We start from the raw sequence: 55,037 nt of genomic DNA, 5'->3' as shown, positions 1-55,037 counted from the left end.
TAGCAATGCCACGTCGATCACTCCGATCTCCTGCCGAAAAGACAGGGGGAATTGTGCTACTAACGTGGGTCAGATTCCGTTGCAAATTCGTGGGAAAGGTGGGTCAGATTTCAGTGCAACTTAACAGCCGCGAAGTTGCTCCATGAAATAAGGAATAAATTTGCTCACCATCTTGACGTAGCAAATTTCGAACAGCTCGCTATCAATTTTCCGAAAAGCGTAGTTCGACTTGTGGCGTTCGGGAGGCAGCGTAAGTTGCGCCACGCGGACGACGGCAATGTGGCAGGCCTGTTTGATGAAGTTAGCCTTCTGGCTACAGGCGGACTAAATCGATATATCGAAAACGTGCGTTTCTATGTGGACCTTACGCGCTCCGCAGAATTCAGTCGGGCATTGGAGCAACGTCACGAGAGAGAACATCGCGAACATTTAGCGGTCGTCGTTGAGGCGTTGCGTCAACATCAGTCTGCACCAATTCAAGATTCAGCGGGTTAAGAGGCTTTCGTCCTGTTGAGTTCAAATAGCACAGCGTCTCGATTGTTCGTGAGATAAGTTACTCTGATGACGCTCGCGTCCATACATAAGTACCTTATACCCTACGATGTCCATACTCCCATCAAACCCGTAGCCGGATTCCTTGGGCAGGTCGGCCGGCGCCAGATTGACGGTGATGCGCTGGGCGGGAAATTCAAAGCCGCCGTTCTGGATGGCGGCGCGGACCCGGTCCTTGGCTTCCTTGACCTCGGTGTCGGCCAGGCCGACGATGGTGAAGGCCGGCAGGCCGTTGGCCAGATGCACTTCCACGCTGACTTCCTGCGCTTCCATGCCGGCCAGGGCGCGGCTCTTGAGTACGGCGAGGATGGACATGGCGGCGCGGACAGGCGAAAAGATCCAGCCGCCAGCGTAGCCGATGCCCGCCGCGTTGTTTTGCGTTAGCCCAAACCGGCGAACGCCAGTCGAAACTTACTGATTGATCTTGCTTTCCAGCTCAGCCAGCCGGGTTTCCAGCGCTTCCAGTTTGGCGCGGGTCTTGGCCAGCACCTGGGTCTGGATATCGAATTCCTCGCGGGTCACCAGGTCCAGCTTGGCAAAACCTTGCGTCATCATGGACTTGACGTTCTTCTCAATGTCCTTTGCTGGTGAGTTTTCGATGGCTTGGCTGATCTTGTTTTGCAAGTCATTAAAAAAAGTGTTCATATCCATAATATTCCTTGCTCTGGTTAGTCCTTCAATGCACCATCGTGGTGCGATCCGGCGTTAATCTGGTGCGAATTCTCACTTTGGGCTGAGTCGGCGCGTTATCACCAATGATACGGCACCTAACTCACCGACAACATTAGCTGGCACACATTCTGCTAAAGATCCCAATGAATGCTTTTCATTGCTTCGCTTGACAAGGATTTTAAACCGCAACTGCTCGAAGTTCACTTATTAGGAAAAAACAACTATGACAATCGCCAAGAACTTTACCCTGATCGCTGCGTTGACCTTAGCATTCGCCTCGATGGCGCACGCTGAAGAGGCGGCACCCGCCCCTGAAGCCAAACCAGATAATGAAGTCAGCTATAACCTGGCTGTCGTCAGCGACTACCGTTACCGCGGTATCTCGCAAACCCGCCTCAAGCCAGCCCTGCAGGGCGGCGCGGATTATGTGAACAACCCGACTGGCCTCTACGCCGGCACCTGGCTGTCGACCATCAAATGGGTCAAGGACGGCGGCGGTAGCGGTGAGGTGGAATGGGATCTGTACGCCGGCAAACGCGGCGCGATCACCGACACCATCAGCTACGACGTGGGCGGCCTGTACTACTTCTACCCGTCCAACGATCTGCATCCTAGCGCCAACACCTTCGAACTGTATGGCCAGATCAGCGCCGGTCCGGTCTCGCTGAAATACTCGCAGTCGACCACCAATCTGTTCGGCGTGGCCGATTCCAAAAATTCCGGCTACGTCGATGCCCAGCTGAACCAGGAAATCGCCGACGGCTACATCCTGAACCTGCACATCGGCCGGCAGAACGTGAAGAACAATGGCGCCCTCAGCTACACCGACTACAAGGCTGGCGTGACCAAAGATTTCGGCGTAGTGAGTGTGGCATTGGCGGCGGTCTATGCCGACACGGAAGCCTACGTCGGAAAAGGGAAGAACCTGGGTAAAACCGGTGCCGTCCTGACCATTTCCAAAACCTTCTAAGCGAGGCCAGTATGAAAATGATTACCGCCATTATCAAGCCGTTCAAGCTTGACGAGGTGCGTGAAGCCCTGTCGGCGATTAACGTGCAGGGCATTACCGTGACCGAAGTGAAAGGCTTCGGTCGCCAGAAAGGCCACACCGAGCTGTACCGCGGTGCGGAATACGTGGTGGACTTCCTGCCGAAGACCAAGATCGAAGCGGCGGTGGATGACGCCATCGTCGAACAGGCCATCGAAGCGATCGAAGGCGCTGCCCGCACCGGCAAGATCGGCGACGGCAAGATCTTCGTGTACAACCTGGAACAAGTGATCCGCATTCGTACCGGCGAGACCGGTAACGAAGCTCTTTAAGGGGAAGATGAATGAAGAAAACTATAACAAGCCTGCTCGCCGGGGTCTCCATCCTGTTCGCGCTGGCTGCACCTGTGTACGCTCAAGACGCCAAGCCGACGGCTGAGGCTCCTGCCGCTACCGCACCGGCCGCCTCGGCGCCAGCCGCGGCAGCACCGGAAGCGTCGGCACCCGCCGCCGCCGCCCCAGCCGCCGCCGCCGCGCCGGCAGCGGAAGCCGCGCCGGCCGCCGCCCCAACCCCGCAAAAAGGCGACACCGCCTGGATGATGACCTCGACCCTGCTGGTGATCTTGATGACCATCCCAGGCCTGGCGCTGTTCTACGGCGGTCTGGTCCGTTCGAAAAACATGCTGTCGATCCTGATGCAAGTGTTCATGATCTTCGCGCTGATCATTGTGCTGTGGGCGATTTACGGTTACTCGCTGGCGTTCACCGAAGGCAATGCGTTCTTCGGCAACCTGCATGACCGCACCTTCCTGAACGGCATCTGGGATCCGGTCAAAGGCGCCTTCGCCTACGCCGCCACCTTCAGCAAAGGCGTGGTGATTCCTGAGTTCGCGTTCGTGGCCTTCCAGGGCACCTTCGCCGCCATCACCTGCGGCCTGATCATCGGCGCCTTCGCCGAGCGCGCCAAGTTCACCGCCGTGCTGGCCTTCGTGGTGATCTGGTTCACCTTCGCTTACCTGCCGATCGCCCACATGGTCTGGTTCTGGACCGGCCCTGACGCGATCAAGGACGCCGCCACCCTGGCCACCGAAACCGCCAAAGCTGGCTTCCTGTTCCAAAAAGGTGCGCTGGATACCGCCGGCGGCACCGTGGTGCACATCAATGCCGCAGTTGCCGGCCTGATCGGTTCCTACATGATCGGCAAACGCGTCGGCTACGGCCGCGAATCGATGGCGCCGCACTCGGTCACCATGACCATGATTGGTGCATCGCTGCTGTGGGTGGGCTGGTTCGGTTTCAACGCCGGTTCGGCACTGGAAGCCGGCGACATCGCCGCGCTGGCCTTCATCAACACCCTGCTGGCAACCGCTGCCGCGACCGTATCGTGGGTGTTCGCTGAGTGGATCTTCAAAGGCAAACCATCGATGCTGGGTGGCGCGTCGGGTGCGGTGGCTGGTCTGGTCGCCATTACCCCAGCCTGCGGCTTCGTCGGCCCAATGGGCGCGTTGATCATGGGCCTGCTGGCTGGCGTGATCTGTCTGTGGGGTGTGAACGGCCTGAAAAAACTGCTGGGCGCGGACGACTCGCTGGATGTGTTCGGCGTGCACGGCGTCGGCGGTATCCTGGGCGCGATCCTGACCGGTGTGTTCGCCGCACCATCGCTGGGCGGCCAAGGCATCTTCGACTACGTTGCCAACAAGGCATCGGCTGACTACTCGATCGGCTCGCAAGTGATCGTGCAGGCGACCGGCGTCGGCGTGACGATTCTGTGGTCGGGCATCGTCGCCATCATCGCCTTCAAGCTGGTGGACATCGTGATTGGCCTGCGCGTGCCTGAAGAGGAAGAACGCGAAGGTCTGGACATCACCACCCACGGTGAGTCGGCTTACCACGCTTAATTGCTAATGTTTCAATAAAAAGCGCCCTGCGGGGCGCTTTTTTTATTGCCTGCCTTTAAAATAGGATTTTTGCCCATATTTGGGATAGTCCGCAGGTAATAAGGATGTATACATGGTTCCCCACCTCGCCACGGCCCTGAGCGGACCGCTGCTCGACCTGGAAGAAAAAATCCTGGCCGCCACCCCCGCCATCGAACGCTGGTTCCGCCTCGAATGGCAAGAACATACGCCACCGTTTTATTGCTCGGTGGATATGCGCAATGCCGGCTACAAGCTGGCGCCGGTGGATACCAATCTGTTCCCGGGCGGCTTCAATATGCTGGCCACCGAGATGTTGCCGCTGTCGGTGCAAGCCGCCATGGCGGCGATCGACAAGTATTGTCCGGACGCGCGCAACCTGCTGCTGATACCGGAAATTACCCAGCGTCACCCGACCTACTGGCAAAACGTGGCCCGTCTGATGCAGATTTTCCGCCAGACCGGCCTGCACGTGCGGCTCGGTTCGCTGTCGCCGGAGATCACCCAGCCGACCCCGCTGCCTCTGCCGGACGGCAATATGCTGGTGGTGGAACCGCTGGTGCGCTCGCCCAACGGCCGTCGCCTGGGCTTGAAGGACTTCGATCCGTGCACGATTTTGCTGAATAACGACCTGTCGGCCGGCATCCCGGAAATCCTGCAGAACATCCACGAGCAAAGCCTGCTGCCGCCGCTGCACGCCGGCTGGGCGCTGCGCCGCAAGAGCAACCACCTGAACGCCTACGATGAGGTGTGCAAGAAGTTCGGCAAGCTGATCGGCGTTGATCCGTGGATGCTGAACCCGCTGCACGCCAAGTGCGACGCCGTCAATTTCCGCACCGGCGAGGGCTATGACTGTCTGGCCGCCAATATCGACACGCTGCTGGCCAAGATCAAGAAGAAGTACAAGGAATACGGCATGAAGGAGCAAAAGCCGTTCGTGATCGTCAAGCCGGACGCCGGCACCTACGGCACCAGCATCCTGACCATTAAGGATTCCAGCGAAATCAAGGAGCTGACCCAGGCCCAGCGCGACAAGATGACCGTCATCAAGGATGGCAAGGAAGTCACCGACTTCATCATCCAGGAAGGCGTGCCGACTTTTGAGAACATCGACGGCGCGGTGGCCGAGCCGGTGGTGTACATGATCGACCGCTACGTGGTGGGCGGCTTCTACCGCATCCACGCCGAGAAGGGCATCGACCAGAACCTGAACGCGCCCGGCTCGCAATACCTGCCGCTGGCGTTCGCGCAGCAGCACGCGGTGCCGGATCTCAAGGCCAAGCCGGGCACGGCGGCGCCGAACCGCTTCTATGTGTATGGCGTGGTGGCGCGGCTGGCGCTGCTGGCGGCGTCGCTGGAGATGGAGCGCACCGACCCCAATCCAGAGGTCTACTGAGCGCTTTTCCGATCTCGGCTAAAATCAGCCATTACCTCTATTGGACGTACCCATGAAAATCGCCTTCCTCGCCGATCCGCTGTCGACCTTCAAGACCTACAAGGACTCCACCTACGCCATGATGGTGGAAGCCGACAAGCGTGGCCACGAGGTCTACGCTTTCCAGCAAAAGGACATGGCGGTGCAGCAGGGCGTGGTCACGGCCCAGGTGCAGCGCATCAGCTTCACCGGCGACAGCACCGACTGGTATCGCGCCGCCGAGCCGGTCGAAACCAATCTGGGCCAGTTCGACGCCATCCTGCAGCGCAAGGACCCGCCGTTCGACATGGAATACGTGTACGGCACCTATCTGCTGGAGCTGGCTGAAAAGCAGGGCGCCAACGTGTTCAACAAGCCGTCCGCGATCCGCGACCACAATGAAAAAGTGGCGATCACCCAGTTCAGCCAGTACACCTCGCCGACGCTGGTGACCTCGGACGAGGCGCGCATCCGCGCCTTCCAGAAGCAGCATGGCGACATCATCCTCAAGCCGCTGGACGGCATGGGCGGCGCCGGCATCTTCCGCGTCACCGCCGATGGCATGAACCTGGGCTCGATCATCGAAACCCTGACCAACAACGGCCGCAACACCATCATGGCCCAGCGCTACATCCCGGACATCGTCAAGGGCGACAAGCGCATCCTGGTGATCGGCGGCAAGCCGGTGCCGTTTTCGCTGGCGCGCATTCCGCAGAACGGCGAGGTGCGCGGCAACCTGGCGGCCGGCGGCGTCGGCGTGGCCCAGCCATTAACCGAGCGTGACTTCGAAATTGCCCATGCGCTGGGACCGATTCTGGCCGCGCGCGGCCTGTTGCTGGTAGGATTAGATGTTATTGGTGATTTCCTCACGGAAGTAAACGTCACCAGCCCGACCTGCTTCCAGGAGATCACGCAGCAAACCGGCTTCCCGGTGGCGGCGACTTTCATTGATGCGGTTGAGGCAGCTGTTAACAACAAGAAAAGTTAAATCCTCACTGGCGAATTAACAATATGGTAGGCATACTGCTTATGACACACGCACCGCTGGGACAGGCCTTTCTTGCCGCCTGTGCTCACGTGTTTCGTGGTCCGACCGAGCACCTGGAGGCGATCGACGTGATCGCCGATCAGGATCTGGGCGAAGTCCAGGATCTGGCGGCGGCGGCGATCAAACGTCTCGACGATGGCGACGGCGTCTTGGTCATCACCGACGTCAAGGGCGGCACGCCCGCCAACTGCTGCAACCGGCTGGCCGACGCGGGCCGGGTGGAGGTGATCGCGGGCATCAGCTTGCCGATGCTGCTGCGCGCCATCACCTACCGCCGCGACACGCTGGACGTGGTGGTCGAGATGGCTCTGGCCGGCGCGCAAAGTGGAGCGGTGCGGGTCGACAACCGGATACGCGTCGGGGAACCCTGACGATTTTTATGCGCACTCTGATTGAGATAAAACAAAAATGATTCAGCAAGAACTCGAAATTATTAACAAGCTTGGTTTGCATGCGCGTGCTTCGGCAAAATTCACCCAACTGGCAGCAAAATACAAAAGCGACGTCTGGCTGACCCGCAATGCGCGCCGCATCAACGCCAAGTCCATCATGGGCGTGATGATGCTGGCCGCCGGCAAGGGCGCCAAGGTCCTGCTGGAAGCCGATGGCGACGATGAAGGCGATTGCGTCGCCGCCCTGAGCGCGCTGGTCAACGACAAGTTCGGCGAAGGCGAGTAATGCCGGGCGAACGCAGCCGTCCCCGTTTCCCCGCCGGGGCCCCCATGGCCTCGTTCACCCTGCATGGCATTCCGGTGTCGCGCGGTATCGCGATCGGCCGCGCCCATCTGCTGGCGCCGGCCGCGCTGGACGTGCAGCATTACCTGGTGGCGGAAGAGCAGGTCGAAGCCGAGGTCACGCGTTTGCAGCAGGCGCTGGCCGCCGTGCACAAGGAACTGCAAACGCTGTGGAATGAACTGCCCAAGGATGCGCCCACCGAACTGGGCGCGTTCATCGACGTCCACGCGCTGATCCTGTCCGATCCGATGATTTCGGAAGCGCCGCTGGACATCATCCGCACCCGCCACTACAACGCCGAATGGGCGCTGCTGACCCAGATCGACGAGTTGTCGGCGCAGTTCGACGAAATCGAAGACCCGTATCTGCGCGAGCGCAAGGCCGACATTCAACAGGTGGCCGAGCGCGTGCTGAAGGTGTTGATGGGCACCGAGCGCATGCTGCCGGAAGCCGCCAACGCCAGCGACGACGAATACCAGCCGCAGATGATCATCGTCGCGCACGATATCTCGCCGGCCGACATGCTGCAGTTCCGCGACCGCTCCTTCATCGGCTTTGTCACCGACGTCGGCGGCCAGAACTCGCACACCGCGATCGTCGCCCGTTCGCTGGATATTCCGGCGGCGGTCGGCATGTCCGGCGCCTCCACGCTGATCGAGCAGGATGACTGGCTGATTATCGACGGCGAGGCCGGCGTGGTGATCGCCAACCCGAGCACGCTGGTGCTGGAGCAGTACCGCGAACGCCAGGGGGCCGCCGCGCGCGCCCGCAAGAAGCTGCAGAAGCTGAAGAAAACCCCGGCCATCACCAAGGATGGCACTGAGATCACGCTGCTGGCCAATATCGAGCTGCCGGACGACTGCCCGGCCGCGATGGAGGCCGGCGCCAATGGCGTGGGTCTGTTCCGTTCCGAGTTCCTGTTCATGGGCCGGAACAGCAAGATCCCGTCCGAGGACGAGCAGTTCGAGCAGTACAAAAAAGCGGTGGTGGCGATGAAGGGCCGCCCGGTCACTATCCGCACGCTGGATATCGGCGCCGACAAGCCGCTGGACCAGAGCGAGCAAACCGCGCTGAATCCGGCGCTGGGCTTGCGCGCGATCCGCTACTGCCTGGCGGAACCGCAGATTTTCCTCAGCCAGCTGCGCGCCATCCTGCGCGCGTCGGCGTTCGGCAAGGTGCGCATCCTGATTCCGATGCTGGCGCACGCGTTCGAGATCGACCAGTCGCTGGCGATGGTGGCGCAGGCCAAGGCCGAGCTGCGCGAGCAGCACATCAAATTCGACGAGGAGGTCGACGTCGGCGCCATGATCGAAATTCCGGCGGCGGCGCTGGCGCTGCCGATGTTCGTCAAGCGCATGGACTTCCTGTCGATCGGCACCAATGACCTGATTCAGTACACGCTGGCGATCGACCGGGTTGATTATGAGGTCGCACACCTTTACAATCCGCTGCATCCGGCTGTGCTGAAATTGATCTCCATGACGATTGAAGCCGGGCATAAAGCCGGGATCGACGTCGCTGTGTGCGGCGAGATGGCGGGTGATGTCAAACTGACACGCCTGCTGCTGGGGATGGGACTGCGCGAGTTCTCGATGCATCCCGCGCAGCTTTTGTCGGTCAAACAAGAAATCCTGAACAGCGACCTTGCGCGCATCATGCCGCAAACCCGCAAGATCATGCGCTCGATGGAACCCAATGTGATTGCAGACGCGGTCGAACAATTACAATTGATGTAAGTCGGCGGAGCCCATCATCGAGGCTCCGCCTTGATAGATGGCCCGTGGGGCCACCCCCAAAAAAACTAAAACGCCAATGTCATCCCTCGGATACGTTAAGCCGCAAACCATGCATTTTGCCGAGCCGCTGGTTCTGCAAAGCGGCGCGTCGCTGCGCGACTATATGCTGATGTACGAAACCTACGGCACCCTGAACGCGGACAAGTCCAACGCCGTGCTGGTGTGCCACGCCCTCAACGCCTCGCACCATGTGGCCGGCGAATATGAAGGCAAACCGAAAAGCACCGGCTGGTGGGACAATATGGTCGGTCCCGGCAAGCCGCTGGACACCGACAAGTTCTTCGTCATCGGTGTGAACAACCTCGGCTCCTGCTTCGGCTCGACCGGGCCGATGCACACCAACCCGGCCACCGGCAAACCCTATGGCGCCGCCTTCCCGGTGGTGACGGTGGAAGACTGGGTAGCGGCGCAGGCGCGCCTGGCCGATGAACTGGGCATCAAACAATTCGCCGCCGTGATGGGTGGTTCGCTGGGCGGCATGCAGGCGCTGGCCTGGTCCATCATGTACCCGGACCGCCTGCGTCACTGCGTGGTGATCGCGTCGACGCCCAAGCTGTCGGCGCAGAATATCGCGTTTAACGACGTGGCGCGTCAGGCCATCCTGTCCGATCCGGACTACCACGGCGGAGATTTCTACGAACACGGCGTGGTGCCGAAGAACGGCCTGCGGGTGGCGCGCATGGTCGGCCACATCACCTATCTGTCGGATGATGACATGGCCGAGAAGTTCGGCCGCAAGCTGCGCGACGTCGCTGAAACCGGCGACTACAAATTCGACTTCGGCGTCGACTTCGAAATCGAGTCCTATCTGCGCTACCAGGGCGACAAGTTCTCCGAGTACTTCGACGCCAACACCTATCTGCTGATCACCAAGGCGCTGGATTACTTCGACCCGGCGCGCAAGTTCGACGGCGATCTGGCGAAAACCCTGAGCGGCACCAAGGCCAGGTTCTTCCTCGCGTCCTTCACCACCGACTGGCGCTTCTCGCCGGAGCGCAGCCGCGAGATCGTGCAGGCACTGGTCAGCAACCGCCGCGACGTCACCTATGCGGAAATCGATGCGCCGCACGGCCATGACGCCTTCCTGCTGGAAGACTCGCGCTACATGAATATGGTGCGTGCCTATTACGGCCAGGTGTGGAACGAGATCGGGGGCAAGCAATGAACTTCAATGAATTGAGCGTGGCGCGGCCGGACCTGGCCTTCATCGCGCACTGGGTGGACAACAAGGCGCACGTGCTGGACGTCGGCTGCGGCGATGGCGTGATGATGGATTATCTGCAGAGCGACAAGCAGTGCAGCGGCTATGGCATCGAGCTGGCCGACGACAAGGTACTGGCCTCGACCCAGCGCGGCGTCAAAGTGATCCAGCAGGATATGGAGAACGGCCTGGGGCTGTTTGGTGATAACAGCTTCGACACGGTGCTGTGTTTGTCCTCGCTGCAGATGATGAAGCACGTCGAAGCGCTGTTGCGCGACATCGTCCGCGTCGGCAAGGAAGCGATTGTATCCTTCCCCAACTTCGCCTACTGGCCGCACCGGGTGGCGCTGCTGAAGGGCCGCATGCCGGTGTCGGAATCGCTGCCGTACGAGTGGTACGACACGCCCAACGTGCGCTGCGCCACCATCACCGACTTCCGCGATCTGGCGGAAGAGTGCGGGCTGGAAGTGATCGAATGCGTGGCCTTGGCCGACGGCCAGCACGTGACCTTCCTGCCCAACCTGCGCGGCGACCTGGCGGTGTTCCGCCTGCGCCGCAAGGACAAGCGCTGATGGCCGGCCGGGAGCAGGGCGGCGGCGCTGATGCCGTGGCGCGTCCGTGGTACAGCTATCTGAATGGCCGCACCGTCTCCATCCTGTTCCTGGGCTTCAGCTCCGGCCTGCCGCTGTACACGCTGATCTATCTGATGCAGGCGTGGCTGGCCAAGGCCGGGCTGGATGTGAAGGCGCTGGGCCTGTTCGGCCTGGCCATGTTCCCTTACACCTTCAAGTTTTTGTGGGCGCCGTTCATGGACCGCTACACCGTGCTGCCGCTGGGCCGCCGGCGCGGCTGGATGGCGATCACGCAGCTGGCGCTGTTCGTCCTGATCGGCGGCCTTGGCATGCTAAATCCGAAACTGGAGCTGACGCTGATTACCGGCATGGTGTTCCTGATCGCCTTCATGTCGGCCAGCCAGGACGTGGTGATCGACGCCTATCGGCGCGAAATCCTGGCCGAGGAGGAGCAGGGCTTGGGCGCGGCCATCATCGTCAACGCCTACAAAGCCGCCAGCCTGATTCCGAGCGCGCTCGGTCTGGTGTTGGCCGACAGTCAGCCGTGGCAACTGGTGTTCTGGACCGTGGCCGCCTTCATGCTGCCGGGCTTCGTTTGCACGCTGCTGGCGAAAGAGCCGGTGGTGTATGGCGAGCCGCCCAAGAATCTGGAAGAGGCGGTGGTGCTGCCGTTCCGCGAATTCGTGCTGCGCGACGGCTGGAAGCAGGCGCTGTTCATCATCGCCTTCGTGCTGTTGTACAAAATCGGTGACACCATGTCGACCGCGCTGTCGACCAAGTTCTTCCTCGATATCGGCTTCACCACCAAGCAGATCGGCCTGGCCGCCAACGCCACCGGCTGGTGGGCCAGCCTGGCCGGCGGCGCGGTGGGCGGTATCTGGATGGTCAAGCTGGGCATCAATCGCGCGCTGTGGGTGTTCGGCGTGCTGCAGGCGCTGGCGATTCTCGGCTTCGCGTGGCTGGCGCACACCGGCCCCGATCAGGTGCTGCTGAGCGCCGTGTTTGGCTTTGAGGCGTTTGCCAGCCTGGGACTGGGCTCGGCGGCGCTGGTGGCCTTCATGTCGCGCGCCACCGATCCGCGCTACACCGCCACTCAGTACGCGCTGTTTTCCAGCCTGGCGGCGGTGCCGCGCACCTTCATCAATTCCTCGGTAGGGTATATTGTTGCCGAAACCGGGTGGTTCTGGTTCTTTATCGTGTGCTTTATCCTCGCCTTTCCTGCGATGATAATGCTGCCGAAGATCGCTCCGTGGAATAGTGGACATGATGGACATGAGAAAGCCTAAGTTGAAGTACGCCTTGCTGGCGCTGGTGCTCTGTACCAGCGCGCTGTCGTTGCATGCACAGAACGACGGCATTCCGGTCACCAGCATGTCGCGCCTGCGTAACGTCGCTGGCGACACCGCCCAGTTCAACCAGCAGTCCAAGCTGCAGTACGACCAGATGCTGAACGAGGCGCACAAAAAAGACGCCGTCGCCACCGAGCGCAACCCGCAACTGATCCGATTGCGCGCCATCGCCAAGCGCTTGATTCCCTACGCCGCGCGCTGGAATCCGGATGCCGCCAAATGGGACTGGCAAGTCAATTTGCTGAAGTCCGACACCGTCAACGCCTTCTGCATGCCGGGCGGGCGCATCGCCTTTTACAACGGCATCCTGGTCAAGCTGAATCTGACCGATGATGAAGTGGCGATGGTGATGGGCCACGAAATCGCCCACGCGCTGCGCGAGCACGCGCGCGAGCAGGCCGGCAAGAACGCCGTTACCAATGTCGGCGCGCGCATTCTTGGCGCACTGGGTTCGGCCTATTTCGGCGTCGATCCGCGCGTGGGCGATGCGGCGGCCGGCGTGGTGGCCAAGGGCGCTGCGCTCAGCTACTCGCGCGGCGACGAGAGCGAGGCCGATCTGGTCGGCATGGACCTGGCGGCGCGCGCCGGTTTCGATCCGCGCGCCGGCATCGCGCTGTGGCAGAAAATGGGACAGGTCAATCAGCGCCAGCCGATCGGCTTCCTGTCGACCCACCCGACCAGCAAGGACCGCATCCAGAACATGCAGGACCATATGCACCTGGTGCTGCCGGTGTATGCCCGCGCCAAGGGACTGGACCCGAACAAGCTGCCGGCCTATCACTCCATCGCGCTGCCGCGTTCCTGATATGTCACGTCATCCGCTGCCCATGCGCGACGGCGTCGCGCCCAGCTATCTGTATCTGCCGGAAGGCGATTGGGTACAGATGATCACCTTCCTGGTCGAGCGTTTTCCGGACGTGTCGGAAGCGGCGTGGCGCGAGCGCATGGCACGCGGTGACGTGGTCGATGGCGACGGCAATCCGCTGGCACCGCACAGCCGCTTCAAGCGCGGCATGCGCATCTTCTACTACCGCGAGCTGGAGGCGCCGGAGACGCCGATTCCGTTTCAGGAAGAGATTCTGCACATGGATGAGCATCTGGTGGTGGTCGACAAGCCGCACTTCCTGCCGGTGATCCCGACCGGCCGCTTCCTGCACGAGACGCTGCTGGTGCGCTTGCGTAAAACGCTGGGCGAGGAAGACCTGACGCCGATCCACCGGCTGGACCGCGAGACCGCCGGCGTGGTGATCTTCTCGCGCAACGCGGCCAGCCGCGGCGCCTATCAGTCGATGTTCCAGAAGCGCGTGGTGGACAAGGAATACGAAGCGCTGGCACCGCGCCTGCACGATGTACAGTTCCCGTTCACGCACCGTAGCCGCATGGTGGAGGGCGACAAATTCTTCACTATGAAAGAGGTGGCGGGCGAGCCGAATTCCGAAACGCTGATCGACGTCATCGAGCATCGCGGCGAGTTCACCTTGTATCGCCTGTATCCGCACACCGGCCGCCAGCATCAGTTGCGCGTGCATCTGTCGTCGCTTGGCATCCCGATCGTCAACGATGCGTTTTACCCGGTGGCGCTGCCGTGCAAGCAGGACGACGTGTCGCAGCCCCTGCAACTGCTGGCGCGCGCCGTCAGCTTCATCGACCCGCTCAGCGGCGAATGGCGCGAGTTCCGCTCGCGCCGTTCACTTTGAACTTAGCCCGATATTGGCGTGCTCTGCCCGGTGACCTCGATGTTGGTAGCAATGATCAGTTCCACGCTGCCATTACCCAGGCCATCATGGTAGATGTATTTGTCACTGTCGGAGCTGGTCAGGCGCCAGATTGTTTGATCAAGAACGACGAAGGAATAACTACTGGCGCTGGTGATGGTGAGCGTGTTGCCACCGGCAAAATCGACAACGCTGGCGCTATCGTTTATGAAGACGCTAGACGGGGTGTCGCTACCGAAAGCCAATTGTTCTACGCCGGTGATGGTACCAATGTCGGCGAGGGTGCCATGGAAGTCACTGTCCAGGCGTAGCGTGTCACTGCCTTTGCCCGCGTCCACGCTGGTAGTGCCATATGAATAAGAATAAGTTAGCGCGATGAGGTCGTTACCGCTGCCGGTGATGACGGACGAATAATCAAAGGTCACTACTGTATTGCCGCCATTGCCAGTGACAACTTTCGACCACGCGCTCGCTAAAACATAGGAGCCGTCACCGACGTAGATGTTGGCGAAGATGTCAGCTGTTACGTAGTCGCCTGCGTCGCCGGCGCTGCCCCCATATACGGTTGCGTGGCGCCCCATTACAATCTGGTCGAAGCCATTGCCGCCAAATACCGTAGCGTTGTCGCCAGCTGAGAAGTTGACGCCACCACTTCCCAGGTAATACTGCGATGTGGTGTCGCCTGAACTAGTTGAGATATTGCCTGCCAAGTCGACCAGGCGTACTTCATAGCTTGTGGTCTGCGCGTAGCTCAGGCCGCTCATGGTCCATTTCGCCACGCTGTCGGTAATTGCGGAGGTGGGGGCTTGCGCCCAAGTGCTGCCGTGGTCGAATGAAACTTCGACGACTTCGCTGGCCAGCGAGCCGCTGTTATACACCACGCCCGAGATGCTGTTTGCGCGGGGGCTGAAGTAGCCCGCGATGCCGGCCGTGTAGGCCGTCGGGGCGGAGGTGTCTATCGTCAGTTCCTGCAGCAGCGTGGTGATGTCGCTGCTGATGTCTCCCACGGTTTGCTTGACCTGGATGGTGCCGGCGGCATACACGCCGTCTTGCAGCGTGAAGCCGTCGCCGCTGCCCTGTATCCAGTCGCCGCTGCCGCCGATGCGGTAGTACCAGGTGTGGCCGTCCGTGTCGCCGACGCTGATGAAGTTGTTGCTGGTGATGTGATCGCTGTGCAGCGCCGAGTTGCTGGCGGCCGAAGCCGGCGCGGTGTCGACGAAGGACATTGTCGGTCTTGCCGGGATATCGACGGTGACATTGCCGTTGATGAGCAGGATGGCATTGCCGGCCCCCAGTGCGTCGCGATACACCGAGTAATCGCTGCCGATGAACGTCAAGGCCCATACTGAACCGTCCAGGTGCACGGTACTGCCGGCGTCCCTTGCGGTAATTCTCAGGTAGCCAGTGTCCGAGAATGCCTTCACGCTATCGCTGCTGCCGATGGTGAGTTCATTGGCGCCACCACTGTTAAAGTAAAACTGGTCGATGCCGCTGTAGTTGCCAAGCTCCGATAGGGATACGGTATCGGTGTTGGCCAGTATCAGCGTATCTGAGCCGCTGCCGGCATGCACGCTGGAACCTTTGGAGGTATTCAGTATGATGATGTCATCACCGCTGCCGGTGGTGATATTGGCATTATCGATGGCGACCACGCTGTTGCTGCCATTGCCCGTGGTGACGCTGGAGCCGCTGCCGGTGGTGACCGTCGAACCGTCGCCGACGGTGATGTCGGCATCGTCGCCGGTGACCACGGTATCGCCGGTATCTCCGGTATCGCCGCTGTGCACCGCGCTGTGATTGCCGACGGTGATGACGTCGTGACCGGTGCCGCCGAACACCACGATGTCGTTGGCGCTGGCGTAGCTGAAGGTGACGCCGTCGTTGGCCAGGAAGTATTGCGGGTTGCTGTTGCCCAGCGTGGCGTAGGACGACACGTTGCCGGCCAGGTCGACCAGGCGCACGCCGTAGTTGTCGCCCAACTGGCTGGCGATGCCGCTGAGCGACCACGTCGAGTAATCGCTGTTGACGTAGGTGGTAGTGGCCTTGACCCAGGTGGCGCCATGGTCGAAGGTGATTTCAACCACTTCGTTATCCAGCGAAGTGCTGTCGTACAGCGCGCCGCTGATGCTGCCGGCACCGGCGCTAAAGGCGTTGCGAATGCCGGTGGCGTAGGCGGTCGGCGCGCTGGTGTCGATGGTCAGCTGTTGATTGATGCTGCCTATTTCGCTGGTAAAGCCGTATTGCCCGATTTGCTGGACTTGTATCTGGTCCATTGCGTATGCGCCGTCAAGCAGCGTAAAGCTGTCGCCGCTGCCCTGTATCCAGTCGCCGTTGGCGCTGGTGCGGTAGTACCAGACGTCGCTGGTGAGGCCGCCCACCGAAATCACGTTGTTGTTGCTAATGCCGTCGTTATGCAGCGTCGAGTTGCTGTCGGTGTCGGAGGCGGGGGCGGTGTCGACGAAGGACAGCGTCGGCGCATCCGGCATCGGGAATGGGTTGTAGATGTCCTGGGTGGTGAAGTGCAGCATCGGCGTGTCGCCGGTAATGCCGACATTCCCGGCGACGTCGCTGATGATCGCGCCGTGCACCGTGTAGCTGGTGCCGGTCGTCAACACGGTGTCGAGGTGCGCCGTCAGGGTTCTGCCGCTGACGTCGCTGCTGGACAGCGTCAGCACCTGCTGATTGTCGGGATTGTGGGCGTCGGTGATGGTGAGCTGTGTGCCGTCCGCAATCACAATATCTTCGTTGAAGGTAAAGATCAGCGAGTACAGAAAATACTCGATCCCGATCGCGCCCTCCATCGGCGAGCTGGTCGAGATCACGGGCGCGGTGGTATCGGCCGTCACCAGCGTGGTGCTGCTGGCGTCACCGACGTCGCCGGCGGTGTCGACGATGCGCGCGGCCAGTGTGTGGTTGCCGTCGCTCAGCGTGGTGCTGAGCGCGATGTCGATGGTGCTGCGTTCATTGCCGTTGTAATAGCCGACGCTCAGATAGTCGCCGCTGCCGTAGTACAGGTCGCCGGTCTGGATCACATAGCTGCCCACCACCACCGAGCTGTTGCTGGTGTCGACGATCTGGATGGTATCGCCGGCGTGCAGGCCATGCAGGCCGGCCACGTTCAACGTCACCGCGCTGGCGTTGTTGGTGATGCCGTCGCTGCCGGAGCTACCACTGTCGCTGCCGGACGCCAGCGACAGCGCGCGCCCGGACAAACTGGGGGCCGGCTTGGCGTAGCTGTACACATAGTCCTGGCTGACGGTGGTGCTGCTGCCGCCAGCGGTGTTGCTGACGCGCGCCAGCAGCGCGCCTTGCTGGCCGCCGCTATCGCTGCTGACCAGGTTGTCGAGATTGATTTCGCCGCTGTAGCTCCAGGTGTTACCGCTGATGGTGGCCTTGTACCAGCTGGCGCCGTTGTCCAGCGACACCTGGATGAAATCGCCGCTGCTCAAGGTGCCGGTGTAGGTGCCACTGACGGTCTGCTCCTGCGCGCTGGTGATGTAATCGGTGTCGCTGACGCCGGTGTCAGTGAAATGGATGGTGCTATCCACAGCGGCGCCGGGCGTGGCCACCGTGCTGGCGTTGCCGCTGGCGGTAAAAATGTACAGCGTGGTCGAGCCGATGCGGGCGTTGGCATCACCGCTACCATTGGCTAGCACGGTGCCGGCGTCCATAGTGATGCTGTAGGTGACGCCGCTGGCCAGGGCGCTGTCGAGGTGGATCACGATGTCCTGGCCGCTGTAGGTCAGCGCGCTGCTGTCGTCATCGATGGTGCGGGTATCGTTGGCCCCAATGATGCGGGTGGTCAGCCCGCCGACGCCGACATAGGACTGACTGTGGCCATCCGAAATGACGATGTTGCCGTCACCAGCGCTGACGACGCTGTCGAAGTGCAGCGTGATGGTGGTGGCGCTGGTCGCGGTGACAGAAACTAGTGTTGGCGAAGTCATGGTAATTCATGTTTATCGTGGCCGAAGCTTCAATGATAACAATGAAGCATGACAAATGGACATGAATAATTAGCGATTTTACAAATGACGCTGCGGCGCAACATGCGGCCGTACCGGGCCCACGTTCCTGGCATAGGCTTGGCCGCAGTTGCCCACCAGCAGTTCCCGTTTGCTCTGAAGCTCAGGCCGATGACTGCAGATAGACGCTGATTTGTGAACCGATCAGCAGGACCACGTTGCCGTGGCCTTGATCATCGGAGTACATCCTATAGCCACCACTGTCGCCTGCGTAACCCCACACGCTGCTGTCAAGAGTGACATTGTTGGCACTGCCGGAGTCAATGGTTAGCTGGCTGCCACCCGAGAAATTAGCCACAGTCGATGCGCTGGAGATGTACATGCTGTTGCCGGAACCGAGTATCAGCGTCTCGACATTGGTGACACTCAGTGCACTTAGATAGAAATAGTGTCCGCCGCCGTCCACGTCCAGATTCACGGTGTCGGCACCGGCGCCGCCATCGACGGTCACGCCGGCGATGAAGGAAATGACGTCGTTACCGCTACCGGTCTTGACGGTGGAGCCGTAGCCGGCGGTCACGCTATTGTCGCCATTACCGGTCGTGACTGATGAGTACAGCCCGACGGTGACGTTGGAAGAGTCGCCCACGTTGACCGTGGACTCCTGACCTGCGACCACGGTATCGCCATCGCCGCCGTAGACGGTGGCGTAGTTGCCGGCAGTGATGTCGTTGTGACCGCTGCCGCCGTAGATGGTGGCGACGTTGCCAGTAATGATGTCGTTTTGGCCGTTGCCGCCGTAGACGGTGGCGAAGTTGCCAACCGTGATGACGTTATGGCCACCGCCGCCGTAGACCACAAGGTTGTCTTCGCTATAGTAGTTGAAGGTGGCGCCACCATTGGCCAGGTAGTAGTCGGTACCGTGGGACGAGATGTTCCCCGCCAGATCGACCAGGCGCACGCCGTAGTTGTCCTTCAGCTGGCTGGAGATGCCGCTTAATTGCCACAGACCGTCGTCGCTGCTTGCCGCAACCCAGGTGGTGCCGTGGTCGAAGGTCACTTCGACCACACTGGCGCCGGAGCCGTCATCCTGCACCGCCCCGGAAATGCTGTTGCTGGCGGCGCTGAAGGCGTTCGCTGTGCCGGTGGCGTAGATGGTCGGAGCGTTGGTATCCACCGTCAGTTCTTGTTGCAGCGTGGTGATGCTGCTGCTGAGGTCGCCGACGGTTTGCTTGACCTGGATGGTGCCGGCGTCATACACGCCGTCTTCCAGCGTGAAGCCGTCGCCGCTGCCGAGCTGCCAGTCGCCGCCGCCGATGCGGTAGTACCAGGTGTTACCGTCCGTGTTACCGACGTTGATGAAGTTGTCGCTGGTGATGCCATCGCTGTGCAGCGCCGAATTGCTGGCGGCGGATACTGGCGCGGTATCGACGAAGGACAGCGTCGGCCCGGTCGGGATGTCCACCGTCAGGCCGACGCCGATCACCAGCGTGTTGCTGCCGCTACCCAGGCCGTCGCGATAAGTGTAGTAGTCGCTGGCAGTTGCTGTCAGCACCCATACCGAACCGTCCAGATGCACGGTGCTGTTGTTGCCGGCGGCATTGATTACCAGATAACCATTGTCCGAGAATCCCTTCACGCTGTCGCTGCTGCCGATCGTGATGTCGTTGTTGCCGCCGCTGGCGAAGTACAACACCTCTATGCCGCTGTAGGCGCTGAGTTCGGACAACGAGACCGTACTGGTGTCATTGACGATCAGCAGATCGGTGCCGGTGCCGGCGTGGACGCTGGAGCCGCTGAGGGTGCTCAGCGTAATGTTGTCGTTGCCAGTGCCGGTGGTAACACTGGCATCGGTGCCGGCGTGGACGGTATTGTCGCCGTTGCCGGTGGTGACGGTGGAGCCGGCGCCGGTGGTGACGGTGGAGGCATTGCCAACGGTGATTTCAGCATCATCGCCGGTGACCACGGTATCGCCGGTATCTCCGGTATCGCCGCTGTGCACCACGCTATGATTGCCGACGGTGATGACGTCGTGGCCGGTGCCGCCGAACACCACGATGTCATTCGCGCTGGCGTAGTTGAAGGTGACGCCGCCGTTGGCCAGGAAGTATTGCGGATTGCTGTTGCCCAGCGTGGCGTAGGACGAGACGTTGCCGGCCAGGTCGACCAGACGCACGCCGTAGTTGTCACCCAACTGACTGGCGATGCCGCTGAGGCTCCACCACGACACATTGCTGTTGACGTAAGTGGTGGTGGCCTTGACCCAGGTGGCGCCGTGGTCGAAGGTGATTTCAACCACCTCGTTGTCGAGCGAGGTGCTGCCGAGCAGCGAGCCGTTGATGCTGTCGGCACCGGCGCTGAAGGCGTTGCGAATGCCGGTGGCGTAGGCGGTCGGCGCGTTGGTGTCGATGGTCAGCGTTTGATTGATGGTGCTCACGTCGCTTTCGACGTTGCCGAAGACTTGCTTGACCTGGATGTCATCCATGCCATACACGCCGTCGGGCAGCGTGAAGCCGTCGCCGCTGCCCAGTATCCAGTCGCCGCTGGAACTCAGCCGATAGTACCAGTCAGCTCCCGGCGTGTAACTCACCGAAATGAAGTTGTTGCTGGTGATGCCGTCGGTATGCAGTGCTGAAGCGCTGTCGGTATCCGAGGCGGGCGCGGTGTCGACCAAGGAGAGCGTGGGCGGACCCGGTGTCGGGGTGATGATCATTGCGTCACCGGTGGTGAAGTGCAGCATCGGCGTGTCGCCGGTGATGCCGACATTGCCGGCGACATCGCTGATGATCGCGCCCTGCACCGTGTAGCTGTTCTCAGGGTTGAGCGGGGTGTCTAGGTGGACCGTCAGCGTTCTGCCGCTGATGTCGCTGCTGGACAGCGTCACTACCTGCGTGTTGTCGGGATACGTGGTGGAGGCGATGGTGAGCTGCGTGCCGTCCGCAATCACAATGTCTTCGTTAAAAGTAAAGGTCAACGTGTCCAGAAAGAAATTGACCCCGACCGTGCCTTCCACCGGCGAGGTGGTCGAGATCACCGGCGCGGTGGTATCGGCCGTCACCAGCGTGGTGCTGCTGGCGTCACCGACCTCGCCGGCGGCGTCGACGATGCGCGCGGCCAGCGTGTGGTTGCCGTCGCTCAGCGTGGTGCTGAGCGCGATGTCGATGGTGCTGCGCTCATCGGCATTGGTGTAGTCGACGCTCAGGTAGTCACTGGTGCCGTAATACAGGTCGCCGGTTTCGATCACGTAGCTGCCCACCACCACCGAGTTGTTGCTGGTGTCGACGATTTCGATGGTATCGCCGGCGTGCAGGCCGTGCAGGCCGGCCACGTTCAGTGTCACCGCGCTGGCGCTGTTGGTGATGCCGTCGCTGCTGGAAGCACCGCTGTCGCTGCCGGACGCCAGCGACAGCGCGCGCCCGGACAAACTGGGGGCGTTGCTGGTCGGTGTGCCATCGCTGTACACATAGTCCTGGCTGACGGTGCTGCTGCTGCCGCCGGCGGTGTTGCTGACGCGCGCCAGCAGTGTGCCATCAAGGTCGCCGCTAGCGTTGCTGACCAGGTTGCCGGTATTGATTTCGCCGCTGTAGCTCCAGGTGTTGCCGTCGACCGTGGCCTTGTACCAGCTGGCGCCATTGTCCAGCGACACCTGGATGAAATCGCCGCTGCTCAAGGTGCCTGTGTAGGTGCCGGTGACGGTCTGTTCCTGCGCGCTGGTGATGTAATCGGTGTCGCTGACGCCGGTGTCGGTGAAATGGATGGTGCTATCCACCGCAGCGCCAGGCGTGGCCACCTCGCTGGCGGTGCCGCTGGCGGTAAAGGTGTACAGCGTGGTCGAGCCGATGCGGGCGTTGGCGTCGCTGCTGCCATTGGCCAGTACGGTGCCGGCGTCCATGGTGATGCTGTAGGTGACGCCGTCGGCCAGGGCGCTGTCGAGGTGGATCACGATGTCCTGGCCGCTGTAGGTCAGCGCGCTGCTGTCATCGTCGATGGTGCGGGTATCGTTGGCCCCGATGATGCGGGTGGTCAGCCCGCCGAGGCCGACATAGGACTGGCTGTGGCCGTCCGAAATGACGATGTTGCCGTCACCGGCGCTGACGGCGCTGTCGAAGTGCAGGGTGATGGTGGTGGCGCTGGTCGCTGTGACCGACACAAGTGTTGGCGAAGTCATCGTAATTCATGGTTATCGTGGCCGAAGCTTCAATCATAACAACGAAGCATGACAGACGGGCATGAATAATTAGCGATTGCACAAACGACGCTGCGACGCAACATTGGACCGCACCGGGCTGGTGCGGCCATAGGGAAAAGCAGCTTACAACGGGCCGTATTCGATGGTCAGCGGGGCGTGGTCGGAGAACTTTTCATCCTTGTAGACCGCAACCGCGCTGGCCTTGGAAGCGATACCAGGAGTAGCTACGTGATAATCGATGCGCCAGCCCACGTTCTTGGCATAGGCCTGGCCGCGGTTGCTCCACCAGGTGTATTGTTCCTCGCGCGGATCGATGCTGCGGTGCACGTCGACAAAGCCGACCTCGTCAAACACGCGGGTCAGCCATTCACGTTCTTCCGGCAGGAAGCCGGAATTTTTCTTGTTGCCCTTCCAGTTCTTTAGGTCGATTTCCTTGTGGGCAATGTTCCAGTCGCCGCAGATGACCACTTCGCGGCCTTCGGCGTGCAGCTGCTGCAGGTGCACCATGAACAGGTCCATGAAGCGGAACTTGGCTTCCTGGCGTTCCGGGCCGGACGAGCCGGACGGGCAATACACCGAAATCACGGTCAGATTGCCGAAGTCGCAGCGCACGTAGCGGCCCTCGGCGTCGAATTCCGGCGCGCCGAAGCCGATCACCACGCGGTCCGGCTCGATCTTGCTGTAGACGCCGGTGCCGGAATAGCCTTTTTTCTCGGCATAGTGGAAGTGGCCGTGGTAGCCGCCGGGGTTAAGGAATTCTGGCGTCATGTCCGGCGCCTGGGCCTTGAGTTCTTGTACGCAGACGAAATCGGCGTCCTGTTTGGCCAGCCAGGTGAAGAAGCCTTTGGTGGCGGCGGAGCGGATGCCGTTCAGGTTGGCGGAGATGATTTTTGGCATGGCGGAATCGTGGTGGAAATTTCTGAAGGCATTAGTGTAGCTGTAAAATAACGCCTACTTTAAAGAAATGAGGCCATATGAACAACTTACGTCAGGAATTTATTGCGTTTTCGGTCCAGAGCGGCGTGCTGCGTTTTGGCGAATTCACCACCAAGGCCGGACGCCAGTCCCCTTACTTCTTCAACGCCGGCCTGTTCCATGACGGCGCCACGCTGGCGCAGGTAGCGCAGTTCTACGCGCAGACGCTGCTGGATTCCGGCGTGCAGTTCGACATGCTGTTCGGCCCGGCCTACAAGGGCATCACGCTGGCCTCGGCCACCGCAGTGGCGCTGGCCGGCAAGGGCCGCAACACCTCGTTCGCCTTCAACCGCAAGGAAGCCAAGGACCACGGCGAGGGCGGCACCATTGTCGGCGCCAAGCTGCAGGGCAAGGTTGTCATCGTTGACGACGTGATTTCGGCCGGTACTTCGGTGCGCGAATCGGTGGAAATGATACGCGCCGCCGGCGCCGAACCGTGCGCGGTGCTGATCGCGCTGGACCGCATGGAACGCGGCGGCAAGGATGGCCAGATCTCCGAGCTGTCGGCGGTACAGGAAGTGACCCAGAAGTACGGCATTCCAGTGATCTCGATCGGCAACCTGGACGACCTGTTCGGTTATCTGAACGGCGCCGCCGCTGACCCGCAACTGGCACAATACAAGGACGCCGTGTCCGCCTATCGCACGCGTTATGGCATTGCCTAATTGGCTATCTTGCTAGACTTTGATATTTCTATGGTGTAACCTTCTTGAGGTAGGAGACCATAAAAAGGTAGATCCATGAACATCGCAACACTCAAGGTACACGGCGACGAAGAGGGTTTGGCAGACATCCGCGACGGTCTGCCGACCGAGCCGCATGGGGACTGGCAAAAGGGTGACGTCAAGCCGGATGGGCGGGTGCGTATCGATTCGGGTTTTTACGTAGCGATCGGCACCGAACAAAATCCCACCGAGCTGCTCAAACAGGTCCGTTTTTATTTGAATGAATGCAAGGCGCGCGGCATCCACTTCGAACGTTCCGACGTTGATGCCGAGCTGCGCATTTCCTTCCCCACCGAGCAGGACGCCGACACGCCACCGATCGACTTCTCGCTGGCCGACATGACCATGCTGGTCGAAATGGGCATCAACCTCAGCATCACGGCGTGACCGGTTCGATGCGTTTTGCCGAGGACAGGCTCGCCACGTTCACTGCGGGACAGGGAACGCAGCGGCGTGTCCACGTGTGGGAGCCGGCCGCGCCACGGGCGGTGATTCTGGCCATCCACGGCGGCATGGCGCATGGCGGCGACTACGTCACGCCGGCGCGCTGGTTCCGCCAGCACGGCATCGCCACCGTGGCCTGCGACTTGTGCGGCCATCAGGATGCGCGCCGGGTCGACATTCCCGGTTTCCATGTGTTCCTTGAGGATGGCGCGCTATTCCTGCAATGGGTCAAGCAACAGTATCCGGGCTTGCCGATTTATGTGATGGGCCATTCGATGGGCGCGCTGATCGCCACCCACCTCGGGCTGGGCGCGTTTGCCGGCGATGCCGCCATTCGGGGCTTTATTCTGTCTTCGCCGTTTTACGTGAATGCGATCAAGGTGTCGCCGCTGCTGCTGGCGCTGTCCGGCGTGCTGGGCGCGCTGGCGCCGCGCATGAAGGTGCCGCTGGCGTCGCTGACGCATCAGCTGACGCACGACAGCGCCATCACCGCGCGCCATTACGAGGATGAGCGCGATGGCATCCGTGCCACCGAAATCACGGTCCGCTTCGGCAATGCGCTGACGGCGGCGCAACAGGGACTGGCGGCGCGCCTGCCCGGCTGGCGTCATCCGCTGTTCGCGGTGGTGGCCGGCGACGACAAGCTGGCCGACGCCGACGCGGCCGAAGCCATGCTGAAAGCGGTGCCAACGGCGCTGCTGACCTATCAGCGCCATCCGCACAATTTCCACGAAAATTTCAACGAACTGAATCGCGAGCAAATCTACGCCGATATCCTGGCCTGGATGGCGCGATAAAAGCGATCAGCCATAGCTGATCAGGAAGTCTTGCGCCGACACGCCGATCTTGTGCGCCTCGGCCTCCACGGAGTGCATGAACTCGTCCGCGATATGCTCCAGCGTGACGCCTTCGTTCCGCGCCGCCACCCAGAACGCCAGGCCTGTAGCGTCGCTGGCGCGGCCGAAGATGCCCTGATACAGCAATTCCAGATCGTGCGTGGCATCGCCGTTGAACAGCATCGCGTGTTTCGACTGCGACTCGCTGGACGAGATGATGGCAAGCGCGATATGGCCCAGCGACACGCCGGATTCTGCCGCGCTGGCCCAGAAATTGATGCCCTCGTAATCGGCCTGACGCCCCAGCGTGTCCTGATACAGGCCGGCGATGCGCGCCAGGTTGTCGCTGCTGTCGACGCTGACGGTGGTATCGGCAAAGCGCAGCGTTTCAACGTTGATCAGCAGCGCGCTTTGCAGCGGCTGGGCGTTGGCGGTCACCGTCACGTAACTCTGGTGGTAGGCGATGGTATAGCTGTCGGCGTTGCCATTGAAGCTGGCGCTATCCGCGCCGATACCGCCGTGCAGCACGGTGATGGTGCTGGCGGCGGTATCAGCAGTATCGGCGGCGGCCACGGCCAGGCGTGCCGCGCCGGACTGCGCCCCAGGGAATGAGTTGAACACCAGCGTGTCGCTGCCGCCGCCCGCAAACACCGAGCCGCCGCTGCTCGCGCCCACAATGAACTGCTGCGCCGCCTGGTCGCCGGTGAGGATCTGGCCGCTGGTGCCGCCGCTGACGGTGGTGGCGCCGATGATGGCGGCGAAATCCACCGCGTTCAGTTGCAGCGTGGCGCCGGCCGCCAGGCCGCTGCTGTCGATCACCAGCGCGGTATGCTGGCCGGTGCTGCTGGTGCCGGTCAGCGTCAGCGTGCCGCTGTTGATGCTGACCGGCGTGATGGTCTCCACCAGCAGCGGCACGCTGGCCGCCAGTTGGCTGAGGAAGGTCAGGCCATTGCCGGTCAGGTGGCCCTGGTCGCCGCTGCTGTGATCGGGCGTGGCTGCCACGATGGCCTTGATCAGCTGCTGAAGGGGATCACCGGCCGGGGCGCTGACGCCGCCGCTGGCGCTCAGGCCGAAGCCGGTCGTCAGCTGCGCCAGCAGCAGATTGGCGCCGCTGCCGGTCACCAGCGGAATGTCGGCCACGCTGCTGTTGCCGCTGCTTTCGGCGCGGTCGCTGGTGATGATGGGGACCACGGTCTTGCTGCCGTTGCCGCCGCCGGGCAGGGTAACCGACTGCTGCGTCACGACGACGCCGTCCACCGTGGTCGGCGTTGGCGCGCTCGGTTGCTGCGCCTGGATGGTCAGGGTCAGCGCGGCGCCGGCTGGCGACAGGTTGCCGGCGGCGTCGCTTTGCTTGACGGTCAGGGTGTGCACGCCGGTAGCCAGGGCGTTGCTGGTGATTTGCCAGTTGCCGCTGCCGTCGGCGGTGGCGGTGCCCAGCACGGTGCTGCCGTTGCTGTCGTACAGCGTCACCCTGGCGTTGGCGTCGGCGCTGCCGGTCAACACCGGGTTGTTGATCGTGGTGATGTTGTCGCCGGCGGTGCCGGTGTCGCTGGCGCTGGCGAGCTGCGGCAAGCCAGGCGCGGCCGGTGCGCTGGTGTCGATCTGCAGCGTCAGGCCGGCACTGGCGGCCGAGACGTTGCCGGCGCGGTCGGTCTGCACCGCGGTTAAAGTGTGGCTGCCATCGCTCAGCGTGCTGGAGACGATGCTCCACACGCCGTTGCTGTTGGCGTTGGCGCTGCCCAGCACGGTGACGCCGTCGGTATCGTACAGCGTGATGGCGGCGTTGGCTTCGGCGCTGCCGGTGATGGTCGGGGCGGCGACATTGGTGATGCCGTCGCCGGTGGTGCCGCTGTCGCTGGCGCTGGCCAGCGCGGGCGTGGCCGGCGCGGCGGCGGCGGTGTCGATCACCACCACCAGGCCGCCGCTGGCGCTGGACAGGTTGCCGGCGGCGTCGGTCTGGCGCAGTATCAGCGTGTGGCTGCCGTCGCTCAAGATGTTGCTGGTGATGCTCCAGTGACCGGCGCTATCGGCGCTGGTGCTGCCCAGCAGCGTGACGCCGTCGCTGTCGTACAGCCGCACCGTGGCGTAGGCCTCGGCGCTGCCGGTGATTTCCGGCGTGTTGACGCTGGTGATGGCGTCGCTGTTGGAGCCGCCGCTGTCGCTGGCCGCGCTCAGGCTGACAGCGGTGGGCGCCGCCGGCGCGCTGTGGTCCAGTGTGTAGCTGGCGCCGCTGCTGTAGCCGGCGGCGATGGCGACGCTGCCGGCGTTCTGGATGCCGGTGGCGCTGCTGTTCAGGTCCAGCCGCAGCGCGCCGTCGCCGCTCAGGCTGTTGACGGTGACGGTGTAGACGCTGCCGCTGCCGGACACCGAGGCGATGCTGCCGCTGGCGGTGCCGCTGCTGGTCAGCGAGAAGTCGCTGGCGTCGACGCCGGTCACGCTTTCGCTGAAGGTGATGGTGTAACTGGCGCTGTTGGCGCTGGCGGCCAGGTCGGCCGGCGCGGCGGCGGCGCGGACGATGCTGCTGACCGCCGGCGCATTTTGCACGCTGATGCTTTGCGCCAGATAACTGACATTGCCGGCGGCATCGGTGGCCGACAGATAGATGTGATAGGTGCCGGCGCTCAGCTGCGCCGCGCCGACCTGCAGGCTGCTGCCGCTCACCGAGAAGCTGGCGTTGTCGGCGTCGTTGCTGCCGTTGCCGGTGGCCAGCGCATAGGTGATAGCGCTGCTGTCGCTGGCCGACAGCGTGGCCAGCGTGGCGCCGGCGGTGGCGCTGACCACGGCGGCGTTGGTGTCGCTCAAGGCCAGCGCGCTGGGCGCGGCGGTATCGACCGTGATGCTCAGCGCCGGTGACGCCGCGCTGACATTGCCGGCGGCATCGGTGGCTTTGACGGTCAACTGATGCGCGCCCTGCGACAGCGTGCTTGCGGTGATGGACCAGTTGCCGCCGCTGGCGGTGGTGCTGCCCAGCACGGTGGTGCCGTCGCTGTCGTACAGGGTGACGGTGCTGCCGCTTTCGGCCGTGCCGCTGAGCTGTGGCGTGGTGACGTTGGTCAGGTTGTCGCTGCCGGAGACGCCGCTGTCGCTGCCCGCGCTCAGCACCGCCGCCGACGGCGTGGCGGGGGCCGTGTGGTCCAGCGTGTAGCTGGCGCCGGCGGTGTAGCCGCCGCCGATGGCGACGCTGGCGCCACTCTGGATGCCGGTGCCGCTGCTGTTCAGGTCGAGTCGCAAACTGCCGTCGCCGCTCAGGTTGTTGACGGTGACGGTGTAGCTGCTGCCGCTGCCGCTGATCGAGGCTATGCTGCCGCTGGCGGTGCCGGTGCCGGTCAGCGTGAAGTCGCTGGTGTCGACGCCGGTCACGCTTTCGCTGAAGGTGACCAGATAGCTGGCGGTGCTGGCGCTGCCGGCCAGCGCCGCCGTGGCGCCGCCGGCGCGCGTGATTGTGCTCACGCTCGGCACTGCGTTGACGGTGAAGTTCTGCGCCAGATAGCTGACATTGCCGGCGGCGTCGGTGGCCGACAGATACAGGTGGTAGGTGCCGGCGCTTAGCGTGCTGGCGCCGACATGCAGGCTGTTGCCGCTGATGGTGAAGCTGGCGTTGTCGGCGTCGTTGCTGCCATTGCCGCTGGCCAGCGCGTAAGTGAGCGCGCTGCTGTCGGTGGCCGACAGCGTGGCCACGGTGGCGCCGGCGCTGGCGGCGCTGGTGGAGGCGCTGGCGCTGCTCAGGGCCAGCGCGCTGGGCGCGGTGGTGTCGATGGTGACCGCCAGCGTGCTGGAGGCGGCGCTGACATTGCCGGCCAGGTCGCTGGCCTTGACGCTCAGGTTGTGCGTGCCCTGCGTCAGCGTGCTGGCGGTGATGCTCCAGTTGCCGCCGGTGGCGACCGCGCTGCCCAGCACGGTGCTGCCATCGCTGTCGTACAGGGTGACGGTGCTGCCGCTTTCGGCCGTGCCGCTGAACTCCGGCGTGGTGACGTTGGTGATGTTGTCGGTCGACGATGGGCCGCTGTCGCTGGCCGGCTTCAGGTCCGGCGTCACCGGCGTGGCCGGCGCCACCTGGTCGAGCGTGTAGCTGTGGCTGTAGGCGGTGCTGCTGCCATAGGTGTTGGTCACGCGCACCTGCAAGGTATTGCTGCCGGCCAGCGTGGTGCTGGTCGACCAACTGCTGGAACCGGTGCTGAAACTGCTGGCGTTGCTCCAGCTGTTGCCGTTGTCATAGGACACTTGCACCGATTCGCCGGCCACCAGCGCCGCGCTCAAGCTGCCGCTGATGGTCTGGGCCGCGGTAGCGGTCACGAAGTCGCCGGCGATATTGGTGTCGGCCGACAGCGCAGCACTGCTGACGGTGGTGGTGGGCAGCGCCGGAATGCCGATGTTGGCCACCGTCAGATTGTCGAAGAACGGCGCGTCGGAGCCGGTGCTGAGCGTGACCTTGAAACCGAAGATGCCGACGAAGTCGCTGTTGCCGGCCAGCGAAATGGTGGTGAAGGCGCCGCCGGCGTTCGGGCTGGCGCTGATGTTGAACGCCACTGCGGCGCCGCTGGTGTTGCCGTTGATGTCCAGCGCTTGCACCGTGAAGCTGGCGTTGGCGATGTTGCGGATCGCGAACGAGGTCAGGTCGAAGTAAAAGCCATTGCCGTTGGAGCGGAAGCTGACATAGTCGATATCGTTGGCTTGAATGCGGATCGAGGTGACGTCGCCATCGCCATTGCCGCTGCCGTTGATGCCGCGCAGCGCGAAGGCTGCGGTGTTGAGGCTGGACTGCGCGGTCACATCCCAGCCGCTGCCGGCCATGTCGCTCTGGCTCAGCACCGCCGGGGTGCTGTAGTTCACGGCCAGCTGCTGGTAGTTGGTGTTGGCGCCGATGTTGGAAAAGGTGGTGACGTTGGAGGCGATGGTCAGCGTGTGTGGATAATCCGGCCAGCGCAGCGTGGGCACGCCGATGCCAGCGGCGCCGTGCGCCAATGTCCAGCTGCCGCCCAACGCCGCCGCGCCGATCAGTCCTGTGGCGGCCGCGACCGGGACGCCCAACGCGCGCGACAGCGCCGCCACGAAGGCTCTGCCGGCCGCGCCCTTGGCCACCTCGCAGCTGTACAGCAAAACGCCGCCACCCGGACCCACGGCGCCGCCGATAACGCGCAGCGCGTGCCGCACCGCCGGTTGCGCCAGCGCCGCCAGATCCAGCGTGCGCGTGCCCAGCAGCAGCCGGCCCGGCGCGCCGTGGCACAGCAGATGCAGCGCAGCGTAATCGCTGGCGCCGGCGCCGACGGCCCAGTCGCGCAGCTGTGCCAGGCCGTCGCCATCACCACCGAACTGGTCCACCGTGATGCCGTGCGGCGCGCCGGCCGCCAGCAGATGGCGGTCGCTGAGACCGGCGTCGATCAGCAGCGCTTCGCGGGCGGCGGCCGGTTTGGCCGGCAACTGGGGTAACCGGACCAGGCCGGCGTGATGGTTGGACTGGGGGGAGTGGGCGTGTACGGACATGATGAGTTCTTCGAACGGTGAACGGGTAGGGAATCAGGGGCGCTCGGGATAGAGACCTTGCGCTGCGATGCAATAGGTCATGCCGAGCGACGGCGCTTGGGTCGGCAGCGGCGCAGGCGTGGTGACGCCGCCGCCTGGCAGCACCGTCACCGCGCCGCCGTTGACAGCCTTGACCTGTACCGTGGTGGCGGCCAGCGCCGGGCTGCCGGACACCTCCACCCTGGCCGGCAGCAGGGCGCTACCGGTGCCAGGGTCTTGCGTGGTGTAGGGGCCGGTGAACGTGACGTCGTCCACGCCACTGGCGCCCTTGATGGCGCTCAGATAGCCGTTCTGGCCGCCGCCGAGAGCGACTGTGGTGCCGCCCAGCGCGCCGGTGGCCGAGGCCGCCACCGGCAGGTTGGCCTTGACGCTCAGATTGCCGGGCTGGGCCGGAATGATCAGCGGGGTGTCGGCCAGCGTGGGGACGAAGGTGGCGCCGTGGCTGTGCAGCGGCAATTGGGCCGGGCTCAGCGCGGCCGCCGGCTGGCCCAGTTTCTGGGCGAAGGTGACGGTCGGCAGCGCCGGGTTGGCGCCGGTGCCGGTGCCGACCGGGGCGCGGCCGCGCAGGTCGGGCACGGCGAAAGTGGTACGGCCATCGCCGCCGTAGCTGGTGACGATCAGCGAAAACAGCCCCTGGTATTGGCTGATCGGCAGCAGGCTGCCGTCAGCGGGCACGTACATGCGCGGGCACCAGTTCATGGCGACAATGCAGACGTCGCCAACCGTGGGTTCCGAGGAGCAGGCGCTGGCGCCCAGTGGCAGGGTGCCCATTGCCGCCAGGGCGCAGGCAAGGGTGTAACGGCGGCTGAAAGCTGGATTTTTCATGCACATCTCCGTAGTTGAGGTGTGCCGCCAGCGTCTTGATTGTTAAATGCAAGGCGCCGCCGGCGGTGTCGGGAAACACGTTGCCCAATGGAATCAGGCTAAATTCATGCTAACCCAGGCGCCGGCGGGAAAATCTCACCGTTTGTCTCTATACGGAAAATGTCGCGAAAAATCGCGTGTACATTTGAAAAAATGTCGTGAAATCAGAATAAAACGTTGTTTTTACTCCGTGTTGTTGAATTTTTATAGTGGCACGATTTTCAATGGTGCGCTGGTCAGAAGTGCGCCGGCATGCCGCTTGAGGCGCATGCCGGCGCTGTGAAAATTAACAGTTGGCTTATTCCAGCGTCCACACGTACATCACGCTCTGCCAGGTCGCGACCGGCTTGCCTTTCTTCAGCGCGGGGCTGAAGTGGCATTTCGCAATGCCGGTGCGTGCCGCTTCATCCAGGTCCGGATGGCCGCTGCTGTGGTCAATACGGGAGTCTTTGACGTTGCCATCGACATCGAGCTGGAAGGCCAGTTGCACGGTGCCGGTGCGGTTGGCGGCAATCGCGCCCTCCGGCCATAGCGGCTTGGCGCAGGTGTTGAAATCGATACGGGCGGCCTTGGTGAGCTTTAACGGTGGGCTGGCGGTGGCTTGTTTGTCGGCCGCCGTGGCCTGGGTGTAGACCGAGACGCAGGCCACCGCCACGCCCAGCATGGCGACCGCGGCTTTCCAGTTCAGGCGTTGCGGGGCGGGGCGCAGCAGGTGTTGAATACGTTCCATCAGATTTCCTCCATTGGCCGCTTGGGCCAGTTGGTGATTGGAGAACCGGAGCCGCTCCAGTTCCGATAGAGCAAGGGCCAGGCGCCGCGGTTCGCCTAGCTGCCTTGCGGCGATATGGTCTGCGATCAGTTCGCGCTCGGCGCGGATGCGGTTCGAGATCCACCAGACGGCCGGGTGGTAGAACAGCAGCGTTTCGATGACGTTCTGCAGCAGATTGATCAGATAATCGTGGCGCTGGATGTGCGCCAGTTCATGCGCCAGCAGCGCTTGCAGCAGCTCGGGCGGCATGCCGCTCAGCAGCGAGGCCGGCACCAGCACCACCGGCCGCCACCAGCCGGCGGTGACTGGGCTGTTGAGCGTGTTCACCACGCGCAGCCGCACCGCGCGGGCGATGCCGAAGCGCGACGCCAGCCGGGACAATTCGTCTTGCCAGCGTTGCTGCTCCGGGCCGCCGCCTGGCTGGCGGGCGGCGCGGTCTATCCACAGCAGACCGATGGCCATGCGCAGCGCCAGCGCTGCCGCGCACAGCGCCCACAGGCTGACGATGGCGCGCAGCGCGTCGCGCAGGCTGGCGATATTGTCGGTGTTAAGAATGGCGCCGGCCGCGCCCAGGCCGGGCATGCTGGCGCTGGCGGGCGCGGCTGGCGTGTGCAGGCGCTGCCACAACTCCAGCGCCGGCCAGCCGAGGCAGCACAACAGGCCGCAGCAGGCCACCAAGTAGCGGTATTCGGCGCGGCTGTTGCGCAGCACGGTGAGGGCGACGAAAGTGGCGCAGCCGAGCAGCAGGCCTTGCCACAGAAAGTGCATCAGCGTCATGCCGAGGGCGAAGGTGAGGGCGCTCATTGCTCGTCCTCTTTCAGCAGTTTCTCGATTTCGGCGCGTTCTTTTTTCGAAATGCCGCTGCGCAGCGCGGCCAGCACCAGCGCCTTGGCCGAGCCGGCGAAGGCTTTCTGCATCAAGTCCTTGAGCAGATTGTTTTGCATGGCGTCCTGCGCCTGCGCGGGGGTGTAGATGTGGGAGCGCTGGCTTTCGTCGCGCAGCAGGATGCCTTTGGTGTGCATGATCTGCATCAGGCGCAGCACGGTGCCGTAGGCGAGGTCCGGTTTGTCGGCCTGCATGGCTTCGTGCACCTGCTTGGCGGTGGCCGGACCGAGCGGCCATAGCGCTTGCAGCAGTTCGAGTTCGGCGGCGGTCGGTTTGGGGATGCTCATGTCTCCTCCACAATCAGCGTGTGGAAGTAGACTAACCTATCTAGACAAAAATGTATACTTCTTGACGGGGCGGTTGATGTCGACCGGGATTAGCCTAGTATTTTTTCCAGGTGGTGTTGGCGGGGCACTGGATTTTGGTGGCGCCGCCGCCTTTGCCGGCGGGGTTGCTGACCGCGCCGGTCATCGAGCAGCTGGTTTTGCCGCGCACGGTTTCGACGTAGTACATGGTGCCGTCCGGCGACTCGTAATAGCCGCGCGAATCTTCGCCGGTGCCGACGTAGGCGTCGGCAATCTCGGTGATCTCGCGACCGTATGGCACTTCTTTGCCGAAGTCCGGCACCGCTGGCGTGTCGCGTGTTTCGCGGTCGATCTTCGCCAGGTCTTTCTTGACCTTGTCGATGTCGATGGGATCCGCCAGGGCGGCGTTGCTGGCGAGTAAGAGTATCAGTAGAGTGCGCATAAATCATTATGCGGCAATCCTGTTGTAACAAGCACACGGACGGTGTAAATCCACGCAAAAAAGCCCCACGCAGCCGTGCCGGGCGGGGCTTTTTTGCAGAGTGGCGCGGGTGTTTAGCCGGCCAGCTTGGCTTTCAGCAGCTCGGTCAGCTGGGCCGGATTGGCCTTGCCGCGTGAGGCTTTCATGGCCTGGCCGATCAGCGCGTTGATCGCCGCTTCCTTGCCGGCACGGTACTGCTCCACCGACTTGGCATTGTTGGCGATCACCTCGTTGACGATGGCTTCCAGCGCGCCGGTGTCGGAGATCTGTTTCAGACCTTTCGATTCGATCAGCGCGTCGACCAGATTGTCGTCGTCCGACTTGGCGGCCCACATATCGCCAAACAGTTCCTTGGCGGTCTTGTTGTTGATGGTGCCGTCGGCGATACGCTTCAGCATCAGCGCCAGCTGCGCCGGTTTGACCGGCGCGTCGGCGATGTCCACGCCTTCGCGGTTCAAGGTCGACGACACATCGCCCATCAGCCAGTTGGCGGCGGCCTTGGCGTTTTCCTTGCCGGCGGTGTCCACCACGGCGACGAAGTAGGTGGCCATGGCTTTGGATGCGGTCAGCACCAGCGAGTCATATTCCGGCAGCGCGTATTCGCTGACGAAGCGCTCGCGCATGGCGGCTGGCAGTTCCGGCATCTGCGCCTTGACCTGATCGATCCAGGCGTTCGAGATGATCAGCGGCGGCAGGTCAGGGTCCGGGAAGTAGCGGTAATCCTGCGCGTCTTCCTTGCTGCGCATTTCGCGGGTTTCCTTCTTGTCTGGATCGTACAGGCGGGTCGCTTGCACCACCTTGCCACCGTCTTCAATCAGCTCGATCTGGCGACGCACTTCAACGTGCACCGCTTCCTCGATGAAGCGGAACGAGTTCAGGTTTTTGATTTCGCAGCGGGTGCCGAATTCTTTCTGGCCTTTTGGACGCACCGAGACGTTGATATCGCAGCGGAACGAGCCTTCCTGCATATTGCCATCGCAGACGCCCAGCCACATCACCAGCGAGTGCAGTGCCTTGCAGTAGGCCACCGCTTCGGTGGCGCTGCGAATCTCAGGCTCCGACACGATTTCCAGCAGCGGCGTGCCGGCGCGATTCAGGTCGATGCCGGACATGCCGGCATAGTCTTCGTGCAGCGATTTGCCGGCGTCTTCTTCCAGGTGGGCGCGGGTCAGGTTGACGGTCTTGGTGACGAACTCACCATCCTTCTCGTAGCCGAAGGTGATGGCGCCGCCCTGTACCACCGGGTCTTCGAACTGGCTGATTTGATAGCCCTTCGGCAGGTCGGGGTAGAAGTAGTTTTTGCGGGCGAAGATAGAGGCCGGCGCGATTTTCGAACCGGCCGCCAGGCCGAAGCGGATGGCGCGATCAACGGCCTGTTTGTTCATGACCGGCAGCACGCCAGGCAGCGCCAGGTCAACCGGGCTGGCTTGGGTGTTGGCTTCGGCGCCGAAGGTGGTCGGCGAGCCGCTGAAGATTTTAGAAGCGGTAGTGAGCTGCACGTGGTTCTCAATACCGATGACGACTTCCCATTCCATATGATTCTCGCTGTATTCGTGATTAAACGCCTGCTGGGGCGCGGGTGTGCCAGTCGGTCGCCTGCTGGTAAGCGTGCGCCACGTTCAGCAGCTTGGCTTCGCCAAAGTGCTTGCCGATGATCTGCAGGCCCACCGGGCGATTCTTGGCGCCGAAGCCCACAGGGATCGACATGCCAGGCAAGCCGGCCAGGCTGGTGGACAGCGTGTAGATGTCGGCCAGGTAGGCAGCCACCGGATCGTCCGATTTATCGCCCAGATCCCACGCCACGGTAGGCGCCACCGGACCCATGATGACATCGCACACCGCGTCCGGACCGTTCAGCACTTTCTCGAAGTCCTGCGCGATCAGGCGGCGGATCTTTTGCGCCTTCAGGTAGTAGGCGTCGTAGTAGCCGTGGCACAGCACATAGGTGCCGACCATGATGCGGCGTTTGACTTCGGCGCCGAAGCCCTGGTCGCGGGTTTTGCGGTACATGTCCTGCAGGTCTTTGTAACCCTCGGCGCGGAAGCCGTAACGCACGCCGTCAAAGCGCGACAGGTTGGACGAAGCTTCGGCCGGCGCGATCATGTAGTAGGCCGGAATCGACAGCTTGGTGTTCGGCAGCGAGATGTCGACCAGGGTCGCGCCCAGTTCCACATACTTGGCCAGCGCGGCACGCACCGCGTCTTCCACGTCTTTCGACAAGCCTTCGCCGAAGTACTCCTTCGGCACGCCGATGCGCAGACCGCTCAGCGGCTGGCCCAGTTCACGGGTGAAGTCTTCCTCCACACCGCCCAGTTCCGGCGTCAGCGAAGTCGAATCGCGTTCGTCGAAGCCGGCCATGGCGTTCAGCAGCAGCGCGCAGTCTTCGGCGGTTTGCGCCATCGGGCCACCCTGGTCGAGCGACGAGGCAAACGCGATCATGCCGAAGCGCGACACGCGGCCGTAAGTCGGCTTGATGCCGGTGATGCCGCAGAACGAGGCTGGCTGACGGATCGAGCCGCCGGTGTCGGTGCCGGTGACGCCCGGCGCCAGGCGCGCGGCCACGGCGGCGGCGGAACCGCCCGACGAGCCGCCAGGTACGGCGGTTTTATCCCACGGATTTTTCACCGCGCCGAAGGCCGAGTTCTCGTTGGCCGAGCCCATGGCGAATTCGTCGCAATTCAGTTTGCCCAGCGTGACCATGCCGGCTTGCTGGAACTTCTCGACCACGGTGGCGTCGAATGGGCTGACATAGTCGGCCAGCATTTTCGAGCCGGCGGTCGAGCGCCAGCCTTTGGTGACGAAGATGTCTTTGTGCGCGATCGGCACGCCGGTCAGCGGGGTGGCGGTGCCGGCGGCGATGCGGGCGTCGGCATCGGCCGCTTGCGCCAGCGTCAGTTCGCGGTCGACGTGCAGGAAGGCGTTAAGGTCGCTTTTCTCGATGCGGTCGAGGAAGTGCTTGGCCAGCTCGGTGGCGGAAATCGCTTTGCTTTGCAGCAGGGCAGACAGCTCTTTGATGGTTTTGGTATGCATGGCGTTTCAGTAGAATTCGTTGCGTCGTCAGCGTCATTCCGGCGCAAGCCGGAATCCATAGAACGCGAGCCTGGATGCTCAGCATGGATTCCGGCCTGCGCCGGAATGACGGTGGTATTTTTACTCGATCACTTTCGGCACCAGGTACAGGCCGTCCTGGGTTTTGGGGGCGACCGCCTGGTAGGCATCGCGGCGGTTGGGCTCGCTGGCCACGTCGTCGCGCAGGCGCAGCGCGATGTTGTTCATGTGCGCGGCCAGCGGATGGCTCAGCGGCGCGACGCCGTCGGTGTCCACCGCCTGCATCTGTTCGGCCAGCGCGAAAATGCCATTCAGCTGCTCCAGCGCCGTATTGGTCTGCTGCTCGCTCATCTCAAGTTGGGCCAGTTTGGCAATGCGGGTTACGTCAGATAGGGTCAGGGACATGGCGGTTTGATTGCAATATTGATAAAAAACTTGAAATTCTGCCTATTCGCCTTCAAACACCGACGAATGCCGCTTAAACAGCGGGCTGAGGCACTGCACTTTTGGGTGGATTTTGGATAAATCGCATCCAAATTATAAGGTAGAATGGCGGGTTGATGCGTTGTCGGCGCTGAATCATTGCTGCCGCCGCATTTACGGACACACGGATTTCTCAATTAACGGTTTACGCGCACACCGGGTGCGCCACAGGACACTTTCTAATGTTTGGTTTTTTACGTCGTTACATTTCCTCCGATCTGGCCATCGACTTGGGCACGGCCAATACTCTGATTTACGTTCGCGGCCAAGGCATCGTTCTGGATGAGCCTTCGGTAGTCGCGATCCGCCAGGAAGGCGGCCCGAATGGCAAGAAGACCATTCAAGCGGTTGGTAAAGAAGCAAAGCAGATGCTGGGTAAAGTACCTGGCAATATCGAAGCAATTCGTCCAATGAAGGACGGCGTGATCGCCGACTTCACTGTCACCGAGCAGATGCTGAAACAGTTCATCCGCATGGTGCACGACTCCAAATTCTTCCGTCCATCGCCACGCATCATCATCTGCGTACCGTGCGGCTCGACCCAGGTGGAACGCCGCGCGATCCGCGAATCGGCGCTCGGCGCCGGCGCCTCGCAGGTGTATCTGATCGAAGAGCCCATGGCGGCGGCGATCGGCGCCGGCCTGCCGGTGTCGGACGCCACCGGCTCGATGGTGGTCGACATCGGCGGCGGTACCACCGAAGTCGGCATCATCTCGCTGGGCGGCATGGTGTACAAGGGTTCGGTGCGCGTCGGTGGTGACAAGTTCGATGAAGCCATCGTCAACTACATCCGTCGTAACTACGGCATGCTGATCGGCGAACAGACCGCCGAGGCGATCAAGAAGGCCATCGGTTCCGCCTTCCCTGGCTCGGAAGTCAAGGAAATGGAAGTCAAGGGCCGCAACCTGTCGGAAGGTATTCCGCGCTCGTTCACCATTTCGTCGAACGAGATTCTGGAAGCGCTGACCGACCCGCTGAACAATATCGTGTCGGCAGTGAAGAACGCGCTGGAACAGACGCCGCCGGAACTGGGCGCCGACATCGCCGAAAAAGGCATGATGCTGACCGGTGGTGGCGCGCTGCTGCGCGATCTGGATCGTCTGCTGATGGAAGAAACCGGCCTGCCGGTGCTGGTGGCGGAAGATCCGCTGACCTGCGTGGTGCGCGGTTCGGGCATGGCGCTGGAGCGGATGGACCAACTGGGCTCGATCTTCTCCTACGAGTGAGCTGACTAAACGGGGCCGCGAACAGCGGCCCCAATGCTTTATTGGAAGTCATGGAATACAGTCCTCCGCCACTTTTCAAGCAGGGCGCCTCAGCCCGGGTCAAGATGATGGTGTTCGCGTGCATATCGATTGCACTGCTGTTGGTCGACTCGCATATGCGCGTGCTGGCGATGGTGCGCACGGCGGCAGCCACCGTACTGTATCCGCTGCAAATGGCGGCCTTGCTGCCGCGCGACGCTATCTACGGCGTCGGTGATTATTTCTCTACCTTGTCATCGCTGGAAAAGCAGGTGCGTGAGCTGAAGACGCAGCAGATCGTCAGCTCGCAGGCATTGCAGCAGGCGCAGTTGCAGGCGGCGGAAAACGCTCAGCTGCGCAAGCTGATGGACGCGCGCCAGCAGTTGCCGGTCAAGTCGCAGCTGGCCGAGGTGCTGTACGATGCGCGCGATGTCAACAGCCGCAAGATCATTCTCGATCGCGGTACCCGCAACGATGTGGTGCTTGGTTTGCCGGTGATCGACAACCAGGGCGTGGTCGGGCAGGTGACGCGGGTGTTCCCGTTTACTTCCGAAGTGACGCTGCTGTCGGATAAGGAGCAGGCGATTCCGGTGCAGCTGCTGCGCAATGGCTTGCGCAGCGTGGCGTATGGCCGTGGCAAGTCCGGCAATCTGGAACTGCGCTTCACGGCGCCGAATGCGGATATTCAGGTGGGCGATATTGTGGTTACCTCGGGCCTGGACGGTGTGTATCCGGCCGGCCTGGCGGTGGCGCGCGTGACGCAGGTGGAGAACAGCGCCGGCGGTTCGTTCGGCGGCGTGATCTGCCAGCCGTTGGCGGGCATCCAGAATAATACCCAGTTGCTGATTCTGATGTCGACGCCGGAAATGCCGCCGCGTCCACCGGATGAAACACCGCGCCAGCCGCGCAAGGGCAATAACAAGATGGCGCCGATCAAGGAGCCGCCGAAGGAGGGCGCCGAGGGACAAGCCGCCGCCGCGACGCCGGCCGCCGCTCCCGCCGCCAATGGCGCGCCCGGCCTGATACCGGTGTTGCCGCCGCCACCCAAGCCGGCCGCAGCTGCCGCAGCCGCCACGCCTGGCGCCGCGCCAGCGACGACGCCTGCCGAGCAGGCCGCGCCGGCCGCCAACAAACCCAAGGAGCCGGCACGATGAATCGTCCGCACTACATCCTGCTGCCGGTCAGCCCGCTGTTCATCGCTTTCAGCCTGTTCTGCGCCTTCCTGTTTAACCTGCTGCCTTGGGGGCACTTCATCGGCGTGCCGGATTTCGTCGCGCTGTTGCTGGTGTTCTGGGGTGTGCATCAGCCGCGCAAGGTCGGCATCGGCACCGCCTTCGTTCTCGGCCTGCTGATGGACGTCCATGACGCCACCCTGCTGGGCGAGAACGCGCTGGCCTACACGCTGCTGTCCTACTTCGCCATCATGCTGCATCGCCGGATGCTGTGGTTCCCGATCTGGACTCAGGCCATGCACGTGTTCCCGCTGCTGCTGATGGCGCAATCGGTGCAGCTGGTGGTGCGCTTCTTCGTGTCGGGCAAATTCCCTGGCTGGTTCTACTTCATCGAAAGCGTGGTGGCCGCCGTCCTGTGGCCGCTGACCACCTGGTTGCTGCTGGCGCCCCAACGGCGCGCGGTCGACCGCGATCACACCCGTCCGATCTGACGCTGCGGTTCCGGCATGACTGAGATTAAGGACAACCAGCGCGAACTGCAGCAGTTCCGCCTGCGCCTGACGGTGCTGGGCGGGATGGTATTCGTCTGCTTCGCCTTGCTGCTGATGCGCTTCATCTGGCTGCAGATCGTCAAATACAGCGACTTCGCCGTCAAGGCCGAAGAGAACCGCATCGCCATCGTGCCGGTGGTGCCCAATCGCGGCTTGATATTGGACCGCAACGGCGTGGTCCTGGCGCGTAACTACTCGGCCTTCACGCTGGAGATCACGCCGTCCAAGTTGAGCGCCACGCTGGACGAAACCATCGACGAGCTGTCCAAACTGGTCGCGGTCGACATCAAGGACCGCAAGCGCTTCAAGAAGCTGCTGGACGAATCCAAAGGCTTTGAAAGCGTGCCGCTGCGCACCCGCCTGACCGACGAGGAAGTGGCGCGCTTCACCGCGCAGCGTTTCCGCTTCCCCGGCGTGGAAGTGCAGGCGCGCTTGTTCCGCCAGTACCCGCTGGGTGAAACCGCCTCGCACGTGATCGGCTTCATCGGCCGCATCAACCAGTCCGAGATCAAGGCCATCGAAGGCACCGACGATGGTCCGAACTACCGCGGCACCGACCATATCGGCAAGGAAGGTCTGGAGAAAAGCTACGAGAAGCAGCTGCACGGCCAGACCGGTTACGAGGAAGTGGAAGTGTCGGCCGGCGGCCGCGCCATCCGCACGCTGTCGCGCACCCCCGCCACGCCGGGCAATAACCTGATCCTGTCGATCGACATCGAACTGCAGAAAGTGGTGGAGGAAGCGTTTGGCGAATGGCGCGGCGCCTTCGTCGCCATCGAGCCGGAGACCGGCGACATCCTGGCCTACGTGTCGCGGCCTGGCTATGACCCTAATCTGTTCGTCGACGGCATCGACGCGCAAAGCTGGAACGAACTGAATACCTCGCTCGACCGGCCGATGGTCAACCGTCCGCTGTCCGGCACCTATGCGCCGGGTTCCACCTTCAAGCCCTTCATGGCGCTGGCCGCGCTGGAGCTGGGCAAGCGCAATCCGGCCACCGCTTATCCCGACCCTGGCTTCTTCTACCTCGGCGGCCACAAATTCCGCGACGATAAAGTGGGTGGCCATGGCAATGTGGATCTGCGCCGCTCCATCATCGTCTCCTGCAATACCTATTACTACCAGCTGGGTAACGACATGGGGATCGACGCCATCACCCAGTTCATGCAGCCGTTCGGCTTTGGCGAAAAGACCGGCATCGACCTCGATAACGAAAAGACTGGCGTGCTGCCGTCGAAAGAGTGGAAGCGCAAGCGCTTCAAGGGCAATGCCGGCAAGTGGGTCGGTGGCGACACCATCTCGGTTTCCAACGGCTCGGGCTACAACTCCTACACGCCGCTGCAGATCGCGCACGCCATGGCCAATCTGGCCAACAACGGCGTGGTGATGAAACCGCACCTGGTGAAAATCATTGAAGATGGCGGCACCCGCGCGCGCAAGCTCACGGTACCGACCGAAAGCTACCGCATCGCGCTGAAGCAGGAAAACATCGACATCATCAAGAACGCGATGGTGGGCGTGAACAGTGAACCGGGCGGCACCGCCTATCGCGCCTTCGCCAACGCCGGCTACACCTCGGGTGGCAAAACCGGTACCGCGCAGGTGGTGGGCATCAAGGCCAATGAGAAGTACAACGCCTCCGCGCTGGCCGAACGCCTGCGCGACAACGCGCTGTACACCGCCTTTGCGCCGGCCGACAAGCCGAAGATCGTGGTCGCCATGGTGGTGGAAAACGCCGGCTGGGGCGCCGAGATCGCGGCGCCGATCGCGCGCAAGGCGCTGGACTTCTACCTGCTGGGCAAACGCCCGGCCGACAAGGAAACCACCAAGGTGCCGAAGGAAGACGCGGCCGAATTCGTGCCGATTGAAGATCCGGAAGCCGCCGAAGCCGCTGCCGCCGCTGCCGAAGCACGGCGCCCGCCGGTGCCAACCCAGGCGCCGGCACCGGCGCCGGCACCAACCGCGCCGATCACGCCGACCGCGCCCGCCGCCACCGCCGCGCCGCAACCGGTGGCGCCGGCACGGAAGAAACAATAAGGACCAACACACCATGCGCATACATGAGAGACGTTCGTTGTGGCGTCGGATGCGACCCTATTTCACCGTCTTCGACGGCCCGCTGACCGTCATCATCATGATGCTGCTGACGGTCAGCTTGGTCACGCTGTATTCGGCCAGCATCGGCATTCCCGGCAAGATGGAAGACCAGGTCCGCAACATCTTCCTGTCGTTCGTGGTGATGTGGGTGGTGGCGAATATCTCGCCGCAGATGATGATGCGGATCGCGGTGCCGGCCTATGCCTTCGGCGTGTTCCTGCTGGTATGCGTGGCGCTGTTCGGCACCATCAAACTGGGCGCGCGGCGCTGGCTGCACATCGGCGTGGTCGACATCCAGCCATCCGAATTCATGAAGATCGTCACGCCGCTGATGCTGGCGTGGTACTTCCAGAGCCGTTCCGGCCATCTGAGCTGGCAATCGTATGCGATCGCGGCGCTGCTGCTTGGCGTGCCGGTGGGCCTGATCGTGCGTCAGCCCGACTTGGGCACGGCGCTGCTGGTGGTGGCGGCCGGCTTCTGCGTGATCTTCCTGGCCGGTCTGGCATGGAAGGCGCTGGTCGGCCTGGTGGTGGCCGGCGCCGCCGCGCTGCCGGTGATCTGGTCAGTGCTGCATGATTACCAGCGCGAGCGTGTGATGACGCTGATCGATCCCACCACCGACCCGCTGGGCAAGGGTTTTCACATCATCCAGTCCACCATCGCGGTGGGCTCGGGCGGCATCACCGGCAAGGGCTGGACCCACGGCACGCAGGCCCACCTGGAATTCATCCCCGAACGCACCACCGACTTTATCTTCGCCGTGTACTCGGAGGAGTTTGGCCTGATCGGTAACCTGATCCTGATGGTGCTGTACCTGATGCTGATCGGCCGTGGCCTGATGATCGCCGGGAACGCGCCCAACTTCTTCACCCGCCTGCTGGCCGGCGCCGTCACCATGATTTATTTCACCTACGCCTTCGTCAACATGGGCATGGTGAGCGGCATCCTGCCGGTGGTCGGCGTGCCGCTGCCGTTCATGAGCTACGGCGGCACCGCGCTGCTGACGCTGGGCCTCGGCGGCGGCATCCTGATGAGCATCCAGCGCCACCGCAAACTGGTGCAGACCTGATGGGCCTTGCCGATGGACGCACATGGTGGCAGCGGCTGCGCCCCCATGTGATGGTGTTCGATGCGCCGCTGGCGCTGATCCTCGCCGCGCTGCTGTCGGTCGGCCTGGTCACGCTGTACTCGGCCGGCATCGCGATTCCGGGCAAGGTGGCGGACCAGCTGCGCAATATCGCGGCAGCCGTGCTGGTGATGTGGGTGGTCGCGAACATGCCGCCGCAGACGCTGATGCGGCTGGCGGTGCCGGCCTACGTGGTCGGCGTGGCGCTGCTGGTGGCGGTGGCGCTGTTCGGCATCATCAAGGGCGGCTCGCGCCGCTGGCTGTATGTCGGTACCCAGATCCAGCCGTCGGAGCTGATGAAAATCGCCATGCCGCTGATGCTGGCCTGGTACTTCCAGCGCGAGCAAGGCCATATCGGCTGGCGTTCCTTCCTGATCGCGGCGCTGCTGCTGGCCATCCCGGCCGGCCTGATCGCGCGCCAGCCGGACCTCGGCACCGCGATGCTGGTCATCATGGCCGGCGCCAGCGTGATCTTCCTCGGCGGCCTGTCGTGGAAGGCGTTGGGCGCGCTGGTGGCCGCCGCCGCCGCCGCGCTGCCGGTGCTGTGGACCTTTATGCACGACTATCAGCGCGACCGCGTGCTGACGTTGATCGATCCTTATCATGACCCGCTGGGGAAAGGCTTCCACATCATCCAGTCGATGATCGCCATTGGTTCCGGCGGCGTCACCGGCAAGGGCTGGACCCACGGCACCCAGGCCCACCTGGAATTCATCCCCGAACGCACCACCGACTTTATCTTTGCCGTGTTCTCCGAGGAGTTTGGCCTGGTCGGTAATCTGGTGCTGATGGTGTTGTACCTGCTGCTGATCTGGCGTGGCCTGAGCATCACGCTGAACGCGCCGACGCTGTTTTCGCGCTTGCTGGCCGGCGCCATCAGCATGATTTACTTCACCTACGCCTTCGTCAACATGGGCATGGTCAGCGGCATCATTCCGGTGGTGGGCGTGCCGCTGCCGTTCATGAGCTATGGCGGCACTGCGCTGATGACGCTGGGTCTCGGCGGTGGCATTTTGATGAGCATCCAGCGCCACACCAGGCAGGTGCGTGATGGAGTACGCGCATGACGGAGTTCAAGGACAACGACGTCGAGATGCGCGAGTTCCGCCTGCGTGTGACGGTGCTGGGCGCGATGGTGTTCCTGTGTTTCTTCCTGCTGCTGGCACGCTTTGTGTGGCTGCAGATCGTCAAGCACACCGACTTCGCCGTCAAGGCGGAAGAGAATCGCATCTCGCTGGTGCCGATCGTGCCGAATCGCGGCCTGATTTTGGACCGCAATGGCGTGGTCCTGGCGCGCAACTACTCGGCTTACACGCTGGAGATCACGCCGTCCAAGCTGACCGCCACGCTGGACCAGACCATCGACGAGTTGTCGCAGCTGGTGACGATCGACGTCAAGGACCGCAAGCGCTTCAAGAAGCTGCTGGAGGAATCCAAGGGCTTCGAGAGCGTACCGCTGCGCACCCGCCTGAGCGACGAGGAAGTGGCGCGCTTCAGTGCTCAGCACTTCCGCTTCCCCGGGGTGGAAGTGCAGGCGCGTTTGTTCCGCCAGTATCCGCTGGGCGAAACCGCGTCGCACGTGATTGGCTACATCGGCCGCATCAGCCGCGCCGAGGCCGATGCGCTGGAAGACAGCGACGATAGCGCCAACTACAAGGGCACCGACCATATCGGCAAGGAAGGTCTGGAGAAGAGCTACGAGAAAATCCTGCATGGCCACACCGGCTATGAGGAAGTGGAAGTGTCGGCCGGCGGCCGCGCGGTGCGGACCTTGTCGCGCACGCCCGCCACGGCCGGCAGCAACCTGATACTGTCGATTGATATCGAGTTACAGAAGATCGTCGAGGAAGCGTTTGGCGACCGCCGTGGCGCGCTGGTGGCGATCGAGCCATCGACCGGCGACATCCTGGCCTACGTGTCGCGGCCGGGCTACGATCCGAACCTGTTCGTCGATGGCATCGATGCGCAAAGCTGGGATGACTTGAACAATTCGCCGGACCGGCCGATGATCAACCGTCCGCTGTCCGGCACCTACGCGCCCGGTTCCACTTTCAAACCGTTCATGGCGCTGGCCGCGCTGGAACTGGGCAAGCGCACTCCGACTCAGGTGACCTACGACCCCGGTTACTACATGCTGGGCGGGCACCGCTTCAACGACGACGTGCCGGGCGGGCATGGCTCGGTCGACATGCGCCGCTCCATCATCGTTTCGTGTAACACCTACTACTACGAGCTGGGTCATGACCTGGGCATCGACGCCATTCACGACTTCATGCAGCCGTTTGGCTTCGGCCAGAAGACCGGCATCGACCTCGATAACGAGAAGACCGGCGTGCTGCCGTCGCCGGCGTGGAAGCGGGCGCGGTTCAAAGGTGCGGCGGGTCGCTGGGTGGGTGGTGATACTATCTCGGTTTCCAACGGATCCGGCTACAACGCCTACACGCCGCTGCAGATTGCGCACGCTGTCGCCAATCTGGCAAACAACGGCGTGGTGATGAAGCCGCACCTGGTGAAGATCGTTGAAGACGGCGCCTCGAAAGCGCGCACGCTGACCGTGGCGCAGGAAAGCTACCGCATCCCGCTCAAGCAGGAGAACATCGATTTTGTGAAGAACGCGATGGTGGGCGTGACCAGCGAGCCAGGCGGCACCGGTTACCGCGTCTTTGGTGGCGCCGGCTACACGGTGGGCGGCAAGACCGGCACCGCGCAGGTCATCACGATCCGCAAGGGAGAGAAGTACAACGCCGCCAAACTGGCCGAGCGCCTGCGCGACAACGCGCTGTTCACTGCTTTCGCGCCGGTGGACAAGCCGCGCATCGTACTGGCGATGGTGGTGGAAAACGCGGGCAAGGGCGGTGAGCAGGCCGCGCCGATTGCGCGCAAGGCACTGGATTATTACCTGCTGGGCAAACGCCCAGCGGAGAAGGACAAGAGCAAAGTGGAAAAAACTGACGTGGAGACCGCCGATGCGCCTGCGAACTAAGCATCTCCTCAAGCTGAGTGCCATCGCTTCCGCGCTGGTGCTGGTGGGGTGCGGCACGGCGCCGGTGGCGACACAGCCCACACCACGTCCAGCGCAAACCGGCACGCCGTCGATCAAGCCGCCATCGGGCGCCAAGCCCGATCCTTCGCTGCCGGTGCTGCCGCCGGCGAATTCGGGTCGCGGTGGTTATTATCAGGACGATGGCCCCGGTGATTCACCGCCGCCTAATTTGATGGACACACCGGACGCCGACGTGCGCAACGATCCGCTGCTGCCGCGTTCCAACCGTCCGTACACGGTATTCGGCAAAACCTATACGCCGATTACCGACGATGAACCGTTCACGCAGATTGGCGTTGGCAGCTGGTATGGCAAGAAGTTCCACGGCCAGCGCACTTCGTCCGGTGAGCTGTACGATATGTACAAGATGACGGCCGCGCATCCCATCCTGCCGATTCCTTCGTATGCGCGTCTGACCAATATGGTGAGTGGCGCTTCGGTTGTCGTGCGCATCAACGACCGTGGGCCGTTCCATTCGAATCGCGCGATCGACGTGTCATACACGGCGGCGCTGAAGCTTGGCTTGCTGGGCAAGGGCAGCCATGAGCTGAAGATCGAGCGCATTCTGCCGGAAGAAGTCGACCGCATGCTGGCCACGCGCGAAGGCGTATCCGGCAGCACCAAGCCGCGCCTGACGCCGCAGCCGAAAGACCAGTTGCGCGCGACGCAGCCCGGCGCACCGACGCCGACCGTGACCGCAAAGATGGTGGACACGCCGCTGGTGCTGACGCCATCCGCACCTGTCGCGGCGCCGGCGACCACGCAGGACGCAGTCAGCGCGCCACGCGATATCGAATCGCTGATGCTGGCCGATCGCGCGCCGGCAGCTTACGCCGCGCCGAACGCACCGGCGGCGGCCGGCGGTTTCTATCTGCAACTGGGCGCCTACGCGCGCGCCGAGAATGCGGAAGCGGTACGCACCAAGCTGTCCGGCAAACTGAATGGATTGGAAGTGGTGCAGGGCGGGGCAGTGTTCCGCCTGTTCGGCGGGCCATACGCCAGCCGCCAGGAAGCGCAGCAGGCAGCGCAAGGGTTACCGTCGTCGCTGGGCCTCAAGCCCATCGTTGTGCAGCGCTGATTACTTGCAACTGCGGGTTTCGGTGTTGGGGAAGCCGGCGCGGATTTTTTCCAGCTTGGCCTTCAGCTCCGGATCAACTTCGCGGAACTGGAATGCCAGCAGTTTGCTGCCGCTGTAGCGCGGCGCCACGCGTGCGGTGCGCACGCCTTGCTTCATCAGCGCCGCCAGTTGGTTCTGTGCCGCGCCCTCGGTCTTGAACACGCCTAGCGAAATCCCCCAGCGCAGCGGCGAGGCATCGGACATGATGAAGTAGTTGGTGACGCCAAGCGCGCGCAGTTCGCCGGCCTTCTTGTCGGCACCTTCCTTGCTGCCTTGCGGTGGAATATAAACGATATAGCTCGATACCTCGCTGCCCGGCAGATTGTGGCGCGACTGGCGGTCGCCCAGGTTGAGCGCCTCCAGCTGATGCTCGAAGCGGCGCGCATCGGCCAGCACAAAGCTGGTGATCTCCACGCAGGCCAACGGTGCCGCCTTGGCTTCCGCTTCCGGGGCGGCGGCCGGCGTCACCACGGCGGCGGCATTGGCCTTGTCGGCCGGGACGATCGCCAGCTTGTCGGCATTCAGCTGGTTGAGCAGGCGTTGCGGCTCGTGTTCGTTACCGCTGAAGTGGCCCAGATAGCCGCGTCCATACGCGAACAGCGCGGCATTCACGGCAAGCAGGGACCAGAAAATAAACTTCAGCACAGGGCTATCCTTATTCGGCGTTGGCGACGGCGGCATGGAGGCCGATCAGCACAACGTTTTCGACGATACGGTACGGTACTTTCAGCATCGGCGCAATGTAGGGCGCGGCGCCGCCGGAGATGATGCAAGCCTCGGCGCGGTGCGCGGCGCACGCATGTTCGACGGCGCCACTCTGCGCGGCCAGAATGCCGCTCAGAATAGCATCATCGGTATTGTCCGCGAAGCCGTCCGGCAGATTGCCGTCCTGGGCGATCTGCGGCAACTGCGCGGTATTGCGCGCCAGCGAGCTGGCCATCAGGCCCAGGCCAGGCAGGATCATCCCGCCCAGGAACACGCCGTCGGGTGTGACGGCGTCGATGGTGGTGGCGGTGCCGCAGTTGACCACGATGACGCGCTGCTCGGGCGCCAGCGCGTGGCCGGCGATGGCGGCGGCAAAACGGTCGCAGCCCAGCTGTGATGGATTGCGGTAGCCGTTGGTGACGCCGGCCAGCGCCGGCAGCGAGGCAAACCATTCCGGCGTCAGCTGCCCCATGCAGCGCTGCAGCACGTATTCCAGCTGCACGCGCAGCGCGTTGCCGGCGACGTTGGCGATCAGGATGCGCTGGATGCCGTGGGTGGCGGCGGCTTCGCACCAGGCCAGTTCCAGTTGCGGCATGTCGGCGTGGGTGGCGGCGCCGTGGGCGATCCAGTCGCCCAGCTGCGCGCCCGGCGCGGCCAGCGCCCATTTGACGCGGGTGTTGCCGGCGTCGATCAGCAAAATCATGGTTGTGCTCCGGGTTGTGCTGCGTTCAGGCGTAGCGAGACGTCGCCGGACAGGATCTCGACGCGACCGGCATCGGTGTCCAGCAGCAGACGGCCAATGGCGTCGACGCCAGCGGCGCGGCCTTGCTGCACCACGGCGCCCTGGTCCAGCAGCACCACGTCCTGGCCCTGCCAGGCGTGCAGCGCGTTCCAGCGTTCGACAAATGGCGCGAAGCCGGTGTCGTCGAATTCCGCCAGCACGGCGGCCAGGCGGCTTAATAGCGCGGCCATCAGCTGGTTGCGGTCCATCTGCGCCAGCCATGGCGCGGCCGCCACTTCGCGGCCGATGGCCGCTTCCAGTTCATCCGGCATCAGCAGATTGATGCCGGCGCCAATCACGGCCCAGATGCCGTCGTCGGTGCTCTGCGTTTCAACCAGGATGCCGGCCAGCTTGGCGCCGTCGCGCAGTAAATCGTTGGGCCATTTGATCTGCACCGGCACGCCTAGCGTGGCGATGGTTTCGGCCAGCGCCACGCCGACCGCCATCGGCAGGCCGGACATGGCGTGCAGCGGCCCCTTGAAGCGCCACGCCAGCGAAAACATCAGCGCGGCGCCGGGATGCGACAGCCAGGAACGGCCGGCGCGGCCACGGCCGGCGGTCTGGTTTTCCGCGATGCGCAGCACCGGCCCTGGCATGCTGCCGATACGGGCCAGCAGGTCGGCGTTGGTGGAGCCGGTTTCGGCCACCACCTCAATCGCCACATGACTGGCGGAGGTGGCGCAGTGCGCGGCGATGGCTGATGCGTTCAGTTGAGTCATGCTGCTTTTTTACGAGGTTTGTGCGGCGCCTTGCCGAAGGCCCAGTCGTAGACGCTGTTGGGCAGCAGGCGCAGCACCTTGGCCACCACGCCCATCTGCCACGGGATCACCGCGTAGCTACTGCCGGCGGCGATCACTTGTGCGGCGCGCGCGGCGAATTTGTCGGGCGCCATCAGGAACGGCATCGGATACGGATTCACCTGCGTCATCGGGGTGTCGATGTAGCCGGGGCAGAGGGTGACCACGCGGATGCCGTAGGGTTTCATTTCCAGCCGCAGCGATTCGCAGTAGCTGATCACGGCGGCCTTGGAGGCGCTGTACGCTTCGGCGCCGGGCAGGCCGCGAATGCCGGCCACGCTGCCGACGCCGACCAGCCGTCCCGGCGTGCGCTGCGTGCGCATGGCGGCGATGAAGGGCGCGAAGGTGGCGGCGGTGGCCACCACGTTGGTGGCGATGACGTCGGCGAAAACGTCGATATCTTCGGCGTACTCGGTCAGCGTGCCGACCGAGATGCCGGCATTGGCGATCACCACGTCAACACCGCCGGCATGCGTCAGGAAGGCTTGCGCGGCGTCGTTGATGGCGGCGTGGTCGCGCACGTCCACCGCATAGGCGCGGTGGCGTTCGGCGTTGGGGAGGGCGGCGATCAGGGCGTCCAGCGCGTCGCCGCGCCGGGCCAGCAGGCCGAGGGTAGCGCCTTGCGACGCATACTGGCGGGCCAACGCGGCGCCCAGTCCACTGGATGCGCCGGTGATGAAGACGCGCAAAGGCGCCATGCTTACTTCTTCTCTGCTTTGGCTTTGATCACCAGCGCGTCCAGCACGCGCGTCACGGCGTCGTTCAGCTGTGCTTCGCTGCTGGCGTTGGCGTCAGCCATTGATGGTGCGGTGATCCATTTGCCGTCCACCGCCAGCAGTGGCCAGAATTCGACCTGGTAGGCGTCCATCATGGCCAGCGCCTTGCGCATATGGCCGGCGACGCCGAAGCCGCGATAGGTGTCGATGAACTTCTGACGGTCCACGCCCTGCTTGGCGACGAAGTCGAACACCAGCTCATCGCGGTTCATGCGGTTGTGGTTGACGTGGATTTCGTCGAACGCCTTGCTGTGCAGTTCAGGCGTTAGAACGCCCATGGCTTGCAGCGTGTAGAACATTTTCGCTTGCGGCAGGTCGCCGTTCTGGCGGCCGATGTGGACGCGCTTGAAGACGATGTTGTCGCCCTGTTTTTTGACCCAGGCGTTGAGCGTGCTGTCAAAGCCGGCGCAGTGCGGGCAGGCGTAGTCGAAGAACTCGATCACTTCGACTTTTTTGCCGGTGTCCACCGGCTGGGGCGTGTTCAGCGCTTTGTATTCGGTGCCCAGTTTTGGATCGGTGGGCGAGGCGGAGGCGCTCAGCGCCACGGCGCTCAGGGTCAGGGCGGTCAGGACGAACTTCAGGAATCGCATCGTTACTCCTAGATTTATTTCTGGTTGCGGACAACGGCGACATCAACGCCGTTTTCGGACAGTTTGCTACGGACCTTGTTCATGGTCTCGACCTGGTTGTAAGGGCCGAGACGCACGCGATGCAGTACGCCGGTATCGGTGGCGCGGTCCGAGATGTTGGCTTCAAAGCCGAGCAGGGCCAGCTTGGCGCGGGCGTTTTCGGCGTCGGCCACTTCGCGGAAGGCGCCGGCTTGCAGATAGTAGGTGAATTTTTCGTCGCCAGCATCGGCAGCTGCTGCTGCCGGCGCGGCGGCTTTGGCGGCCGGTTGCGGCGTGACGTTGGCGGCGTTGGGCACGGCCGGTGCCGGCTTGGCTGGCGCAGCCTGGATCTTGTCCACCACCGCCTGCAACTGGTCGGCCGCGCTAGCCGCCGGAGCCGGTGCTGCCGGTGCGGCAGGCGCCTGCTGGTCGCGCGAGAGGTCCTTGGCGGCTTCGCGCGCGGCGTCCTTGTTGCCGTACATAGGCTTGTTAGGATCGGCGATCTGTCCCGCAGTCGGTTCCGTCGTTTTACTCGGATGGCCCTTGTCGGTGAACGGAGTCGAGCCTTTGGTAATCATCAGCGCCACCACCACGGCGATACTCAGGCCGATAACCAGGCCGATGATAATGCCGATGAAGGTGTTGCCCTGCTGTTTGCTACGCGGAGTAAAGCTGGAGCGGAAATTCATTGTGCGGGATGTCCTTCGCAATTACATTTTGTTGGGAGCCGAAACACCGATCAGCGCCAGGCCGTTGCGCAGCACCTGGCGGGTCGCGACCATCAGCGCGATACGTGCCGCCTTCAGCGCCTCGTCGTCGACCAGCACGCGTTCCGCGAAGTAGAAGCTGTGCAGGTTGGCGGCCAGGTCGCGCAGGTAGAACGCGATCTGGTGCGGGCCCAGTTCCGCCTGGGCGCGCGCCAGTGCTTCCGGATACGCGGCCAGCGTCGCCAGCAGCGCCGCTTCGGTTGGCGCGGTCAGCGGCGACAGGTCGACGTTGGCCAGGTCGGCTTCGTTGCCGGTCCATTGTTCCAGCATGCGGCAGATACGCGCGTGGGCGTACTGCACATAATAGACTGGATTCTCGTCCGAGGTTTTCAACGCGACGTCGACGTCGAACACGAATTCGGTGTCGGCTTTACGCGAGATCAGGAAGAAGCGCACGGCGTCGCGGCCCTTGGTGATGTCGCCGCCGCCCGACCATTCGATCAGGTCGCGCACGGTGACGTAGGAGCCGGCGCGCTTGGAGATCTTGACCTCTTCGCCGCCCTTCATCACGGTGACCATTTTGTGCAGCACGTAGTCGGGGAAGCCTTGCGGGATGCCGACGTTGACCGCTTGCAGACCGGCGCGCACGCGGGCGATGGTGCCGTGGTGGTCGGAGCCTTGCACGTTGATGGCCTGCTGGAAGCCGCGCTGGAATTTGACGATGTGGTAGGCCACGTCCGGCACGAAGTAGGTGTAGGTGCCGTCCTTCTTGCGCATGACGCGGTTCTTGTCGTCGCCGTAGTCCTCGGTGCGCAGCCACAGCGCGCCGTCTTCCTCGTAGGTTTTGCCGGATTTGTTCAGCATGTCGACGGCGGCTTCCACTTTGCCGTCCGAGTACAGCGACGATTCCAGGTAGTAGTTGTCGAACTTGACGCCAAAGGCTTGCAGGTCGATGTCCTGCTCGTTACGCAGGTAGGTCACGGCGAAGGCGCGGATCGATTCGATGTCTTCGATGTCGCCGGAGGCGGTGGCCGGCGAGCCGTCGGAGGCGGACACGGTTTTCTTCTGTTTGAAGTCTTCGGCGATGTCGGCGATGTAGTCGCCGTTGTAGGCCGATTCCGGCCATGCAGCGTCGCCCGGCTTGTAGCCGCGCAGGCGTGCCTGCACCGAGTTGGCCAGAGTCTGGATCTGTACGCCGGCGTCGTTGTAGTAAAACTCGCGGGTGACGTCGTAGCCTTGCGAGACGAACAGCGACGACAGCGCGTCGCCCAGCGCGGCCTGGCGGCCGTGGCCGACGTGCAGCGGGCCGGTCGGGTTGGCGGAGACGAATTCGATGATGACTTTTTTGCCGGCGCCAGCGTCGGCGGTGCCGTAGGCGGCGCCTTGCGCCAGCACGGTCTTGACCACGGCCTGTTTCGAGGCGGCGCTGACGCGCAGGTTGATGAAGCCTGGACCGGCGATGTCGGCGCTGTCGATCAGGCCGTCGCGGGCCGGGTTGGCCAGCAGGGCGTCGACCAGCTTGGTGGCCAGTTCGCGCGGATTCATTTTGAGCTGCTTGGCCAGTTGCATGGCGATGTTGCAGGCGACGTCACCGTGGGACGGGTCGCGCGGGCGCTCCAGCACCACGTTGGCGGTGACTTCGGTACCGGCCAGGATAGGGGCGAGGGCGGCCTGGAACAGGGCGGTAATGTCTTGTTTTTGTTGGGCTAGCATGCGCTTAAAATTTCATCAGATAGTGGAAACGGCGGGCGCGCGGGCGCCGGCCAAACAGCGAATATTATACTGTGTATACTGCGCGGATCGGACGGAGCGGGGCGCGGCCTGCCTAATGAACAAACTGCGGAACAAACCGCGCCGCCAGAAACGCCAGCGTGCCGCTCAGCCCGGCCAGCGTGATCGCGGTGGCAAAGAACCAGCGCAGCAGCCGGTTTTCCATTTGCGCCATTTTAACTTCCAGCTGTGCAATATCTTCGCGCCTGGCGTAGTTCGACTTGATGACCGCGACGTCCATTTCGACCGTGCCCAGACGTTCTTTCACCTGGACGATCTCCCCTTCGATGGTGATGACACGTTGCGAAATTTGGCTGGTAACGGTCTCAACTGTCTGGATTTCCATGGCATTTCTCCTATGAGAACTCCCGATCGTACGCCCGGAAAGTGTATCCGGCTTGATATAGATTGATACAACCGTTTATATCTCCCGTGGTCGCCTTGGCTGGGGCGCTAATGTATACTGCGCGATCACGGCCGTTACCCACTGGAATTAGCATATGAACAAGCGTCCAACGCTCTCCCTGAAGTCGCCCGCCAAGCCGGCTGCGCCCAAACTGCGCGCCAGCCATTCCCGCGACCTGAAACCGGCGTTGCAGACCCAGTTCCAGACCAATCTGAAGCCCGATTCCCTGGCCTACAGCCTGATCGGTGCCGCCAGCGCGGTGGTACAGGTCAAAACCGGCACCAATCTGCCGCAGGCGCTGGCCCAGGTCTGGTCCAAACAGCCCGACATCACCCCGCAGGCGCGCGGCGCCATGCAGGACATCGCCTATCGCGCCATGCGCCAGCTGGGCCAGAGCGAGGCGCTGATCGGCCTGATGGCGCCCAAGGCGCCGGAAGCGCTGGTGCTGTCGCTGCTGTCGTGCGCGCTGGCGCTGCTGACCGCGCCCGACGACACCCCGCCGTACGAAGAATTCACCGTGGTCGACCAGACCGTCAGCGCCGCCGAAGCCCATCCGGACACCGCGCGCGCCAAGGGCATGGTCAACGCCGTGCTGCGCCGCTTCCTGCGCGAGCGCAAGGCGCTGCTGGACGCGGTCCTGTTGCAACCGGTCGCAAAATGGAATTATCCGCAATGGTGGATCGACGCGGTC

The 55,037-nt window shown here is 63.1% G+C and carries 46 protein-coding genes (1 of these 46 only partly in view); 25 read left to right on the top strand and 21 right to left on the bottom strand.

Annotation, left to right across the window (positions count from 1 at the left end):
* Positions 1-516: 516 nt before the first annotated feature.
* A complete protein-coding gene (locus GJ699_RS28965; RefSeq protein WP_371867706.1) occupies positions 517-867 on the bottom strand; it encodes a magnesium chelatase domain-containing protein in 351 nt (116 codons plus the stop codon).
* 96 nt (positions 868-963) lie between these two features.
* Positions 964-1,203, bottom strand: a complete 240-nt coding sequence (locus tag GJ699_RS28960; protein WP_154382899.1) for an accessory factor UbiK family protein — start codon at positions 1,201-1,203, stop codon at positions 964-966.
* A gap of 244 nt (positions 1,204-1,447) precedes the next feature.
* Between GJ699_RS28960 and GJ699_RS28955 the strand changes: the two genes are divergently transcribed.
* From GJ699_RS28955 to GJ699_RS28895, 13 genes are all read left to right on the top strand, one after another.
* Entirely contained in the window at positions 1,448-2,194 is a 747-nt protein-coding gene (locus GJ699_RS28955) for a TorF family putative porin (RefSeq protein ID WP_154382898.1), read from the top strand.
* Positions 2,195-2,205: 11 nt separating this feature from the next.
* Positions 2,206-2,544, top strand: a complete 339-nt coding sequence (locus tag GJ699_RS28950; RefSeq protein WP_154360515.1) for a P-II family nitrogen regulator — start codon at positions 2,206-2,208, stop codon at positions 2,542-2,544.
* 11 nt (positions 2,545-2,555) lie between these two features.
* Entirely contained in the window at positions 2,556-4,109 is a 1,554-nt protein-coding gene (locus GJ699_RS28945) for an ammonium transporter (protein ID WP_154382897.1), read from the top strand.
* 112 nt (positions 4,110-4,221) lie between these two features.
* Complete coding sequence (gene gshA / locus GJ699_RS28940; RefSeq protein WP_154382896.1) at positions 4,222-5,523, top strand: glutamate--cysteine ligase; 1,302 nt, start codon at positions 4,222-4,224, stop codon at positions 5,521-5,523.
* A gap of 52 nt (positions 5,524-5,575) precedes the next feature.
* Entirely contained in the window at positions 5,576-6,529 is a 954-nt protein-coding gene (gene gshB / locus GJ699_RS28935; RefSeq protein WP_154382895.1) for a glutathione synthase, read from the top strand.
* Positions 6,530-6,552: 23 nt separating this feature from the next.
* Positions 6,553-6,960, top strand: coding sequence for a PTS sugar transporter subunit IIA (locus GJ699_RS28930; protein ID WP_154382894.1), 408 nt, complete (start codon positions 6,553-6,555; stop codon positions 6,958-6,960).
* A gap of 37 nt (positions 6,961-6,997) precedes the next feature.
* The gene (locus tag GJ699_RS28925; protein ID WP_154382893.1) at positions 6,998-7,267 is read left to right on the top strand and encodes an HPr family phosphocarrier protein; all 270 of its coding nucleotides are present in this window, start codon (positions 6,998-7,000) and stop codon (positions 7,265-7,267) included.
* 44 nt (positions 7,268-7,311) lie between these two features.
* Positions 7,312-9,060 (top strand): phosphoenolpyruvate--protein phosphotransferase, encoded by a 1,749-nt coding sequence (gene ptsP / locus GJ699_RS28920; RefSeq protein ID WP_154382892.1) that lies wholly within the window; start codon positions 7,312-7,314, stop codon positions 9,058-9,060.
* A 76-nt stretch (positions 9,061-9,136) separates the two neighbouring features.
* Entirely contained in the window at positions 9,137-10,285 is a 1,149-nt protein-coding gene (gene metX / locus GJ699_RS28915) for a homoserine O-succinyltransferase MetX (RefSeq protein ID WP_154382891.1), read from the top strand.
* Entirely contained in the window at positions 10,282-10,893 is a 612-nt protein-coding gene (gene metW, locus GJ699_RS28910; RefSeq protein ID WP_154382890.1) for a methionine biosynthesis protein MetW, read from the top strand. Before metX ends, metW begins: the two co-directional genes overlap by 4 nt.
* Positions 10,893-12,179 (top strand): AmpG family muropeptide MFS transporter, encoded by a 1,287-nt coding sequence (locus tag GJ699_RS28905; RefSeq protein ID WP_154382889.1) that lies wholly within the window; start codon positions 10,893-10,895, stop codon positions 12,177-12,179. Before metW ends, GJ699_RS28905 begins: the two co-directional genes overlap by 1 nt.
* A complete protein-coding gene (locus GJ699_RS28900; RefSeq protein ID WP_154382888.1) occupies positions 12,166-13,047 on the top strand; it encodes a M48 family metallopeptidase in 882 nt (293 codons plus the stop codon). The genes GJ699_RS28905 and GJ699_RS28900 overlap by 14 nt, the downstream gene beginning before the upstream one ends.
* Before the next feature lies 1 nt (position 13,048).
* The gene (locus GJ699_RS28895; protein ID WP_154382887.1) at positions 13,049-13,939 is read left to right on the top strand and encodes a pseudouridine synthase; all 891 of its coding nucleotides are present in this window, start codon (positions 13,049-13,051) and stop codon (positions 13,937-13,939) included.
* A gap of 2 nt (positions 13,940-13,941) precedes the next feature.
* On the opposite strand, the gene GJ699_RS28890 is transcribed toward GJ699_RS28895, so the two are convergent.
* The 3 genes from GJ699_RS28890 to GJ699_RS28880 all read right to left on the bottom strand — a co-directional run bounded on the left by GJ699_RS28890 (position 13,942) and on the right by GJ699_RS28880 (position 23,008).
* A complete protein-coding gene (locus GJ699_RS28890) occupies positions 13,942-17,904 on the bottom strand; it encodes a beta strand repeat-containing protein (protein ID WP_154382886.1) in 3,963 nt (1,320 codons plus the stop codon).
* 181 nt (positions 17,905-18,085) lie between these two features.
* Positions 18,086-22,090, bottom strand: coding sequence for a beta strand repeat-containing protein (locus GJ699_RS28885; protein ID WP_154382885.1), 4,005 nt, complete (start codon positions 22,088-22,090; stop codon positions 18,086-18,088).
* Between the two features lie 144 nt (positions 22,091-22,234).
* Positions 22,235-23,008: an exodeoxyribonuclease III gene (locus GJ699_RS28880; RefSeq protein ID WP_154382884.1), complete on the bottom strand. Its 774-nt coding sequence runs from the start codon at positions 23,006-23,008 to the stop codon at positions 22,235-22,237.
* A gap of 77 nt (positions 23,009-23,085) precedes the next feature.
* On the opposite strand from GJ699_RS28880, the gene pyrE reads away from it, so the two are divergent.
* The 3 genes from pyrE to GJ699_RS28865 all read left to right on the top strand — a co-directional run bounded on the left by pyrE (position 23,086) and on the right by GJ699_RS28865 (position 25,052).
* The gene (gene pyrE / locus GJ699_RS28875; RefSeq protein ID WP_154382883.1) at positions 23,086-23,751 is read left to right on the top strand and encodes an orotate phosphoribosyltransferase; all 666 of its coding nucleotides are present in this window, start codon (positions 23,086-23,088) and stop codon (positions 23,749-23,751) included.
* A gap of 75 nt (positions 23,752-23,826) precedes the next feature.
* Positions 23,827-24,198 (top strand): hypothetical protein, encoded by a 372-nt coding sequence (locus tag GJ699_RS28870; RefSeq protein ID WP_154382882.1) that lies wholly within the window; start codon positions 23,827-23,829, stop codon positions 24,196-24,198.
* Positions 24,195-25,052, top strand: coding sequence for an alpha/beta fold hydrolase (locus GJ699_RS28865; protein ID WP_371867705.1), 858 nt, complete (start codon positions 24,195-24,197; stop codon positions 25,050-25,052). The genes GJ699_RS28870 and GJ699_RS28865 overlap by 4 nt, the downstream gene beginning before the upstream one ends.
* A 6-nt stretch (positions 25,053-25,058) precedes the next feature.
* Here GJ699_RS28865 and GJ699_RS28860 read toward each other — a convergent pair whose 3' ends face one another.
* The 8 genes from GJ699_RS28860 to gatC all read right to left on the bottom strand — a co-directional run bounded on the left by GJ699_RS28860 (position 25,059) and on the right by gatC (position 37,368).
* Complete coding sequence (locus GJ699_RS28860; protein WP_154382881.1) at positions 25,059-30,572, bottom strand: Ig-like domain-containing protein; 5,514 nt, start codon at positions 30,570-30,572, stop codon at positions 25,059-25,061.
* Positions 30,573-30,605: 33 nt separating this feature from the next.
* The gene (locus tag GJ699_RS28855) at positions 30,606-31,436 is read right to left on the bottom strand and encodes a phage tail protein (protein ID WP_195763672.1); all 831 of its coding nucleotides are present in this window, start codon (positions 31,434-31,436) and stop codon (positions 30,606-30,608) included.
* A 337-nt stretch (positions 31,437-31,773) separates the two neighbouring features.
* Complete coding sequence (locus GJ699_RS28850) at positions 31,774-33,048, bottom strand: M56 family metallopeptidase (RefSeq protein ID WP_154382879.1); 1,275 nt, start codon at positions 33,046-33,048, stop codon at positions 31,774-31,776.
* Positions 33,045-33,416, bottom strand: a complete 372-nt coding sequence (locus GJ699_RS28845; RefSeq protein ID WP_154382878.1) for a BlaI/MecI/CopY family transcriptional regulator — start codon at positions 33,414-33,416, stop codon at positions 33,045-33,047. The genes GJ699_RS28850 and GJ699_RS28845 overlap by 4 nt, the downstream gene beginning before the upstream one ends.
* Positions 33,417-33,510: 94 nt before the next feature.
* Entirely contained in the window at positions 33,511-33,876 is a 366-nt protein-coding gene (locus tag GJ699_RS28840) for a hypothetical protein (RefSeq protein ID WP_154382877.1), read from the bottom strand.
* A gap of 113 nt (positions 33,877-33,989) precedes the next feature.
* The gene (gatB, locus tag GJ699_RS28835; RefSeq protein WP_154382876.1) at positions 33,990-35,450 is read right to left on the bottom strand and encodes an Asp-tRNA(Asn)/Glu-tRNA(Gln) amidotransferase subunit GatB; all 1,461 of its coding nucleotides are present in this window, start codon (positions 35,448-35,450) and stop codon (positions 33,990-33,992) included.
* Positions 35,451-35,472: 22 nt separating this feature from the next.
* The gene (gene gatA, locus GJ699_RS28830; protein WP_154382875.1) at positions 35,473-36,945 is read right to left on the bottom strand and encodes an Asp-tRNA(Asn)/Glu-tRNA(Gln) amidotransferase subunit GatA; all 1,473 of its coding nucleotides are present in this window, start codon (positions 36,943-36,945) and stop codon (positions 35,473-35,475) included.
* 120 nt (positions 36,946-37,065) lie between these two features.
* A complete protein-coding gene (gene gatC / locus GJ699_RS28825; RefSeq protein WP_154382874.1) occupies positions 37,066-37,368 on the bottom strand; it encodes an Asp-tRNA(Asn)/Glu-tRNA(Gln) amidotransferase subunit GatC in 303 nt (100 codons plus the stop codon).
* Positions 37,369-37,628: 260 nt separating this feature from the next.
* On the opposite strand from gatC, the gene GJ699_RS28820 reads away from it, so the two are divergent.
* From GJ699_RS28820 to GJ699_RS28785, 8 genes are read left to right on the top strand one after another with little or no spacing between them, the layout of a single operon-like run.
* Complete coding sequence (locus tag GJ699_RS28820; RefSeq protein WP_072789105.1) at positions 37,629-38,672, top strand: rod shape-determining protein; 1,044 nt, start codon at positions 37,629-37,631, stop codon at positions 38,670-38,672.
* Between the two features lie 50 nt (positions 38,673-38,722).
* On the top strand, positions 38,723-39,844 hold the full coding sequence (gene mreC / locus GJ699_RS28815; protein ID WP_154382873.1) for a rod shape-determining protein MreC: 1,122 nt from the start codon (positions 38,723-38,725) through the stop codon (positions 39,842-39,844).
* Positions 39,841-40,353 (top strand): rod shape-determining protein MreD, encoded by a 513-nt coding sequence (gene mreD / locus GJ699_RS28810; RefSeq protein WP_154382872.1) that lies wholly within the window; start codon positions 39,841-39,843, stop codon positions 40,351-40,353. Before mreC ends, mreD begins: the two co-directional genes overlap by 4 nt.
* Before the next feature lie 15 nt (positions 40,354-40,368).
* Positions 40,369-42,450, top strand: coding sequence for a penicillin-binding protein 2 (gene mrdA / locus GJ699_RS28805; protein ID WP_154382871.1), 2,082 nt, complete (start codon positions 40,369-40,371; stop codon positions 42,448-42,450).
* A 13-nt stretch (positions 42,451-42,463) separates the two neighbouring features.
* The gene (rodA, locus tag GJ699_RS28800) at positions 42,464-43,579 is read left to right on the top strand and encodes a rod shape-determining protein RodA (RefSeq protein ID WP_154382870.1); all 1,116 of its coding nucleotides are present in this window, start codon (positions 42,464-42,466) and stop codon (positions 43,577-43,579) included.
* Entirely contained in the window at positions 43,579-44,703 is a 1,125-nt protein-coding gene (gene rodA, locus GJ699_RS28795) for a rod shape-determining protein RodA (protein ID WP_154382869.1), read from the top strand. The genes rodA (GJ699_RS28800) and rodA (GJ699_RS28795) overlap by 1 nt, the downstream gene beginning before the upstream one ends.
* The gene (gene mrdA / locus GJ699_RS28790; protein ID WP_154382868.1) at positions 44,700-46,619 is read left to right on the top strand and encodes a penicillin-binding protein 2; all 1,920 of its coding nucleotides are present in this window, start codon (positions 44,700-44,702) and stop codon (positions 46,617-46,619) included. The genes rodA (GJ699_RS28795) and mrdA (GJ699_RS28790) overlap by 4 nt, the downstream gene beginning before the upstream one ends.
* Positions 46,603-47,757, top strand: a complete 1,155-nt coding sequence (locus tag GJ699_RS28785; RefSeq protein ID WP_154382867.1) for a septal ring lytic transglycosylase RlpA family protein — start codon at positions 46,603-46,605, stop codon at positions 47,755-47,757. The genes mrdA (GJ699_RS28790) and GJ699_RS28785 overlap by 17 nt, the downstream gene beginning before the upstream one ends.
* On the opposite strand, the gene GJ699_RS28780 is transcribed toward GJ699_RS28785, so the two are convergent.
* The 8 genes from GJ699_RS28780 to GJ699_RS28745 all read right to left on the bottom strand — a co-directional run bounded on the left by GJ699_RS28780 (position 47,758) and on the right by GJ699_RS28745 (position 54,286).
* Positions 47,758-48,441 (bottom strand): SPOR domain-containing protein, encoded by a 684-nt coding sequence (locus GJ699_RS28780; protein ID WP_371867704.1) that lies wholly within the window; start codon positions 48,439-48,441, stop codon positions 47,758-47,760. It lies immediately after the preceding gene.
* Between the two features lie 10 nt (positions 48,442-48,451).
* Positions 48,452-49,204 carry a type III pantothenate kinase gene (locus GJ699_RS28775; protein WP_154382865.1) on the bottom strand — a complete coding sequence of 251 codons (753 nt, stop codon included), beginning with the start codon at positions 49,202-49,204 and terminating at the stop codon, positions 48,452-48,454.
* Positions 49,201-50,001, bottom strand: coding sequence for a biotin--[acetyl-CoA-carboxylase] ligase (locus GJ699_RS28770; RefSeq protein ID WP_154382864.1), 801 nt, complete (start codon positions 49,999-50,001; stop codon positions 49,201-49,203). The genes GJ699_RS28775 and GJ699_RS28770 overlap by 4 nt, the downstream gene beginning before the upstream one ends.
* On the bottom strand, positions 49,998-50,777 hold the full coding sequence (locus GJ699_RS28765) for an SDR family oxidoreductase (protein ID WP_154382863.1): 780 nt from the start codon (positions 50,775-50,777) through the stop codon (positions 49,998-50,000). Before GJ699_RS28765 ends, GJ699_RS28770 begins: the two co-directional genes overlap by 4 nt.
* Before the next feature lie 2 nt (positions 50,778-50,779).
* The gene (locus GJ699_RS28760; protein ID WP_154382862.1) at positions 50,780-51,445 is read right to left on the bottom strand and encodes a thiol:disulfide interchange protein DsbA/DsbL; all 666 of its coding nucleotides are present in this window, start codon (positions 51,443-51,445) and stop codon (positions 50,780-50,782) included.
* 14 nt (positions 51,446-51,459) lie between these two features.
* Positions 51,460-52,152, bottom strand: coding sequence for an SPOR domain-containing protein (locus tag GJ699_RS28755; RefSeq protein WP_154382861.1), 693 nt, complete (start codon positions 52,150-52,152; stop codon positions 51,460-51,462).
* Between the two features lie 21 nt (positions 52,153-52,173).
* On the bottom strand, positions 52,174-53,883 hold the full coding sequence (gene argS, locus GJ699_RS28750) for an arginine--tRNA ligase (RefSeq protein ID WP_154382860.1): 1,710 nt from the start codon (positions 53,881-53,883) through the stop codon (positions 52,174-52,176).
* 112 nt (positions 53,884-53,995) lie between these two features.
* Complete coding sequence (locus GJ699_RS28745; protein WP_154382859.1) at positions 53,996-54,286, bottom strand: hypothetical protein; 291 nt, start codon at positions 54,284-54,286, stop codon at positions 53,996-53,998.
* A gap of 154 nt (positions 54,287-54,440) precedes the next feature.
* Between GJ699_RS28745 and rsmB the strand changes: the two genes are divergently transcribed.
* On the top strand, positions 54,441-55,037 hold the beginning of the coding sequence (gene rsmB, locus GJ699_RS28740) for a 16S rRNA (cytosine(967)-C(5))-methyltransferase RsmB (protein WP_154382858.1). Its footprint extends 810 nt past the window's final position; only the first 597 of its 1,407 coding nucleotides appear in the window; it begins with the start codon at positions 54,441-54,443; its stop codon lies beyond the right edge, outside the window.

It is taken from the genome of Duganella guangzhouensis (assembly GCF_009674535.1).
Lineage (GTDB): Bacteria > Pseudomonadota > Gammaproteobacteria > Burkholderiales > Burkholderiaceae_D > Rugamonas > Rugamonas guangzhouensis.
This window is presented reverse-complemented; position numbering and strand designations above follow the sequence as displayed.

Bases quoted from the DNA above. Each gene is read 5' to 3' on its own strand.
- gatA (WP_154382875.1), bottom strand. From the start codon at position 36,945: ATGCATACCAAAACCATCAAAGAGCTGTCTGCCCTGCTGCAAAGCAAA.
- GJ699_RS28840 (WP_154382877.1), bottom strand. From the start codon at position 33,876: ATGCGCACTCTACTGATACTCTTACTCGCCAGCAACGCCGCCCTGGCG.
- rodA (WP_154382870.1), top strand. From the start codon at position 42,464: ATGCGCATACATGAGAGACGTTCGTTGTGGCGTCGGATGCGACCCTAT.
- mreD (WP_154382872.1), top strand. From the start codon at position 39,841: ATGAATCGTCCGCACTACATCCTGCTGCCGGTCAGCCCGCTGTTCATC.
- GJ699_RS28770 (WP_154382864.1), bottom strand. From the start codon at position 50,001: ATGACTCAACTGAACGCATCAGCCATCGCCGCGCACTGCGCCACCTCC.
- GJ699_RS28905 (WP_154382889.1), top strand. From the start codon at position 10,893: ATGGCCGGCCGGGAGCAGGGCGGCGGCGCTGATGCCGTGGCGCGTCCG.
- GJ699_RS28765 (WP_154382863.1), bottom strand. From the start codon at position 50,777: ATGGCGCCTTTGCGCGTCTTCATCACCGGCGCATCCAGTGGACTGGGC.
- GJ699_RS28775 (WP_154382865.1), bottom strand. From the start codon at position 49,204: ATGATTTTGCTGATCGACGCCGGCAACACCCGCGTCAAATGGGCGCTG.
- GJ699_RS28845 (WP_154382878.1), bottom strand. From the start codon at position 33,416: ATGAGCATCCCCAAACCGACCGCCGCCGAACTCGAACTGCTGCAAGCG.
- GJ699_RS28745 (WP_154382859.1), bottom strand. From the start codon at position 54,286: ATGGAAATCCAGACAGTTGAGACCGTTACCAGCCAAATTTCGCAACGT.
- GJ699_RS28755 (WP_154382861.1), bottom strand. From the start codon at position 52,152: ATGAATTTCCGCTCCAGCTTTACTCCGCGTAGCAAACAGCAGGGCAAC.
- mrdA (WP_154382868.1), top strand. From the start codon at position 44,700: ATGACGGAGTTCAAGGACAACGACGTCGAGATGCGCGAGTTCCGCCTG.
- GJ699_RS28890 (WP_154382886.1), bottom strand. From the start codon at position 17,904: ATGACTTCGCCAACACTAGTTTCTGTCACCGCGACCAGCGCCACCACC.
- GJ699_RS28785 (WP_154382867.1), top strand. From the start codon at position 46,603: ATGCGCCTGCGAACTAAGCATCTCCTCAAGCTGAGTGCCATCGCTTCC.
- GJ699_RS28760 (WP_154382862.1), bottom strand. From the start codon at position 51,445: ATGCGATTCCTGAAGTTCGTCCTGACCGCCCTGACCCTGAGCGCCGTG.
- GJ699_RS28945 (WP_154382897.1), top strand. From the start codon at position 2,556: ATGAAGAAAACTATAACAAGCCTGCTCGCCGGGGTCTCCATCCTGTTC.
- GJ699_RS28870 (WP_154382882.1), top strand. From the start codon at position 23,827: ATGAACATCGCAACACTCAAGGTACACGGCGACGAAGAGGGTTTGGCA.
- GJ699_RS28950 (WP_154360515.1), top strand. From the start codon at position 2,206: ATGAAAATGATTACCGCCATTATCAAGCCGTTCAAGCTTGACGAGGTG.
- GJ699_RS28960 (WP_154382899.1), bottom strand. From the start codon at position 1,203: ATGGATATGAACACTTTTTTTAATGACTTGCAAAACAAGATCAGCCAA.
- GJ699_RS28860 (WP_154382881.1), bottom strand. From the start codon at position 30,572: ATGTCCGTACACGCCCACTCCCCCCAGTCCAACCATCACGCCGGCCTG.
- GJ699_RS28885 (WP_154382885.1), bottom strand. From the start codon at position 22,090: ATGACTTCGCCAACACTTGTGTCGGTCACAGCGACCAGCGCCACCACC.
- gshB (WP_154382895.1), top strand. From the start codon at position 5,576: ATGAAAATCGCCTTCCTCGCCGATCCGCTGTCGACCTTCAAGACCTAC.
- rodA (WP_154382869.1), top strand. From the start codon at position 43,579: ATGGGCCTTGCCGATGGACGCACATGGTGGCAGCGGCTGCGCCCCCAT.
- GJ699_RS28900 (WP_154382888.1), top strand. From the start codon at position 12,166: ATGAGAAAGCCTAAGTTGAAGTACGCCTTGCTGGCGCTGGTGCTCTGT.
- GJ699_RS28930 (WP_154382894.1), top strand. From the start codon at position 6,553: ATGGTAGGCATACTGCTTATGACACACGCACCGCTGGGACAGGCCTTT.
- mrdA (WP_154382871.1), top strand. From the start codon at position 40,369: ATGACTGAGATTAAGGACAACCAGCGCGAACTGCAGCAGTTCCGCCTG.
- GJ699_RS28925 (WP_154382893.1), top strand. From the start codon at position 6,998: ATGATTCAGCAAGAACTCGAAATTATTAACAAGCTTGGTTTGCATGCG.
- metX (WP_154382891.1), top strand. From the start codon at position 9,137: ATGTCATCCCTCGGATACGTTAAGCCGCAAACCATGCATTTTGCCGAG.
- GJ699_RS28965 (WP_371867706.1), bottom strand. From the start codon at position 867: ATGTCCATCCTCGCCGTACTCAAGAGCCGCGCCCTGGCCGGCATGGAA.
- GJ699_RS28850 (WP_154382879.1), bottom strand. From the start codon at position 33,048: ATGAGCGCCCTCACCTTCGCCCTCGGCATGACGCTGATGCACTTTCTG.
- pyrE (WP_154382883.1), top strand. From the start codon at position 23,086: ATGAACAACTTACGTCAGGAATTTATTGCGTTTTCGGTCCAGAGCGGC.
- argS (WP_154382860.1), bottom strand. From the start codon at position 53,883: ATGCTAGCCCAACAAAAACAAGACATTACCGCCCTGTTCCAGGCCGCC.
- gshA (WP_154382896.1), top strand. From the start codon at position 4,222: ATGGTTCCCCACCTCGCCACGGCCCTGAGCGGACCGCTGCTCGACCTG.
- GJ699_RS28895 (WP_154382887.1), top strand. From the start codon at position 13,049: ATGTCACGTCATCCGCTGCCCATGCGCGACGGCGTCGCGCCCAGCTAT.
- metW (WP_154382890.1), top strand. From the start codon at position 10,282: ATGAACTTCAATGAATTGAGCGTGGCGCGGCCGGACCTGGCCTTCATC.
- GJ699_RS28955 (WP_154382898.1), top strand. From the start codon at position 1,448: ATGACAATCGCCAAGAACTTTACCCTGATCGCTGCGTTGACCTTAGCA.
- GJ699_RS28820 (WP_072789105.1), top strand. From the start codon at position 37,629: ATGTTTGGTTTTTTACGTCGTTACATTTCCTCCGATCTGGCCATCGAC.
- ptsP (WP_154382892.1), top strand. From the start codon at position 7,312: ATGGCCTCGTTCACCCTGCATGGCATTCCGGTGTCGCGCGGTATCGCG.
- gatC (WP_154382874.1), bottom strand. From the start codon at position 37,368: ATGTCCCTGACCCTATCTGACGTAACCCGCATTGCCAAACTGGCCCAA.
- GJ699_RS28855 (WP_195763672.1), bottom strand. From the start codon at position 31,436: ATGAAAAATCCAGCTTTCAGCCGCCGTTACACCCTTGCCTGCGCCCTG.
- gatB (WP_154382876.1), bottom strand. From the start codon at position 35,450: ATGGAATGGGAAGTCGTCATCGGTATTGAGAACCACGTGCAGCTCACT.
- mreC (WP_154382873.1), top strand. From the start codon at position 38,723: ATGGAATACAGTCCTCCGCCACTTTTCAAGCAGGGCGCCTCAGCCCGG.
- GJ699_RS28880 (WP_154382884.1), bottom strand. From the start codon at position 23,008: ATGCCAAAAATCATCTCCGCCAACCTGAACGGCATCCGCTCCGCCGCC.